General features: G+C 51.9%; 48 protein-coding genes and 1 pseudogene (1 of these 49 only partly in view). 28 read left to right on the top strand and 21 right to left on the bottom strand.

Features of this window, described 5'->3' with window-relative positions; translation table 11 throughout:
* The first annotated feature begins 110 nt into the window (after window positions 1–110).
* From JMI88_RS08760 to JMI88_RS08750, 3 genes are all read left to right on the top strand, one after another.
* Window positions 111–758, top strand: a complete 648-nt coding sequence (locus tag JMI88_RS08760; protein WP_201361430.1) for a TetR/AcrR family transcriptional regulator — start codon at window positions 111–113, stop codon at window positions 756–758.
* Window positions 759–835: 77 nt separating this feature from the next.
* Window positions 836–1,315, top strand: coding sequence for a hypothetical protein (locus JMI88_RS08755; protein ID WP_201361429.1), 480 nt, complete (start codon window positions 836–838; stop codon window positions 1,313–1,315).
* A 60-nt stretch (window positions 1,316–1,375) separates the two neighbouring features.
* Window positions 1,376–1,573, top strand: coding sequence for a hypothetical protein (locus JMI88_RS08750; RefSeq protein WP_201361428.1), 198 nt, complete (start codon window positions 1,376–1,378; stop codon window positions 1,571–1,573).
* A 9-nt stretch (window positions 1,574–1,582) separates the two neighbouring features.
* On the opposite strand, the gene JMI88_RS08745 is transcribed toward JMI88_RS08750, so the two are convergent.
* Complete coding sequence (locus JMI88_RS08745) at window positions 1,583–1,825, bottom strand: LysR family transcriptional regulator (RefSeq protein WP_201361427.1); 243 nt, start codon at window positions 1,823–1,825, stop codon at window positions 1,583–1,585.
* A 91-nt stretch (window positions 1,826–1,916) separates the two neighbouring features.
* Here JMI88_RS08745 and JMI88_RS08740 point away from each other — a divergent pair, with 91 nt between their 5' ends.
* From JMI88_RS08740 to JMI88_RS08730, 3 genes and pseudogenes are all read left to right on the top strand, one after another.
* On the top strand, window positions 1,917–3,497 hold the full coding sequence (locus JMI88_RS08740) for an acyl--CoA ligase family protein (RefSeq protein ID WP_201361426.1): 1,581 nt from the start codon (window positions 1,917–1,919) through the stop codon (window positions 3,495–3,497).
* 45 nt (window positions 3,498–3,542) lie between these two features.
* A pseudogene (locus tag JMI88_RS08735) lies at window positions 3,543–5,119 on the top strand (acyl--CoA ligase family protein).
* A gap of 35 nt (window positions 5,120–5,154) precedes the next feature.
* A complete protein-coding gene (locus tag JMI88_RS08730) occupies window positions 5,155–5,928 on the top strand; it encodes an enoyl-CoA hydratase (RefSeq protein WP_201361425.1) in 774 nt (257 codons plus the stop codon).
* Between the two features lie 178 nt (window positions 5,929–6,106).
* Here JMI88_RS08730 and JMI88_RS08725 read toward each other — a convergent pair whose 3' ends face one another.
* Window positions 6,107–7,027, bottom strand: coding sequence for an NADP-dependent oxidoreductase (locus JMI88_RS08725; protein ID WP_201361424.1), 921 nt, complete (start codon window positions 7,025–7,027; stop codon window positions 6,107–6,109).
* Between the two features lie 128 nt (window positions 7,028–7,155).
* On the opposite strand from JMI88_RS08725, the gene JMI88_RS08720 reads away from it, so the two are divergent.
* A complete protein-coding gene (locus tag JMI88_RS08720; RefSeq protein WP_201361423.1) occupies window positions 7,156–7,575 on the top strand; it encodes a winged helix-turn-helix transcriptional regulator in 420 nt (139 codons plus the stop codon).
* A gap of 250 nt (window positions 7,576–7,825) precedes the next feature.
* On the opposite strand, the gene JMI88_RS08715 is transcribed toward JMI88_RS08720, so the two are convergent.
* Together JMI88_RS08715 and JMI88_RS08710 are read right to left on the bottom strand one after the other, a co-directional pair.
* On the bottom strand, window positions 7,826–9,370 hold the full coding sequence (locus tag JMI88_RS08715; RefSeq protein WP_201361422.1) for a sensor histidine kinase: 1,545 nt from the start codon (window positions 9,368–9,370) through the stop codon (window positions 7,826–7,828).
* Window positions 9,367–10,053 carry a response regulator transcription factor gene (locus JMI88_RS08710; RefSeq protein WP_201361421.1) on the bottom strand — a complete coding sequence of 229 codons (687 nt, stop codon included), beginning with the start codon at window positions 10,051–10,053 and terminating at the stop codon, window positions 9,367–9,369. The genes JMI88_RS08715 and JMI88_RS08710 overlap by 4 nt, the downstream gene beginning before the upstream one ends.
* Before the next feature lie 379 nt (window positions 10,054–10,432).
* Here JMI88_RS08710 and JMI88_RS08705 point away from each other — a divergent pair, with 379 nt between their 5' ends.
* The 5 genes from JMI88_RS08705 (at window position 10,433) to JMI88_RS08685 (ending at window position 13,360) form a co-directional block, all read left to right on the top strand.
* Entirely contained in the window at window positions 10,433–10,831 is a 399-nt protein-coding gene (locus tag JMI88_RS08705) for a hypothetical protein (RefSeq protein WP_201361420.1), read from the top strand.
* Window positions 10,832–10,842: 11 nt separating this feature from the next.
* Window positions 10,843–11,238: a plastocyanin/azurin family copper-binding protein gene (locus tag JMI88_RS08700; RefSeq protein ID WP_236022867.1), complete on the top strand. Its 396-nt coding sequence runs from the start codon at window positions 10,843–10,845 to the stop codon at window positions 11,236–11,238.
* A gap of 209 nt (window positions 11,239–11,447) precedes the next feature.
* Complete coding sequence (locus JMI88_RS08695) at window positions 11,448–11,924, top strand: YybH family protein (RefSeq protein ID WP_201361419.1); 477 nt, start codon at window positions 11,448–11,450, stop codon at window positions 11,922–11,924.
* Between the two features lie 257 nt (window positions 11,925–12,181).
* Window positions 12,182–12,748, top strand: coding sequence for a hypothetical protein (locus JMI88_RS08690; RefSeq protein WP_201361418.1), 567 nt, complete (start codon window positions 12,182–12,184; stop codon window positions 12,746–12,748).
* A 138-nt stretch (window positions 12,749–12,886) separates the two neighbouring features.
* Window positions 12,887–13,360, top strand: a complete 474-nt coding sequence (locus tag JMI88_RS08685; protein WP_201361417.1) for a hypothetical protein — start codon at window positions 12,887–12,889, stop codon at window positions 13,358–13,360.
* Between the two features lie 51 nt (window positions 13,361–13,411).
* On the opposite strand, the gene JMI88_RS08680 is transcribed toward JMI88_RS08685, so the two are convergent.
* The gene (locus tag JMI88_RS08680; protein ID WP_201361416.1) at window positions 13,412–14,056 is read right to left on the bottom strand and encodes a class I SAM-dependent methyltransferase; all 645 of its coding nucleotides are present in this window, start codon (window positions 14,054–14,056) and stop codon (window positions 13,412–13,414) included.
* A 548-nt stretch (window positions 14,057–14,604) separates the two neighbouring features.
* Between JMI88_RS08680 and JMI88_RS08675 the strand changes: the two genes are divergently transcribed.
* Entirely contained in the window at window positions 14,605–15,516 is a 912-nt protein-coding gene (locus JMI88_RS08675) for a LysR family transcriptional regulator (protein WP_201361415.1), read from the top strand.
* 26 nt (window positions 15,517–15,542) lie between these two features.
* Here the strand turns inward: JMI88_RS08675 and JMI88_RS08670 are convergent, their stop codons facing one another.
* On the bottom strand, window positions 15,543–17,561 hold the full coding sequence (locus JMI88_RS08670; protein ID WP_201361414.1) for a hypothetical protein: 2,019 nt from the start codon (window positions 17,559–17,561) through the stop codon (window positions 15,543–15,545).
* A 308-nt stretch (window positions 17,562–17,869) separates the two neighbouring features.
* Here JMI88_RS08670 and JMI88_RS08665 point away from each other — a divergent pair, with 308 nt between their 5' ends.
* A complete protein-coding gene (locus JMI88_RS08665) occupies window positions 17,870–18,673 on the top strand; it encodes an aminoglycoside adenylyltransferase domain-containing protein (protein WP_201361413.1) in 804 nt (267 codons plus the stop codon).
* A 107-nt stretch (window positions 18,674–18,780) separates the two neighbouring features.
* On the opposite strand, the gene JMI88_RS08660 is transcribed toward JMI88_RS08665, so the two are convergent.
* Together JMI88_RS08660 and JMI88_RS08655 are read right to left on the bottom strand one after the other, a co-directional pair.
* Window positions 18,781–21,252: a hypothetical protein gene (locus JMI88_RS08660; RefSeq protein WP_201361412.1), complete on the bottom strand. Its 2,472-nt coding sequence runs from the start codon at window positions 21,250–21,252 to the stop codon at window positions 18,781–18,783.
* Between the two features lie 386 nt (window positions 21,253–21,638).
* Window positions 21,639–22,157 carry a DUF1003 domain-containing protein gene (locus tag JMI88_RS08655; protein ID WP_373323801.1) on the bottom strand — a complete coding sequence of 173 codons (519 nt, stop codon included), beginning with the start codon at window positions 22,155–22,157 and terminating at the stop codon, window positions 21,639–21,641.
* Window positions 22,158–22,531: 374 nt separating this feature from the next.
* Between JMI88_RS08655 and JMI88_RS08650 the strand changes: the two genes are divergently transcribed.
* The 3 genes from JMI88_RS08650 to JMI88_RS08640 all read left to right on the top strand — a co-directional run bounded on the left by JMI88_RS08650 (window position 22,532) and on the right by JMI88_RS08640 (window position 24,823).
* The gene (locus JMI88_RS08650; protein ID WP_201361410.1) at window positions 22,532–23,173 is read left to right on the top strand and encodes a thiamine diphosphokinase; all 642 of its coding nucleotides are present in this window, start codon (window positions 22,532–22,534) and stop codon (window positions 23,171–23,173) included.
* 208 nt (window positions 23,174–23,381) lie between these two features.
* On the top strand, window positions 23,382–24,026 hold the full coding sequence (locus JMI88_RS08645; RefSeq protein ID WP_201361409.1) for a ThuA domain-containing protein: 645 nt from the start codon (window positions 23,382–23,384) through the stop codon (window positions 24,024–24,026).
* 233 nt (window positions 24,027–24,259) lie between these two features.
* On the top strand, window positions 24,260–24,823 hold the full coding sequence (locus tag JMI88_RS08640) for a TetR/AcrR family transcriptional regulator (RefSeq protein WP_201361408.1): 564 nt from the start codon (window positions 24,260–24,262) through the stop codon (window positions 24,821–24,823).
* On the opposite strand, the gene JMI88_RS08635 is transcribed toward JMI88_RS08640, so the two are convergent.
* On the bottom strand, window positions 24,824–25,012 hold the full coding sequence (locus JMI88_RS08635; protein WP_201361407.1) for a type 2 periplasmic-binding domain-containing protein: 189 nt from the start codon (window positions 25,010–25,012) through the stop codon (window positions 24,824–24,826). It lies immediately after the preceding gene.
* Window positions 25,013–25,340: 328 nt separating this feature from the next.
* Here JMI88_RS08635 and JMI88_RS08630 point away from each other — a divergent pair, with 328 nt between their 5' ends.
* Window positions 25,341–25,598: a hypothetical protein gene (locus JMI88_RS08630; RefSeq protein WP_201361406.1), complete on the top strand. Its 258-nt coding sequence runs from the start codon at window positions 25,341–25,343 to the stop codon at window positions 25,596–25,598.
* A gap of 590 nt (window positions 25,599–26,188) precedes the next feature.
* On the opposite strand, the gene JMI88_RS08625 is transcribed toward JMI88_RS08630, so the two are convergent.
* Complete coding sequence (locus tag JMI88_RS08625) at window positions 26,189–26,509, bottom strand: MFS transporter (protein ID WP_201361405.1); 321 nt, start codon at window positions 26,507–26,509, stop codon at window positions 26,189–26,191.
* A 282-nt stretch (window positions 26,510–26,791) separates the two neighbouring features.
* Between JMI88_RS08625 and JMI88_RS08620 the strand changes: the two genes are divergently transcribed.
* The gene (locus JMI88_RS08620; protein WP_201361404.1) at window positions 26,792–28,771 is read left to right on the top strand and encodes a serine/threonine-protein kinase; all 1,980 of its coding nucleotides are present in this window, start codon (window positions 26,792–26,794) and stop codon (window positions 28,769–28,771) included.
* Between the two features lie 270 nt (window positions 28,772–29,041).
* Here JMI88_RS08620 and JMI88_RS08615 read toward each other — a convergent pair whose 3' ends face one another.
* The 6 genes from JMI88_RS08615 to JMI88_RS08590 form a co-directional block, all read right to left on the bottom strand.
* Window positions 29,042–30,634, bottom strand: a complete 1,593-nt coding sequence (locus JMI88_RS08615) for an ABC transporter ATP-binding protein (protein ID WP_201361403.1) — start codon at window positions 30,632–30,634, stop codon at window positions 29,042–29,044.
* Window positions 30,635–30,647: 13 nt separating this feature from the next.
* Window positions 30,648–31,595, bottom strand: a complete 948-nt coding sequence (locus tag JMI88_RS08610) for an ABC transporter permease (protein WP_236022866.1) — start codon at window positions 31,593–31,595, stop codon at window positions 30,648–30,650.
* A 2-nt stretch (window positions 31,596–31,597) separates the two neighbouring features.
* Window positions 31,598–32,941, bottom strand: coding sequence for an ABC transporter permease (locus JMI88_RS08605; protein WP_201361402.1), 1,344 nt, complete (start codon window positions 32,939–32,941; stop codon window positions 31,598–31,600).
* Between the two features lie 308 nt (window positions 32,942–33,249).
* Window positions 33,250–34,317, bottom strand: a complete 1,068-nt coding sequence (locus JMI88_RS08600) for a BMP family lipoprotein (protein ID WP_201361401.1) — start codon at window positions 34,315–34,317, stop codon at window positions 33,250–33,252.
* Window positions 34,318–35,014: 697 nt separating this feature from the next.
* Window positions 35,015–35,884: a phytanoyl-CoA dioxygenase family protein gene (locus tag JMI88_RS08595; RefSeq protein WP_201361400.1), complete on the bottom strand. Its 870-nt coding sequence runs from the start codon at window positions 35,882–35,884 to the stop codon at window positions 35,015–35,017.
* Between the two features lie 288 nt (window positions 35,885–36,172).
* Entirely contained in the window at window positions 36,173–37,039 is an 867-nt protein-coding gene (locus JMI88_RS08590) for an aminoglycoside phosphotransferase family protein (RefSeq protein WP_201361399.1), read from the bottom strand.
* A gap of 334 nt (window positions 37,040–37,373) precedes the next feature.
* Here JMI88_RS08590 and JMI88_RS08585 point away from each other — a divergent pair, with 334 nt between their 5' ends.
* Window positions 37,374–38,528 carry a serine/threonine protein kinase gene (locus tag JMI88_RS08585; protein ID WP_201361398.1) on the top strand — a complete coding sequence of 385 codons (1,155 nt, stop codon included), beginning with the start codon at window positions 37,374–37,376 and terminating at the stop codon, window positions 38,526–38,528.
* A gap of 117 nt (window positions 38,529–38,645) precedes the next feature.
* Here the strand turns inward: JMI88_RS08585 and JMI88_RS08580 are convergent, their stop codons facing one another.
* On the bottom strand, window positions 38,646–40,127 hold the full coding sequence (locus JMI88_RS08580; protein WP_201361397.1) for a carboxylesterase/lipase family protein: 1,482 nt from the start codon (window positions 40,125–40,127) through the stop codon (window positions 38,646–38,648).
* A 293-nt stretch (window positions 40,128–40,420) separates the two neighbouring features.
* Between JMI88_RS08580 and JMI88_RS08575 the strand changes: the two genes are divergently transcribed.
* Entirely contained in the window at window positions 40,421–41,077 is a 657-nt protein-coding gene (locus JMI88_RS08575) for an HAD family hydrolase (protein ID WP_201361396.1), read from the top strand.
* A gap of 613 nt (window positions 41,078–41,690) precedes the next feature.
* Here the strand turns inward: JMI88_RS08575 and JMI88_RS08570 are convergent.
* Complete coding sequence (locus JMI88_RS08570) at window positions 41,691–42,674, bottom strand: Na/Pi cotransporter family protein (protein WP_201361395.1); 984 nt, start codon at window positions 42,672–42,674, stop codon at window positions 41,691–41,693.
* A gap of 362 nt (window positions 42,675–43,036) precedes the next feature.
* Here JMI88_RS08570 and JMI88_RS08565 point away from each other — a divergent pair, with 362 nt between their 5' ends.
* Window positions 43,037–44,335, top strand: a complete 1,299-nt coding sequence (locus JMI88_RS08565) for an NCS2 family permease (RefSeq protein ID WP_201361394.1) — start codon at window positions 43,037–43,039, stop codon at window positions 44,333–44,335.
* 246 nt (window positions 44,336–44,581) lie between these two features.
* Window positions 44,582–45,091 carry a DoxX family protein gene (locus JMI88_RS08560; protein WP_201361393.1) on the top strand — a complete coding sequence of 170 codons (510 nt, stop codon included), beginning with the start codon at window positions 44,582–44,584 and terminating at the stop codon, window positions 45,089–45,091.
* A 186-nt stretch (window positions 45,092–45,277) separates the two neighbouring features.
* Here JMI88_RS08560 and JMI88_RS08555 read toward each other — a convergent pair whose 3' ends face one another.
* Entirely contained in the window at window positions 45,278–46,093 is an 816-nt protein-coding gene (locus JMI88_RS08555) for a class I SAM-dependent methyltransferase (protein ID WP_201361392.1), read from the bottom strand.
* Between the two features lie 432 nt (window positions 46,094–46,525).
* Here JMI88_RS08555 and JMI88_RS08550 point away from each other — a divergent pair, with 432 nt between their 5' ends.
* From JMI88_RS08550 to JMI88_RS08540, 3 genes are all read left to right on the top strand, one after another.
* Window positions 46,526–47,518 carry a universal stress protein gene (locus JMI88_RS08550; protein ID WP_201361391.1) on the top strand — a complete coding sequence of 331 codons (993 nt, stop codon included), beginning with the start codon at window positions 46,526–46,528 and terminating at the stop codon, window positions 47,516–47,518.
* 387 nt (window positions 47,519–47,905) lie between these two features.
* A complete protein-coding gene (locus JMI88_RS08545) occupies window positions 47,906–48,841 on the top strand; it encodes an EamA family transporter (RefSeq protein ID WP_201361390.1) in 936 nt (311 codons plus the stop codon).
* A 130-nt stretch (window positions 48,842–48,971) separates the two neighbouring features.
* Window positions 48,972–49,511, top strand: coding sequence for an NUDIX domain-containing protein (locus JMI88_RS08540; RefSeq protein ID WP_201361389.1), 540 nt, complete (start codon window positions 48,972–48,974; stop codon window positions 49,509–49,511).
* Window positions 49,512–49,636: 125 nt separating this feature from the next.
* Here the strand turns inward: JMI88_RS08540 and JMI88_RS08535 are convergent, their stop codons facing one another.
* Window positions 49,637–51,016 (bottom strand): GH1 family beta-glucosidase, encoded by a 1,380-nt coding sequence (locus JMI88_RS08535; RefSeq protein ID WP_201361388.1) that lies wholly within the window; start codon window positions 51,014–51,016, stop codon window positions 49,637–49,639.
* Between the two features lie 871 nt (window positions 51,017–51,887).
* On the opposite strand from JMI88_RS08535, the gene JMI88_RS08530 reads away from it, so the two are divergent.
* Both JMI88_RS08530 and JMI88_RS08525 read left to right on the top strand, forming a co-directional pair.
* On the top strand, window positions 51,888–53,795 hold the full coding sequence (locus JMI88_RS08530; protein ID WP_201361387.1) for a glycosyltransferase: 1,908 nt from the start codon (window positions 51,888–51,890) through the stop codon (window positions 53,793–53,795).
* 258 nt (window positions 53,796–54,053) lie between these two features.
* Entirely contained in the window at window positions 54,054–55,049 is a 996-nt protein-coding gene (locus tag JMI88_RS08525) for a hypothetical protein (RefSeq protein WP_201361386.1), read from the top strand.
* A gap of 152 nt (window positions 55,050–55,201) precedes the next feature.
* Here the strand turns inward: JMI88_RS08525 and JMI88_RS08520 are convergent, their stop codons facing one another.
* Window positions 55,202–57,671: the 3' portion of a DUF8189 domain-containing protein gene (locus JMI88_RS08520; protein WP_201361385.1), read on the bottom strand. Its footprint extends 137 nt past the window's final position; only the last 2,470 of its 2,607 coding nucleotides appear in the window; the start codon falls outside the window, past its right edge — the gene reads right to left on this strand; its stop codon occupies window positions 55,202–55,204.

The raw sequence follows: 57,671 nt of genomic DNA, 5'->3' as shown, positions 1-57,671 counted from the left end.
GCGCAAAGAGACAGGCTAGCTCATAGCATAACCAGACACTTTCATCTTGACATAGGCATAACTTATGTTATATAATGAACGGCGTTTATTTATTGGAAAGGATAAAGATAGTGGGTAAAGAAATCAAGACGCGCGAAGCACGCATCCGAACAGCCAGCCGTCATCGGCGCGAACAGGAGAAAGAGGAACTGCGCCAGACAATTCTGAAGGTAGCGGCAATCCTGTTTTTAGAACGGGGCTATGATCGCTTCTCGATGCGCCAGCTGGCGGAGGAGATCGGCTATTCAGCCGCTACACTTTACCTGTACTTTCGCGATAAGGATGAGCTTCTGTTCACTGTTGTCGATGAGAGCTTTGCTCGCTTTGAGCAACAGCTGGCACAGGCCGCCACTTTGAGCGCCGATCCCTGGGAACGGCTGGCAGCGCTGGCGCAGGCATATGTCGGCTTTGGTCTGCAGAATCCAGTCCACTACCAGTTGATGTTTATGTGGCGTACAGATTTCCTGACCCAGGTCCGTCCGGGGGAGCAACAGCCACGCCTGAGCGCGTTGCGCGTGCTCCAGGAAACGATCCAGTTCGCCATGGATGAAGGGGTGATGGAGGCGGGCAACGCGCAGAGCTATAGCGATGTGCTCTGGGCTACGATGCATGGCATCGTCTCACTGACGATCAGTATGCCTGGATTCGATAACGAACGTATCCAGCAAGCAACAGCCCTGGCCCGTGAGATGGTGTTTAAAGCTTTTAGGAAAGGCTAGATCTCTTTTTTTGCACTTAAGTAAACAACGTTTAGTTAAATTTATCCGTTCAGAGAACTAAAGTAAAGGAGAGAACAATGCTTAATGCTCATCTACTGATGATCATCTTCCATGCAACCAGCGCAACAGCCGCCTTTATAGTTGGACTCGCATTGCTGTTTCAAAGAGATCTGCTCCGACAGCGACAACTAGCAATGGCGCTTGTGGTACTCCTGATTCTGCTTGAGATTTTTCTCATCCTCGCCATCCTCTCCCATCTGACCAGCCTGGCGATGGTACAGCAGATCGTCTTTGGGGGGCTGGGCTTACTGGGATTGTATATGATATGGCGCGCGCTTCAGGCGTTAGTGCTCTTGCGCCAGGCGCCGGATAATCAAGGCGCGGTCATGGATCATGTTGGCTTTAATCTGATCTCGCTCTTTGATGGCTTTGCCATTGTGAGCGCCATCGATTTACAGGCACCCGGCTGGCTGGTCGCCATCATCGCCATCGGAGCCGTCGCGCTCGGCATCTACGCCATCAATTCCAGAAAAAAGGCGCTGAATACCATATCATAAACAATGTTCGGGTATCTCTGTGAAATTCCCCGCATCGGCTAACCCCACGGAGCTCTAAAGTTGCGAGAAGTTCAGGAGAAGAGAAAGGTACTTCCGCCTGGAGATTACCTGTCGTATGCTCTTATCGGTAACTCCGAGACGATCCGCCGGCGTCTAACCGCCTACGAGGCGGCTGGCTTGCAGGAACTGATGCTCATCTTCCCTGATGCGACTCACCTGGATACGATTCGCCGCTTCGCCAGAGAGTTCATCGCATAAAAGTAAGGTTCACTTATCCATGACCAGCGTGTCTACATCAGCAAGTACACGCTCCGCATGGACGAGCAACCCTTGCCCCGCCGATGTTAAACGGATACTCCGGCTCGACCGCTCAAACAGACGTACACCGATTTCGCGCTCTAACGCTTGAATTTGCTGTGAGAGGGCGGGTTGTGCAATCGCCAATTCCTCCGCGGCCTGCGTAAAGTGAAGGCGATGCGCAAGGACGACATATGAGAGAAGCTTCATCATCGATTGCTGATCAAAAAAGGTAATGGCGTATATCGTATAATATTGACACAGCGCTGATTGATTTAGGCCTTCCCAGAGAAAGGTAAAAGAGATGGAGCAAAGAGTCTATCGTACCGAACTTACCCCACTGAGTTTTCTGGAGCGGAGTGCCCTGATTTTTCCGGAGAAGACGGCAATCATCCATGAGGGGCGAACGTATACATACCGCGAGTTCGCTGAGCGCGTCAACCGGCTGGCCTCGCGCCTGCGGGCGCTGGGACTGCAGAAGCACGAGCGCGTCGCATTTCTTTGTCCCAATACCCCTGCCCTGCTCGAAGCGCACTACGCGGTCCCGGCGGCTGGTGGCATCCTGGTCGCCATCAACAATCGGTTGAGCAGTTCCGAGATTGGCTTCATTTTACAGCACTCGGGCAGCCACTACCTGTTCGTCGATGAAGAGTTTTTTCCTCTGGTCTCATCTTTACAGTTGGAACAGCCAATACAGATCATCCGCATTGCTGACAGCGGATCTCCCGAAGATCCCTATGAGCGGTTCCTGGTTGCAGGTTCGCCCGAGCCGGTCAAGAGCTGGCTGCAAGATGAAGAAGAAACGATTTCCATCAACTATACCTCGGGCACGACTGGCAATCCCAAGGGCGTGATGTATACCTATCGTGGCGCTTACCTCAATGCCCTCGCTGAAGTGATCGAAAGCGGCCTGGGCAGCCAGAGCACCTATCTGTGGACCCTGCCGATGTTTCACTGTAACGGCTGGTGCTTTACCTGGGCCGTCACTGCCGTTGGCGCCACCCATGTCTGTCTGCGCAAGGTCGATCCATCTCGCATCTGGGACCTGTTTGAGAGCGAGAAGATTACCCATTACAATGGAGCACCCACCGTCCATATTTTCCTGGCCCATCACCCCAAGGCCCATCGCCTCGATCGGCAGATCACCGTAACCATCGCTGGTGCGCCACCATCACCAACCTTGCTGGCGCAGCTAAAACAACTCAATATGCGTCCCATCCATGTCTATGGCCTGACCGAGACGTATGGTCCTTACACGGTTTGTGAGTGGCATGAAGAATGGGGCACCCTGCCAGAGGAGGAACAGGCTCGCTTGCTGGCACGACAGGGACAAGGCTATGTGACCGCTGAGTGGGCTCGCGTAGTGAATGCGAATATGGAAGATGTGCCGTGGGATGGCCAGACGATGGGCGAAGTACTCATGCGTGGCAATAATGTGGCTAAAGGTTACTTTGACAATCCAGCGGCGACCAGCCGGTCCTTTGAAGGCGGCTGGTTTCATTCCGGCGACATCGGCGTCTGGCATCCAGACAGCTATATTGAGCTGCGCGATCGCGCCAAAGACGTCATTATTTCCGGTGGCGAGAATATTTCGACGATCGAAGTTGAACAAACCATCGTGAAGCAACCGGCAGTGCTGGAGTGTGCGGTAGTGGCCATACCTGATGAGACCTGGGGTGAGCAGCCCAAAGCTTTTGTGACTTTGAAACCTGAGCACACGGCAACGGAGCAGGAGATCATCGCCTTTTGCAGGGAGAGGCTGGCTCACTTCAAGTGCCCGGTCGCCGTCGAATTTGGCCCGCTGCCCAAAACATCGACTGGCAAAATCCAGAAGTATATCCTGCGCGACAAGGCCTGGGCCGGACACGAGAAACGGATTCATTAACTTCAAAGATGCGGATAGCCAATATAACGGTGAAAGGCAAGTGCAATGAAGCAAAGAGTCTATCGTACCGAGTTGACACCCGTAAGTTTTCTGCAACGCAGTGCCCTGATTTTTCCAGAGAAAACGGCGATTATCCATGAGGGGCGAACGTACACGTATCGCGAGTTCGCTGAGCGTGTCAATCGGCTGGCCTCACGCCTGCGGGCGCTGGGACTGCGGAAGCATGAGCGCGTCGCATTTCTCTGCCCCAATACCCCTGCCCTGCTCGAAGCGCACTACGCGGTCCCGGCGGCTGGCGGCATCCTGGTCGCCATCAACAATCGGCTGAGCAGTTCCGAGGTTGATTTTATCCTGCATCACGCTGGCTGCTCGTTTCTGTTTGTGGATCATGAACTGGCTCACCTGGTCGCAACGGTTGATCTAACGGGCATCCAGACCATCCATATTCAGGATACGGGTTTAGCCGATGATCCCTATGAGCAGTTTCTGGCCGCTGGTTCGCCTGAGCCGGTTGAGAGCTGGCTGGCAGACGAAGAAGAGACAATCTCCATTAACTATACCTCGGGCACGACCGGCAATCCCAAGGGGGTCATGTATACCTATCGCGGCGCTTATCTCAATGCGCTGGGGATCGTCATTGAGACGCAACTGAACAGTAATAGCGTCTATCTGTGGACCCTACCGATGTTCCACTGCAACGGCTGGTGCTTTACCTGGGCCGTCACCGCCGTTGGCGCCACCCATATCTGTCTGCGCCAGCTCAATCCGGCGCAGGTCTGGGATATTCTGGATCGCGAGGGCGTGACCCATTATAATGGGGCACCCACCGTCCATATCTTCCTGGTCAATCATGCCAAAGCGCATAGATTGGCCCGGCCAGCTACCGTCGCCATTGGCGGTGCCCCACCGTCGCCCACATTGCTGGCGCAGATGAAGCAGTTCAACATCCATCCTTTACATCTCTACGGCCTGACCGAAACCTATGGTCCCAATACCGTCTGCGCGTGGCAGCCTGAGTGGGACACGCTTTCTGAGGATGAACAGGCACGGCTACGAGCGCGCCAGGGACAGGTGCATACAACAGCAGGCCAGACGCAGGTCTTTGGTCCGACGCTAGAAGAGGTACCACGCGACGGCCAGACTATGGGCGAGGTCATGATGCGCGGAAATACCATCGCAAAGGGCTATTATGAAAATGAGGCCGCCACCAGCCAGGCCTTTGAGGGCGGCTGGTTCCATTCAGGGGATATCGGTGTCTGGTATAGTGATAGTTATATAGAACTGCGCGACCGTGCCAAAGACATTATTATTTCAGGCGGCGAAAATATTTCGACTATCGAGGTTGAACAGACCATCGTGCAACATCCAGCGATACTGGAATGCGCGGTCATCGCCATCCCAGATGGAATGTGGGGGAGCGCCCCAAAGCTTTTGTGACGCTGAAGCCGGAACAACGGCTGACCGAAACTGAATTGATCAGCTTCTGTCGGGACAGGCTAGCCCACTTCAAGTGTCCGGTCGCCGTCGAGTTTGGCCCGCTGCCTAAAACATCGACCGGCAAGATCCAGAAATATGTCTTGCGCGATAAAGCCTGGGCTGGCCTGCACAAACGCATTAACTAGGTAGGGCAGTGCCCATATACATAAAGGAGGTTCCCATGTCGTACCAATTGATCGAACTGAGCTATGACCAGGATATAGCCACCATCACGATGAATAACGTCAAGCGCCGCAATGCCCTTTCGCTGGCACATATGCAGGAGTTAATCAGCGCCTTTCGCGAGGTTGGTGCGAGTCAGGCCAAGGGAGTCTTGTTGGCGGCTAACGGAGCGGTCTTCTGCTCCGGCCACGATCTGTCGGAAATGGTAGATCAAGATCTGCCATTCATGAGTCAGCTGCTAGAAACCTGTACGACACTCATGAACACAATTCAGGATATTCCGCAGCCGGTGCTGGCATGTGTGCAGGGAGTGGCCACGGCCGCTGGCTGTCAGCTCGTAGCCACCTGTGACCTGGCGGTGGCGGCGGACCATGCCAGCTTTGCGACGCCGGGCGTCAAAATCGGCTGGTTCTGCACCACGCCGATGATCGCTTTGAGTCGCAATATTGGACGCAAGCGCGCCATGGAGATGTTGCTCACCGGCGATCCGATCGATGCGCAGACAGCGGCAGATTGGGGCCTCGTAAACCGCGTGGTGCCGGCCGAACAACTGCATGAGGAAGCGCTGCGCCTGCTCAGGGCCGCCAGTTGCAATAGCTTCAACGCCCGCAGCATCGGGAAACACGCCTTCTATACCCAGATTGACCTGCCCCAATCCCAGGCCTACGAGTATGCGCAGGGCGTGATGGCTTCAGCCTCACAGATACCAGATGCCAGCGAAGGCATGCACGCCTTCCTCGAAAAGCGTCAGCCCGCATTTGAGCACAAATAACGTGAAACAACGATATGTGTCCACTCTTGACCAGCGCGTTGGCATGACGCAGATTGGCAGCGAAGATACTGTGAGATATGAGGTGAAATCTGACATCTGCAAGTGTTTACTTTCTCGGTCAGAAGCTCAGAGCTTCTGACCGAATGTGCCGCCCTACAACAACAAAACAAGTGAGAACTCAGGGCACGAGCACAATCTTGCCATGGGTATGACGCTGCTCCAACTCACGATACGCATCACGAACATCAGCGAGGGAATAGACGCGGGCAATCGGGATTTCCAGTTCTCCCTGGTCGATAAGCCGGGCAAGATGAGCCAGTACTGCGGCGTTCGCCGCCTCGGCGTTTCCCTCGGCCTTGACGCCATACTTTGCCACAGCCTCAAAGTTGATAATCGTATCGATACGTTCCGGGCGGACACCAAGTTTGAGTGCAAGTTCGACGTAATCGGCACCGAATGTATCGATAAATGCGTCAAGGTGATCGTCAGCGGCCGCACGAATACGCTCCTCGACGCCCTCACCGTAGGCGACCGGGATAACTCCGTGGTCGCTCAGCCACTGATGATGATCCGAACTGGTCAGGCCGATCACCTTTGCACCTTCTCTTACTGCCAGTTGAGCCACGATTGAGCCGACTCCGCCCGCGGCACCTGAGACAGCGACGGTGTCTCCCCACTTCAGCGAGACAGCGCGAATTGCCGCGTAGGCTGTCGTCCCGGCGACAAACAACGAGCCAGCAGCCTCCCAGGAGACGTTGCGCGGACGATGGGTAAGGTCGCTGGCCTCTACAACGACAAACTCTGCCTGACTGGCCCTTTTGTTCGTGAAACCGATCACCTCATCGCCCACGGCAAAACCTTGCACTCCCTCGCCGACAGCGGTAACGACACCTGCCAGGTCACTGCCCTGCCCAGAGGGAAATGTGGCAGGCCACCGATCGGCAAACAAGCCCTTACGGATGGATGCCTCACCTGGATTAATACCGGCTGCCTTAACATTAACAAGTACTTGCCCCGGACCCGGCTCAGGTCGCTCGACATCTACGACCTGCAACATGTCGATTCCGCCATACTGATCAAACCTGACTGCTTTGGGCATGCTCCCACTCCTTCTTCTCATCATTTGGATTTTCGTCTTCGATGAGTGGATAAAATATCACTCGCAGCTACTATATCCGAAGAACATATATCTTGTAAGAAGGAACCAAAAAGTGATAGAGTTACCTTATGGAAACCAAGCAGCAAACACACCCTGATATTTTTCAGGCGAACTGCCTGTCGCGGCAGGTGCTACAATTGATCGCTGACCAGTGGACACCTCTGGTCATCTATGCCCTGGAAGGGGGCACGATGCGTTTTGGCCAATTGCTCAAACGGATCGATGGCATCTCGAAAAAAATGCTGACGCAGACCCTGCGGGCGCTGGAACGCAATGGCCTGGTGCAGCGCGTCGTTTATCCTGTCGTGCCTCCAGTCGTAGAGTATTCTCTTACGCCATTGGGACAGACGTTGATAGAACCAGTAAAAACGCTAGAGGTCTGGGCATACGGGCACCTGCAGGAAGTCGCGTACGCCCAAACAACGTATGATCAGCGCGATCAAAAGTCGCTCCAGGAAGAAATTGCTTCCCTTGTTCAACAGCGATAGCTACGGCAAGGCCCAACACACAGCTTACATACACACAACACTTGATTTTTTCATCAGAATGTAGGTATTGCGTTCTATGAGGAGAAAGGTACTCGAAGGAGCGCCCTTCGAGTGGGAAGTTGTGCCTATCTTGAAGCTCTTCATCCACCCGGAAAGGATGAAAAAAACTCTATCATCTGCGTCTGAGCATCGCGACAACCCTATCGCCGTCGAGCCAGCGGGCCTAAATAAAGGGCCATATCTATCCGTGTTAATTGTGTGCTGAGGTAGCGAGTACCTCCTCGCTAGCTCTGGTATGCGATAGCGGTAAACGTACCTCGAAGAGAGAGCCCATCCCCATTTGACTTTCGACACGGATCTCGCCACCATGGGCCTGCACGATCCATTGGACAATAGAAAGTCCCAGGCCCGTGCCTCCCACTTCCTCCTGCTGACACCATGTGGCCGAAGGATTATGCGAACGGGCCTTATCAACCCGGTAAAACCGGTTGAAGAGGTAGGGCAGGTGCTCATCGGAGATGCCCGGCCCATCGTCCTGTACGCGTAGTATGCCCCATTTACCGGACTTAGCGGTCAGTTCCACGTGAACGCGCTGGCCACTGCCACGGGTATATTTAATGGCATTCTCGATCAGGTTCAACATCATCCTGCTCAGATACTGCGGATCGCCATTCACGAGCAGCTCCGGCAAATCACCGGTGGCTAACGTGATGTCGTTTTGCCTGGCAAGCGGGAGGAGGCGCTCGACGCTCCCGAGGGCGATATCGCTCAGATCAACGTCCTGGCGCTGCAGGGTAAGTTGCCCGGTATCTGCTCGTGCCAGCAGCAGCAGGCTATTGACGATAGCCGTCATTTGCACATTCTCAGACTGCACCAGTTCTAAGATCTGCTTATATTCTTCGCAGGTATGCGATTGCGTAAGGGCGCGATTGATCTCCAGATCGATGATGGTCAGCGGTGTGCGCAGTTCATGGCTGGCATCGGCAGTAAACTGCGTCTGCCGCTTAAAGGCCGCATCCAGGCGGCCAAGCATCTGATCAAAGGTCGCCGCCAGCTCGCCAAACTCGTCTCTACGCTTCAAATTCAGGCGGCGCCGCAGATCGGTCGCATTGATCTCGTTCGCCGTACGTGTAATCATTTTAACGGGACGTAGTGCCTTCCCGGCCAGCCAATAGCCACCAATGGCGGCCGCCAGCAAGCCCAGGGTGCCATGGAACAGCCAGATAAACAGGATCGGCATCACCGTCCTCATGGGCAAACCAACCACCAGCGTCGCAATACGCTTATTCTGATCCAGCACAGGGGTAATCAGGACGCGGTAGCTATTATTCGTATTATGCCACCAATTATGCCACCAACCAGTGTGCTGATCCTGAGCCTGAGCCTGTGGGACGGTCAAATCGCTGACCGATTGACCGTGCTGTGCCCGATCCTGCAATTGCTGAATACTGGTGGCTGGCAACGTTCCGCGTTGGTCTAGAATAACGTTCTTCGAGTTCAGCAGCAGCACAATTTCACCGGGCGCCAGCTTTTCAGAGAGTGTGTCAGGCGCCTGGTGCCGCGACAGAGCCTGTCGGTAGCTCGTACTTAGCTGTTGCGCCTCCTGATAGATCTGCATTTCCAGGCTGCTTTCAGCCGTCGCGGGATTGAACACAATCTGGGTAGCATAGAGACTACCACCAAATAACACCATGATCACGGCCATCACCGCCAGGTAGCTCAACGTCAGACGCACCCGTACGCTAGACCAGAAGGCCAGCAGCGAGTACCACAAACCTCGTCGCCTCATACTCATACACGCTCCTGCTGTGGCTGGGCCAATCGATACCCAATCCCGCGAATGGTCGTCAGCAATTTGACCTTAAACGGATCATCGATCTTACGGCGCAAACGGCGTACATAGACATCAATCACATTGGAGCTGCATTCAAAATCATAGTTCCAGATATGCTGCTCAATCATTTCACGCGTCACTACCTGATCAGGATGATACATAAAATACTCCAGCAACGCGAACTCTTTTGGTGTCAGATCGATTGGCCGCCGGTCGCGCTCCACTATATGAGTAACCGGATCGACAATCAAATCACCGAATTCCAGGCGCCCGCCGGTATAGGGATGGTTACGACGGAGCAGGGCGCGCAAACGGGCCAGCAGTTCACGCATCGCAAATGGCTTGACCAGGTAATCGTCCGCGCCATAATCCAGACCCTGTACGCGATCGTTGACGCTATCGCGGGCGGTCAACAACAAGATCGGGGTATGAATACGCCTCCGGCGCAGCTCGCGACATACTTCCAGACCATTTTTCTCAGGCAACAGAATATCCAGAATAATCAGATCATACGGTGTTAATTCCGCCAGATCCTGTCCTTCTTGTCCATCATAAGCTGTATCGACACTATATCCTTCATGGGTAAGATTCATTTGCAAAGAGCTATTCAAACGATGATTATCTTCAACAACCAGGATACGCATAGAGCCACCCCTACTCATAGTAAGTACTTATGCAACACTATTCAGCATTCTCAACCAACTTTATATTCGAGGCTATCACATTACAACAATTATCACAACGATTATCGCATAACAAGATGACAAATCGATGACAAAAAAGAGCAGACTTTTTCATGCTTTCGTCATTTGAAATCCCTACACTGAGGGTACAGGTTCGAAAGCACCAGCTTCCCCCATGTATTGGGAAGTTGAGCGCCCCCACACGGGCGGGGGCATCCGCACCCGTCTTTTGAGCGCCGCAGGCGCGTACTGTCAGGGGCCGAAGGCACGAAGAGCAGGTTTTCAAATGCTCTCACAGTCTCTAAAGACATTTATTCAGAAACAAAAAGAGGAAGAAAAAATGGCAACACGCATTTTACAGATTATTCTAGGCATCGTTGGTTTAGGAGCGCTCGCGCTGGGGCTATTGATATGGACCATGGGCCTTAACCTATATGCTATTCATATGTTATTCGGACTGCTTGTAACGTTGACGCTACTTGTGAGCGGCATCCTGGCCGTCACCACCAGGGAACTTAGAATCTGGGGGATTGTCGGCATAGTGTATGCCCCTATTGTACCAATCTTTGGCTTGACGCAGTTTAACATCCTCCCGGGAAATCTCCACTGGCTGATTCAAACGGCACACATGCTGGTTGGCCTGGGTGCCATAGCTCTGGCTGGCAACCTCGGCACGCGCGCGCTGGCACGCAAACGGGCCGCCTCCGGCACTGCGGTCGAGTCTCAGATAGCGCGCTAAGGAGTGGATAGATGATGATCAGGCTAAAAAGAGTAGGTATCACAACGGTTTGTGCAGCGCTACTGACACTATTGCTGGCCGCCTGTAGCTTGACTGGATCCGCCAGCAGCACAGGTCCCAACCAGGTACATATGGACAACACCAGCTTTGTACAATCTTCAATCACCATAAAAAAAGGCGAGAGCATCACGCTGGTATCAGATACCCTGGTCGGCCATACCATCGCCAACGGCGCCTGGCAAAATGGAGCCGGTCAACCAGCCCAGGAAGCCGGAGCGCCCAAAGTGGATAACGTAATCATCGGAGGCAATAGCTCCGGCACAATAGGTCCCTTTAACAGCGCGGGCTCATTCAAGCTCTATTGCACCGTCCATAGCGGCATGAACCTCACCGTCATCGTACATTGATCACCGATCATCCGCGATGCGGCCATCGATGATGAGTCGCATCGCGGGCAATACGTTTGGCTGTTTCCGTAGGGCAGACCCATTTAATTCTGTGATTTAGAGTGTAGGACTTCTTGTCCTTCAAGACGCGATAGAGAATGACCAGGATTTTGTGCGCGTGACACCGAGGTGTCATGGCACTTGAAACACACAGACGAGGGAGAAAACCGATGAGCGACTTTCAGGCCATTGCTGATCGCTTCGAGATCGAGGCGCTGCGCGGCGAGTTCACCGACGCAGGGATGATGCGCAACTACGACCGCCTCGCGGCGCTGTTCACAGAGGACGGAGTGGTGCGAATACCCCACATCAACGCCGAGGCCGTCAGCCGGGAGGAGATCCGCGCTAGAGTCGAGCGGCTACAGGGTCTCTGGGACTACTTCGTGCAAACCACGCACCCCGGCACGATCCAGCTGGAGGGCGACACCGCGGTCGGCCGTGCATATATCTCAGAGCTCGGGCGCCTGCGCGACGGCCGCTCGCAGCTGAACTACTCCGTGTACCACGACCGCTACCGGCGCACCCCGGACGGCTGGAAGTTCGCAGAGCGCGTCTACGAGGTCAGATACCTCGACACCACTCCGCTGGCGGGCTCGGCGCCCCACGCAGCGGGGGCGCCTGCGAAGGAGCCAACCGAGAAGAGGTAGCTCGTGCCGTCAAAGTGGGACTAGCACAGGTTCGGCATCTCTCGCTCCATGCTGCACCGCTGGCGCCAGGAATTCCAGCAGACAGCCGTGTTGGCAGAGAATTTCTTGAGGCGATGAAGCTGATATCTTTTTCTTCCATATAAAAGCGCCTTTCTCTATCTAGAAGAGCGATTATAACTTCTATAGAACTAGCAAGCAAGAGCTCTCCCGGCATGTGGTACAATCATCATAATTAATATGAGGAGGGAAGCGCTAAAATGCCAGAGGTCAGGCTGCAACGTGACGAGGTCATGGCTTTGTTGGAAGAGTTAGGAACTGAACTGGCGGCCCGTGGCATTGATTCACCGATCCAGATTATTGTGTTTGGTGGCGTCTATATGCTGATGCAGATCGGCAATCGCCTCTCGACCCATGATGTGGATATCGTTCCGCTGGCCAGTAGTACTAATCCTCAGCAAGAGAGCAAACGGCGAAAGATTTTTAAGCAGGCCAGCAATGCTGTGGCGTCCCGCCATGGTCTGCCGCGCAACTGGATCAATGATGATGGCGCGCTCTTTGTAGAAGAGATCATTCAAAAAGGTGAACTGGTCCGCTGGAAGACCTTCCAGATGCTTGAGATCTTGCTCCCCGAGCTCGCCTGTATGCTGGCCCTCAAACTGACTGCCTTCCGACCCCTCCAGGATCTGGATGATACGCTCCACTTATGCCAGGCCCTCAACGTTACTACAGCTGAAGAAGCACAGGCCATCCTTGACCGCTATGTGCCCACCTCCTGGCAAGAAGAGAACCTGGTCGACGAGACCCTTATGGATCTGTTTGGATGATATGTCCTTGCCTTTCAATCACGGCGGACTCCGCTCACACGATTGAAAGATATGTTTTCTGATGTATCTATCGTGCTCAGCAAGGTAGTAATGGTATACTACAAAGGAAAGCATCTTAAGCACAGGTAATATGCCGGGATGAATATGGTACTCACTTTTACCGATGAACTGCATACGATTAAAAACATCTATCAGGGGATCACTCAAGGAGATGATCCTCGCTATGCTGTGGGTACTTTTCTCAATGACTTCTTTGACTATCATGCGGAAGCACGTCAGGCCCTGATTGCTGATCCCATTGTTGTCGAGGAACATCCACAGCCAGAGCACTGGCGATGGGCCCTCTTCTGTGTTGCCTCGATAGAATATCTTTGCCAGCAATATGTACTGGATTGTCCCACATGGGTGCATGCTCCTATGTACGCAACCCTACTGAGTGATCCCTGGTTTTTTGTGCCGACCGCCCTGCATAATCCAGCTGTCCGTGAGCGTTATGAACGCGAGACCCCGGCCCCCTTCACGCGCCGCAACATCTTTTGCGGATCTCGCATTCTCATGCACAAAAAAGCTACCCACAGGGCTACCGCCCACCACATCATGCAACCGGCCTGATTATTTACGAACAAAGGATTTCACTATCTTATCGCAAACGCTCCCATTTATCTACCGGGTGGCGACGATGGCGATCTCGCGGAAGTTCTTGTCAAGGGGACCACTCTCGATCGAAGTGTGTTGAAAGCCCGCCGTGAGCAATGAGGCAGCTAGCTGCTCGCCGGTATAGATGCGGCAGGCGGGGCTATCAATGGCGTCGCCAGGCCACTTCTCTTGCGGCAAGAAGGTCAGGTAGAGGCGGCCGCCGGGCTTGAGCACGCGATAGAGCTCTTTCAGGATGGGCTGGGGATCGGGCCAGAAGTAGAGAACATGGATGCTGTACACCTTATCAAAGCTCTCTGACGCGCAGGGGAGCTGCGAGACGTCCGCGCAGATAAGGTCGAGCAGACCGGCGTTGATCGCCCGTAGATTGCGCCTGCGAGCGCTTTGCACCATGGTCGGCGACACATCGATTCCGGTGACATGCGCGGCCTTCCTTTGAGCCAGCAGCCGCTGCAGCGCCACGCCCGGCCCAAACCCAACCTCCAGAATCCGCTCACCGGGCTGAACATCGAGCAATGAAATGGTCCATACATTTTCTGGCCGGTGCTGCTCGGCCATCAAGTCGCCGGCAATCCATCCCCGCACCCCCTGCGGACGGCGATACTGCTGACTCACTCCCGGTACGCGCTCCAACAAAGAATGTAGCATGCCCATAAATCATAAATCCTTTTCTTTCTTTATATTTAAGCCTAGAAAGTGCCTGAAAGCCATATGGTTCACGCCTTCAAGCTGAGGCAAGGAGGAGGAGGAGATCATGCCCCTGGCATGCTCGTCATGTCCCCGACATCCTCGTCAGCACCTATGACACTACGCGCCTACGGCGCTCAACAGGTTATGATTGGGTGGTGCCACACCGTCGCAGGGCGACGGTGTGGCACCACCCAATCATAAAAAGGGGCGGCCACGTATGTGGACGCCCGTGTGGGGGCGCTCAACTCTTACAGGTATAGGTTTTTTGGATTCGCGCCAGGCAAGCGGGGATGCAAGGGGCGGTCAGCCCCTTGACTGGGGGGTTGGGGGCTGTGCCCCCAACTCCTCCTCTCCTCGTGCCGCCCGCAGGGCGGCATCAAGGGGCCTCAGGGGCGTAGCCCCTGAAAAACCTATACCTGTAAGGGCGCTCAACTTCCTCATGAATATGAGAGTACCTGAACGGGAAGGCAGGCACAAGATACTATCAACTATAATGATTATGAGAATTTTTTATGGAACAAGAGGCCAGACCATTGGATCTTAATCAACTGCAGGCTTTCGATCAAATTATGCTACAGGGTAGCTTTAGCAAAGCGGCGCGCCGATTAAACATTTCACAACCATCGATCAGCCTGCGCATCCAGGCGCTGGAGCAAGAGGTTGGTGGCGCGCTATTTATTCGTGGGGGCCAGCGCTTACAATTGACCGAGCTAGGAAAGAATTTCGCGCCCCACGCTCGCCAGGCATTGCAGGCGATGGCTGCCGGTCTGGAGAGCGCCCAGCATACGCTACAGGGTAGAAAAGGACAACTGATGCTGGGCACGTCGCCCACACAGACCACCGGCTTTTTCGCTACCGCCCTCGCACGCCTCTACAGAGAGCAACCCGAACTGGACATCGCCGTGCATACCGGCCACAATCAGCAAATCGTAGAAATGCTTCACGAGGGCTTTATCCAGTTCGGGCTCGTCACCGGACCCTTTTTCTTGCCTGAAATGCAGACCATTTTACAGGTGCGCGAGCCGCTGATCGCTATGGCCCACGCTAACCATCCACTGGCCCGCCAGCAGCAGGTTAGCATAGCGGAACTGGCAGCCAGGAGTGATCCATTCTTCGCCATCGATTGGAGCCTGGAAGCTCGCTACTGGCAGGCACATCATCTGGCGACACAACAAGCGATCGTCGAAGTTCCACCGCAGACAGCCTATGACCTGTTGATCAACGGTATCGGAACGGCATTCCTGACACGCTCGTTTGCGCGCCACGGACTCCAAACAGGAACGCTGGTCGAACTTGGGCTTCATCCCAATCCAAATCTGCATAGAGAAAGCGTCGTCATACAGCATCAGCGAACAGGGACCCTCTCCACTGCCGCCAATGAATTTCTGCGCATCCTGCGCGAAGAAACACGCAGCCTCCCTTGAAGATCAGGGGATCTTTTTTTGATAGGCTATGTTTTATCGTCAACTTCGGTTTGAGCATCGTTCTCTGGAGGAGGTGTGCTAGTCACAGCCGCACGCAAGTCACGTGTGACAAATTGCACATGCAGATATTCTACACGCTGCTTAAGCTGTTCCAGAGGATGCTTCAGGTGCTCGAATGTACCTTTTAAGCGGCCAAAGGTCAGGCGGTCAGTGGGGGAGGAAAATGAATACTCATCCAGCGCCACAATGCCATCAGATAGGTACTGAAGTTGCGTTTTAATCATTTCCATGGTCTGCATCTGAGCATACCACTGTTGTTGCTGCTGGCGTTGAAAGTAGATGAGGGTAAGAAAAATCGGCCTTAATTCTGACGATTTCTGGCAGATCTCTTGCACGGACGCGAGCGTTCCACCCATTGAGAGATGCTCAACCACGCTACGCAATACCTGGCATTCATTGCGCAGGTGCTCGTAAGCTTCCGTTTGCTGCTTCAATGTGCTCAGGCGTTCGACCATCAGATTAAAACTCATAGCAATGGGCAACAGGGGACCAGCAGGCACAATAGCACGGGCAGAGAAATCGCCACGGGCCAGCATAGCATGGGCATTACGTAAGGTTCCGATCGCATCTTCGACGGCTCGTTTCTCCTGGGCTTCACGAGCGATCTGATCTATTACGTGTCGTGCCTCGCTGAGCTCTTGTTGTGTCAGCAGTAACGCGTGCTGCAGTTGCCGTAGCAGCCTGGTATTTTCTATCAAGCTCAAAGTCTGGCGAGCCACCAGAGCTACCATCAAGACAAACGAACTGCCAATCGCCAGCCATAAGGTTTGACCGCCTTGCGCAGCAATCACGGTACTTAAAATGGCGCAAACCACCAGGACCAGCAGAGAAGAAGAGGTAGAGCGCATTGAGAAAGTAAACTGCCGCCCATAGCTACGCAGACGTTGCTGCAAGCGCTGGCGCTCCTCCAGTATCATTTGTGGATGCTTGATAGCTGCCAGCGCAATCAAGAGGAGGCCCAGTGGATTGGTGATGGCGCGAATCACTTCTAGATGTGTATCATGGTGCAGGGCTTCATATGACCAGAGGCTATCACTGAATGCCAGCAGACAAATGCCCCAGAAGAGTCGCAAAAAAACCTTTTCCTGCTGCTCAGAAACAGCGATGCCGCAGAGACAAACAGATCCCAGAACCACCAGCACAATATCATTGATTGGCAACCAGGCAGACAACACGCGCGCAAAAATAGCGCCATGCATGGACACAAACAGTTGATTCAGGATAAAAAACCAGGAGAGAATCAGTAGCGCACTGCTAATAAGCAGAAAGTCCAGCAGTAGCCGTAAGCGTCCCTGCAACGCTCCGTGCTTACGGGCCAGCAGCACGATACCAGCATATAAAAAGCAGTACATCAGGATCAGCGGCCAGCGATAGCTGTCTTGAAAAGAAATCAGACCTTGTACAGTACCTATCCAGAGCAGTTGTCCACTCAGAGACAACAATATGCCAAGCGTAAACAGGCCCCACATAATGTTCGCTGCCTGCAGAGACTGCGCCTCAACGTGCAGCATAAGCGCAGTCTCTTCGGATAGCAATGTCTCCGCCAGCACATGCCGCAATTTACGCCTGAGTCTATGCTTCAGACCCAACATGCGCAACAGGAAAAGCAGCGCCAGACAGCCACCGATGCCCTGTGACGCATACTCCACATAAACGCTAACCGAACTTTTAGCTGACAGTGGAAGCGACACAAAGAGCAGCAGCCAGGCAGCAAAAAAGAGCAACACCAGACCTGCCACTATTTTTCCACAGTATTGTTCTAGCCAGAGGCTGCGCATAACACCTGGATCATATAATTGAACCTCGTGATTGGCCGCTGACGAAAACGCCGCATGAAGATGGCCTGCAGCCGCACGAATATCAGCCTGGGAAAGATTGGGCAACGTTTTTGATATCGCAACGTGAGGATTATTGTGTGTTGATTGAACGGGATTACCATCATTTTGTTCGGATATTGAAAAATCATCTGAACTTCTACTCGCCATTTCGCCCCCCTCACTATATCACTTTCAATATGTACAAAAATCATAGTAAGTTAAAATTTTTTGATATAAAAAACTACTATCTTTGTATACCTTATGGCCTATTATAACACACCTGGAGCCTAAAGTACTTCTTTAATTTTTTCGTTTATTCTTATGAGAATTATACATTTTTCATAAATGTTAATCATATTAATCACAATTTGCTCTTTGTGTCATAAATGATTTGCAGAATACTGATAGATAGCTTATATTATACATATACATATCAGTGATCCTTAAAACGCAAATGAAAGGATTATAGTACCGCTTTGGCTCAATATAGCTGGGCAACCTGCCCTACTGCCACCCGTGTGCAGATAAATACGTTCTGTGAAAATTTGCGCACCATATTAGACACCCAGCTGATTGGTATCTATCTCCATGGCTCGCTGGCAATGGGATGCTTTAATCCTACCCGCAGCGACATTGATATGCTGGTAGTGACCCAACAGGCATTGAGTGTCTTTGTGAAACGCCAGCTCGTGCTACAACTTTTGCAAGCCTCCAATCAGCCCCATCCAATTGAAATCAGCTTCCTGGTCGCCGAGCAAATCAATCCTTACCAACATCCGCTGCCTTTTGATCTACACTACAGCGAGACATGGCGCGAGCAAAATCAGGCCGAGCTGGTCAATGGTGCCTGGCAGCACTGGAATGAACGCCGGGGGACCGATATCGATCTAGACGCTCACATCACCATCTTACAGCAGCGCGGCATTACCCTCTATGGACAGGAGCATCAGCAGATCTTTCCGGAAATACCAATTAAGCATTATATAGCTGCCATTATTGATGACTACTATGGGGCGCGCGAAACGAAAAGTAGCAATAGCGTCTATTTTCTGCTCAACACATGCCGTATCCATGCCTACCTTCAATCCTGCCATATTTACTCAAAAGATGAAGGTGGCGTCTATGGCCTGACCACTCTCCCCGTAGAGTTTATCGGCCTGATTACGCTGGCGCTGGACATTTATCGCGGCCGTTCCGCCGAGCGTAAATTCGAGCCAGAGCTACTGGACAGATTTACTACTTATATGGATAATTATATTCATGAGTGGCAACAAGCATAAAACAAGCAGAAGGAAGATGCCAGGCGCGTTTAAATGCTTAAACGCGCCTGGCATCTTCCTTCTGCTTTTGCAACTACTATAAATTCACTTGAAACTGGCTGGACCGATCAGCGAGCCTGCTGCAATGAGTTCCGTACTAACAGTGTATCCGAAGCAGTGATATTGTCGCTATCACTGACATCAGGAACGCTCGCCGCCGCGGTCGAGGTTAAGATGGGCACGGCTTCCTCGTTGAGCTCACCGGTAATAGAGATAGGTGGCAAAGCTATATCTGGTGCAAGCGCAGGATTACCTATGTACTGCGCGTGGATGATCGCAGGACTGATAGTATTACTCAGTGAGATACGCCAGCCTTTGCCCTGCGCCTGGATATGGCTTAATCCCAACGGGATAACTTCATCTACAACAATAGCACTGGGATGTACAGCAGCTCTAGCATCCCCCGTATTCCCCACCACCAGGGCCAGCTTCACCGGACCATGTACCAGGGCATAATTCCCATACAGGTTAGAGTTTACGATAGCTAGAGTGATGCCCGACTTCCGCTTTGAGATGCTCCTGGCAGCTCTACTCTGATTTAGTCTGGTAGTGACCATAGTCGCACTCGTCGAAGCTGATGGAAGTGTCGCAACCGGCATCTCTGTTGAGGTCGCTGTTGTAACCGCTGTGGCAGTTGAGGTAACCTCAGCAACAATCGTCGGAGTTGCAACGTCCACGGCCGTCGCCGTTGTTGCTCCCGCAGCCGTCGGCGTTGCTACGCCTACAGCAGTCGGGGTCATAGTGGCCGTCGCCGTCGCCGAGCCAGCAGATTGTACCACGATAGAATCTACGCTGATATTGGACGATGAATTCGGGTCATCATTAGATGTTACCGCCGCTGCATTAGAGAACAGTGGTCCAGAGGCGCTGGTAAGGATGCCGCTCACGGTAATCGGCGGCAGGCTCGCGCCGGCAGCAATAGGATAAGGGCCATCGAAGGTTCCCGACAACGCGACAGGTCCAACTGTGTTCGAGGCACCAATCGTCCATCCTGGTGCATTAAAGGTGACATTACTGATACCAACTGCAGCAATATCAAACACCGACACAATTTGATTCTCTGGTCCCTGAGTATTGTTGACCTGTAATACATAGCTCACCTGCTGACCAACGGCATATGTATCACCAGCCGGTGCTTCTGGTCTGCTGATCGAGATAGTCAAATCAGGTCCCTTAAACGAAGTAGCGCCAGCGGTGGCAGTAGCGGTCCCCTCAGTTAATGGAGCAGAGGGTGGCAGCACTATCACACGAGACGTGGGACTCGCCATCGGCGTTGACATCACAGACGGCGTGGGACTCGGCGTCGCCGTCGCTGTCATTGCAGGCGTTGGCGTTACGAGCGGTGTGGGACTCGGCGTCGCCGTCGCTGTCATTGCAGGCGTGGCCGCTACTGTCGCTGAAGGCTCTGCCGTTGCCGTCATTGCAGGTGTAACCGCTACTGTCGCTGAAGGCTCTGCCGTCGCCGTCATTGCAGGCGTGGCCGCTACTGTCGCTGAAGGCTCTGCCGTCGCCGTCATTGCAGGTGTTGCCGTAGCAGTCATTGAAGAGGAGGGCGTGGCAGCCAGGTCGACGGTTGCGACCGCTGTCAGCGATGGCGTCGCGCTTGCAGTAGACGAAACGGGGGTACCTGTCGATGAATCGTCAACCGCCACAAAGGTCGAAGGCAGATTTGCGCCAACAAAAACAGTATCCGTGACGATACTATCAAGCGCGTTTGTATCGTTTGGCGCATCAATCGTGGCAGTATTGGTAATAGAGGGCCCAGCATCAGCGGTCAACGTTCCGGCAAAGAAAATTGGCGGCAACACTGTATCGTCCTTGACCGGATAGGAGCCGTCATAAGTGGCCGTCATAACAGCCGGGCTAACCGTGTCGCTAAGACTAATTTTCCAATGCGTGCCCTGCACACTTAAATTTGTCAGACCCAACGGCACAACATCCATAATTACAATAGAACCTTGCTTGCTTACGCTGGCCGCGCCGGCAGTGTTGCCAGAAAATAGGACATAGGTCAGTTTCTTACCGACATCTAAATGGGATTCGCCCATACGTAACTGGCGAATGTAAAGATCAGGCGCGGGAACCGACGGTGTCGCGCTGGCGGTAGGGGTCTCCGTTGGCACGCCCGCCTTCACCTGTTTCTTGTGCGCTTTCGTATGCTGGTGTTGTTGTTTTCCATGTTTAGCCGCATGCCTGACATGTTGCTGTTTTCCATGTTTAGCCGCATGCCTGACATGTTGCTGTTTTCCATGTTTAGCCGCATGCCTGACATGTTGCTGTTTTCCATGTTTAGCCGCATGCCTGGCATGTTGCTGCATTTTACCAGCGAGGTGATTGGCATGACCAGGAATCTTGATCACTTTGGAGGAATGAGCCTGCTTGGTCACGCCGCGAGCAATTGCCGCATGAGGCATCAGGGTACTTCCTGCCAGCAACTGGCTTCCTAACAATAAGAGACATAGCACACAAATAGGCAGGAGTATAAGTGGCCGGGAACGCCTACCATGAGATTTAACTTCTATATGCTCTGGTTGCTTCATTACACTACTCTTTCTTTCTACCTTCAATTCCACCCGGGAAACAGCCCAAAGAGCAATCAGGGTAATCCACATCCAGTATAAAGAGCTCGAAAAAATAAGAAGCAACAATAGCAGAGCTATTAAGTAATATAGCAGCCTGAGGCAGCGTTTGCTTCTCATAATTATGGGAAGCAGAGCGCCCCTGGGCCTGGGGAACGCAGGCGTCCCCACTCTCTTTTTATATGTTAGTGCAAAACAGGCGCGGATGCGCCTGTTTTGCACTAACATATAAACCTCTTTTGAGCTCCGCAGGAGCGAAGCGTGAGGCGAGGAGAAAGTGGAGAACAACACAAGGACCGCGAGAACGGGCTCGCGGTCCTTGTGCTCTTTTATGTAGTCAGAGAAAATTATTGCTGTTGATCTGGCGTGTCCTGAGAAGGTGGTTCGTTCGCCAGCATGGCGGCTTTGACAACTTCGGGAGGCGCCAACTCCAGGCGCTGCAGAATAATTTGATGCAAAGCTTCAATACGCTCATGCTGAGCTTCAATGTGCTCTAATAGCTGGATAATCATATGATCTTGATGATCCAGATGCTCCATCACATTGCGCAACTCTTCTTCGCCTTTACAATCGGTCAGATAATCATTTTCCGCTGTCAAGCGATCTTTTTCCGCCTGCCGATTCTGGCTCATCATCACAAACGGGGCCGCGTAAGCCGCCTGAAAGGACAATGCCAGGTTCAACAAAATAAAAGGATAGGGGTCCCAGGCTTTGATCCAACCGACAACATTCAAGACAATCCAGCAGAACAAAATGATTGATTGCATAATAATAAAGGGCCAGCTTCCCACGGTCGAAGCCACCGCATCGGCAATTTTGGCACCCGCAGTCAATTTTTCTTCATGGGCCTCATTGACATTAATGATCGGGGGGTGCTTATGCGCAAATTTCGGAAAGCGCCATTGCGTAACATCTAGATGAGAAAAAGGAGAGTTAACAGGTTGTTCCCGTTTCCCGGCTGAAGATCCAGTGTCAGTTTTAGAAATCATATCCATGATTGAATCCTTCCTTAAAAAATTGCCGCCATGCTGTGTAGCATATATCCAGCTACACACTCATATCGATATGGCATCTTTCATATGGCATATGGTACATAAACTGCCAGGTTTGCAGCACGAGTCTAATCGTTAAAATAAACGCCGCACTCAACCCTTTATACCATACCAATAAATGCTAGACAGAGCAATAATACTGTGCTACATTCTTGAGAAGAAAACCAGACTCAACATGGGGAAAAGGAATGCACATTGTAATCTTTGCTGGCGGTACATTGCGTTCGAGCCGGGCAGTGCGCCAGGCCATCCAGACCGCCAACCTGATTTTAGCTGCCGATAGCGGAGCGGCCACAGCTTTAGAGTACGGCTGCATTCCTGCCATGATTTTAGGGGATTTTGACTCTCTAACCAGCGAACAACTGGCACGGCTACAACAGTTGGGAAGCAAGATTGTACGTGTTCCTAGCCAGAAAGATGAAACGGATACAGAACTGGCGCTACTAGAGGCAAAAAAGCGCGGGGCCAGTTCCATTACACTACTGGGCGCGCTGGGTGGACCACGCTTTGAGCATACGCTAGCCAATACCTTCCTGCTCAGTGGCTTTCCAGAGCTCTCCATTCGCATCATCGACGGACCCACAACCTGCTGGCTACTACAGGGTCCCGGCCAGAGCGAAATCGTGGGCGAGCCAGGCGACTTCCTCTCCCTCTTCCCCATCACACCCGAAGTAACAGCCATCACCACCACGAATCTGGCTTATCCACTGCATGGAGAAAGCCTGCGGCTCGGCACCCCGCGCGGCATCAGCAACGAACTCCTTCAGGAGCGCGCCAGCGTCACCATCGAACAGGGAATGCTCATCCTGATCCATACCAGCAGGCACTGATGGTTGCCTGCACCATCCTGACAGCACTCGCGTTACGTTGACAAACGCGCAGGTGAACCCTATACTTTTTAAAAGACCACATCAAGTACTTCGTTCGAAGTACAGCAATGATAATGACGATAGTGGAACAAATCAACTTCCTCTATTTTTTTATGAGCAGAGGCTATATTTCAAGTTCAACGAAAAACTTGATAGAATGGAATGCAGAATGAAATCAGCACTGATTGTCTGGGGAGGATGGGAAGGACACGAGCCAGAGAAAGGAGCTGCTCTCTTTGCTCCTTTTCTGCGCGAACAGGGCTACGAGGTAGAAGTAGCCACCAACCTGGATGTCTATTGTGACGAAGCAAAGATGCAGGCCTTAGATTTAATTGTGCCGATCTGGACCATGGGAACCATTACCCGTGAACAAGAGCAAGGGTTGCTTTCAGCAGTCAAAAGCGGTGTTGGTATTGCTGGCTGGCATGGCTGCATGGCAGATTCTTTCCGCAACAACACAGAGTATCAATTTATGGTTGGTGGACAATGGGTAGCCCACCCGGGCAATATCATCGATTATACGGTCAACATCGTAAACCATGATGACCCGATTACCGCTGGCCTATCCGACTTCAAGATGCATTCCGAACAGTATTATATGCATATCGATCCCAAAATCGAGGTACTGGCCACCACCACCTTCAACGGCCAATACGCCGAGTGGATCGACGGCAGCGTCGTACCAGTCGTCTGGAAGAAACAATGGGGCAAAGGCCGCGTCTTCTACTCATCCTTAGGTCATGTACGTACCGATTTTGACGTTCCCGAAGCATTAACCATCATGCAGCGCGGCATGCTCTGGGCCAGTCGCTAATCAAAAAACAGCAAAAACATATAGATGATTACGCACCAGAGATGCTCAAAAACAACATGGGTTACAGGAAATGGGCAGGAGTCCATTTCCTGTAACCCATAAAAAAGGGCTCGGGCGCGGACGCACCCGTCCGCAAAGCGAAACAACACAACAGCACTAATGTGCCTATTCCTCTCTATGCATGGATGTGGTATGCTAAATGCGCACAATCATACAGCTAGACGGGAAACAACATGGGGATTCAGGATCGCAGAATTAGACGAACGCAACATCGTCTGGCCACAGCATTAATCGATCTAACACTGGAGAAAGGTTTTGATGCTGTGACGATCCGAGATATCACCGAACGCGCAGATGTTGGCTATGCGACCTTCTTCCGGCACTACAAAGATAAATATGAACTGCTAAAAGATGTGCTGGATGTGGTCTTGATCGAACTGGTTAGCTTACTACGCACAGCTCAACCCACCAATGGTCCAGGCAGCACAGGAGCACTGATATTCCGCTATGTGCAAGAGCATAATGAAGTCGTTCGCGCGCTCTTAGGTACCCAGAACCTGCGCCAGCAGCTCCTCAAGGCAGCCACAGAAACCACCATTAGCGAGAGCGGTCCACGGCCCGGCAGTATCATTCCGCTTGAAATTGCCTCCTATCATATTGTGGCTTCTTCCATCGCCCTTATTGAGTGGTGGCTGGACCATGACATGCCTTATCCCATTGAGTTAATGGGCAATATCTATGAAGAGCTCATCGCACGTCCGACCAACGAGGCTGCTCTTTTACCAAGGGAACAATAATTAAAGTAGCTGCAGAAAGGCTTCGGCCACTTTAGAAAAGCGTTGGCGGCGCAAGAAAATCAGGTAGAGCGGTCGCTGCAACTCAAAGCCGGACAGCGGGATATGTTTTAAGCATTGGGTGGCCACTTCGAGCTCAATCGTCAACTGCGAGATAAAGGCATAGCCCAGGATGGCGCGTCCTGGGCACATCGCTGCTCACCCTGGCCATTTTCATCACCGTCAGCACCCTGCTCACATTCCCGCTCGACCTGGCGCGATAATCGAGGGCAAGCCTCGAACCTATGGGCGGCAACTAAAAAGGGACGAGATGGCATGGGATGGGGTAATTTATTGAAAAAACTGGTATAATATAAAAGAAGGGAAATCTGTACAGCTAAAAGTTGCGCTGGGGCTTTTCAGGAGATCTGGTAAGGGTAGATGGCAGATGTTTCCTGGCACTATCCATCAACAGTCTTTAGGAACCGGGCATGCTAACAAGATAATTACAGCATGCATTCCTGTCAGAAAGCAGAGATGAATGGTCGAGAAGAGAATATCACGACAGCGTCAGGAGCAGCAGCAACTCCTGTTTGCGCGCCAGCAGACAACCTACGCCTGGAGAAATGTACGGACAGTTGTACGCGACAATGTCATTATTGTCATGCAGCAAGAGGTACGCGTACTGGGGGTGCGCCGCGATAGCGATTTCGTGTTCCTGAGCTATACTGATCCCACCAGCGGTACCAAAACCGAGCAACTTTTCAACCTCGCCGATTATGTCTATTTAAAGCTGTAGTGCAGATATATGCTCTGAAATTGACCATCAGCCATCCCGGACATCTTCTCTCCCCGGCTCCTCCATTAGAGGAGCTGCATTATGCTGCCAGCACAGCCGCAATCAATACAACCGCCCAGGGTGGAATTTTCCAAATGAGCAATTCCACAAACGCGGCAGCTACATGTACGTATACGTATACGTACACGTAGCTGCTGTATAGCTTGTAAGGCTGCCTCATAGAAATCAAGGTTCTCCTGCACCCAGGACAGTTGACGGGCTTCAGCAGGCGCAAAAAGTCCACGCCAAAGACTTTTTGAGCGCTGTAAGCGCGTAGCATCGGGAGCCGAAGGCGCGAAACGTCCGGCTTTCAGACACACACTTAGATAGGACTGCTCTGGCCTTTTAGACATCAAAAAAATTGCTCAATATGCATTTTAATCTTTACTATATATAGTATCATTCAAATTACGGCCATTTCTTTCGGCTATCCCGATGAAAAAGCACGCCAGGGCCGCCCGCTCAGAAAAGATGCTCGCAAACCTCTGACAGAGATCCTGCACCAGGAACGCTACAACACCTGACGCATCGATGTGGGTAACAGCTCTGATTTAATCGACGGCGCGAACAGTTGGGTGCAGCAGCCCCAGGGTGATGATGGTGGCGGCGATGGCTCCGCCCAGCATAAAGACTGGCGCGGCGCCAAGCCGATCGGCGGCAATGCCAGCAAGACCATAGCCGATGGGCAGCAAGCCCGAAGAGACCAGGACATCAATGCTGGAGACGCGGCCCAGCAAGTTAGAGGGCACAAACTCCTGCAACGAGTTGGTCCAGGCCAGCCCCAGGACAGTAAAAGCCATGCCCTGGATAAAGAAGGCCAGGCTCATGTTGCTTTCTTTCTCGTTGTCTTTCATGTAAAAAGGATTGGTCATTGAAGGCTGCGCTACCTCTACGATGAGGAGGCGGAAGCGCTGAGCAGGCGAGAGACAACCGCTAAATACAGGCCTTCGGGAAGGGCGTCGATTCAAGATCGGCTTGAAGCATCAAATCACTCTCATCGCCATTATAATACATAAAAATTCGCATTCCATTTTTTATATAAAATTATCTAGATTCTGAATGTTATAATGCTTGAATGGGAAAAGTTTTCTCTCATAAGCTCGCATAAGAAGGAACAGGACTCATATTTTTTCTCAAGGAGGAGCATATAAGGAATGGCCGCACAACAGAATCGAGAAGGGCAACAGTTTGGCAATTACCAGTTGGATCGTTTGCTAGGAAGAGGCGGTTTTGCCGAAGTATATCTGGGACACCATCTACGCCTACAAAGGCAGGCGGCAATCAAAATCTTGCACACGAATCTTTCCGAACAAGAAATCGCCAATTTCCAGCGAGAAGCACAAATTATCGCCGCCCTTAATCATCCCAACATTGTGCGTGTCCTCGACTTCGACGTTCAGCATGGTATCCCTTTTCTGGTCATGGACTATCTTCCACAGGGAACATTACGCCAGTGGTACCCCAAAGGGACCCGTGTTCCTCTGTCTGAAGTGGTCACCATTGTCAAGCCGATTGCCGATGCTTTGCAATATGCCCACAATCAACGACTCATTCATCGTGATGTCAAACCGGGAAATATGCTCATTGGATCACGTAATGAAGTGGTTCTCAGCGACTTCGGAGTTGCTACAATTGCCCATAGTACCTCATCAATGACGACACCACAGTCATCAGTAGGAACAATTCCTTATATAGCACCGGAACAGATTCAGGCTCATGCATGCGCCGCGAGCGATCAGTACGCACTGGGTGCCGTGGTTTATGAATGGCTCTGTGGAGAACCTCCCTTCGATGGCTCATATACTGAAATTTTCGCCAAACATATGATGACGCCACCGCCACCGTTACGTCAGAAGGTGCCAACTTTACCCGTCGAGGTTGAACAGGTCATCTTGAGGGCACTGGCCAAAGATCCCAATGATCGCTTCGGTAGCATACAATTGTTTGCAACGGCTCTACAAGAAGCGAGCGCTTCAACCTGGCAACCTTCTCAACAGACCGTTGAACAGACAAGATATGCCCCACCAGTTGCTATGCATCAAGATCCAACAGAGGTTGCCAATAGCAATCCACCTGTTCCAATGAATCCCAACGTAGCAGCCAATCGATTGATGCCACCGTCTGCGACAATCCCCCCATCACCAGCCAAACCGACACCGGGGCAGAAATTCTCGCGACGGACAATCGTAATCGGTCTGGCCTCCGTAGGGGTATTGGCGGCTGCTGGCGGTGGTGGAGCGTTGCTTTTAGACTCATATCTCTCACATCTTCCTTATGTGTATCATGGACATACTGATACTGTACGCGCTGTGGCATGGTCTCCTGATGGCACACGCATCGTTTCATCCGATGACAGCTCTACCGCACGGGTATGGGATGCTGCCAATGGAGAAGACGTATATACAAACAAGCATAATCCTGGTCTGGTTGCCGCCGTAGCATGGTCCCCCGATGGCAAATATATCGCTTCGGCGGGTTTTAAAGTGAAGATATGGAACGCTGTCAGTCAAGCTTCGGTATATACCTATAGCAAAAATACTGATACTGGTTTCGACGCACTCGCCTGGTTGCCCGATAGCCAGCGCATCGCTTCGGCCAGCGACCAGAGCGTACAGGTATGGGACGCGACAAGTGGTGGAGAGGTCTATACCTACTCTGGTCATAGCGATAATGTGTACGCCGTAGCCAGCTCGCCTGATGGCACACGCATCGCCTCATCCGGTAGTGACAAAACTGTGCAGGTATGGAACGCAGTTGATGGAGGGGATGTGTATACCTATCATGGGCATTCCAATGCAGTATTCACCGTGGCATGGTCCCCTGACGGCAAATATATCGCTTCGGGCAGTGGTGACTCAACCGTGCAGGTGTGGGATGCGACAAGTGGGGAAAGTGTGTATACCTATCGTGGACATACAAAAGGAGTGGATTCTATAGCCTGGTCACCCGATAGTGAACGTATCGCTTCGGGCAGCGATGACAAAACTGTGCAGGTGTGGGATGCGCTAAGTGGAGGGAATGTGTATACCTATCATGGACATACCGATTCAGTGTTCACTGTGGCATGGTCTCCCGACGGCAAACGCATCGCCTCTGGCAGCCCTGACAAAACTGTGCAGGTGTGGGCTGTCTAGTGATTAGCCCCACCGTATTCCCCTCCAATATCACACGCCAGAGCCAGGAGGAAAATAGAAATTTACACGCGCAACAAGATATTAAAAGCAACAAGAAAAACGACTCGTAGGTGCGCCCCTTGCAGGCGCTTCCTCAATTCTCACTCGAAAACGTACCAAAAGAGGTGATAGGGAGCGATTTCTCCAATGCATACCATCATTCTTATGTATTTTTCGAGCAGGCAAGGTAAAAGCGCCCGCAAGAGGCGCACCTACGTTTATTCGATTATTTTATGAGGCGGCTTCGTGATGGCCGCCAGTCATCAGGATGCCGAGCTCCTCTTCGGTGGCGTCGGACGAGACGATATCGACGATCTGCCCTTCGTACATGACGGCGATGCGGTCCGACAGGGAGCGGATCTCGTCCAGTTCGGCCGAGACGAGCAGGACAGCTTTGCCGGCGTCGCGCTGTTCGATCAATTGGCGGTGAATAAATTCGATGGCGCCAATATCCACGCCGCGTGTGGGCTGCGAGGCGACCAGCACAATCGGATCGGTGCTCAGCTCGCGGGCAATGATCAATTTCTGCTGGTTACCACCGGAGAGCGTACGCATAGCGGCCGTAGCCGAAGGGGTCCGTACATCAAACTCTTTGATGAGCTTTTCGGCCCAGCTGGCAATATTCTTGAGATGCAAAACTATGCCACGCCAGGCAAACTGCTTCCAGCGATGACGCCCCAGGATAGAGTTATCCTCAATGGATTCGGTGATCACCAGGCCACTCTCACGCCGATCCTCTGGAATGTGACACATACCAGCAATACGTACACCGCGCGCACCCATCTCTGTAATATTCCTCGCCCGACCGGCCTTCCCGTCCACCACCGAAGCCATGGTAATCTGGCCGCCCGCCGGCTTGCGCATACCTGTCAGCACCTCTACCAGCTCGGTCTGACCGTTGCCTTCCACACCAGCAATGCCGAGGATCTCACCAGCATGAACATCAAAACTCACTTTGCGCAGAATCGCTAACTCACGGTCCGATTTGGCCTCCAGATCTTGCACATGCAAAATCACGGGTCCTGGATGGGCGGGCGATTTCTCGACGCGCAATAACACATCGCGTCCCACCATAGCCCGGGCGATCTCGCGCTGATTAGTCTCTTTAGTGATCAGTTCTCCCACATTCTGTCCACGGCGCAGGACAGTAATTGAATCCGTCACGTCCAGCACTTCGCGCAGCTTATGGGTAATAAAGATAATGGTCTTTCCCTGCTTGACCAGGTCGCGCAGCACCGCAAACAGCTCATCGGTCTCCTGCGGCGTCAACACTCCCGTTGGCTCATCCATCACCAGAATGTCCGCGCCACGATAGAGCATCTTGAGGATCTCGACGCGTTGCTGCTGGCCAACGGAGAGCTGTCCGACCTGCATATCAGGATCGATTGGCAGACCATAGCGTGCACTCAAGTTCTGAATTTCTTTACGGGCACGCTGGCGATCGTAAGTCCCACGTAGACCACCGGGCTCACTACCCAGCACAATGTTTTCGGCCACAGTCAATGGAGGGATCAACATAAAATGCTGGTGTACCATGCCAATTCCCAGGCGGATCGCATCGCGTGGACCCGCGATCTGTACAGTCTTGCCATTGATGCGCACCTCTCCACTATCTGGCTTGACAATGCCATAGAGGATATTCATCAATGTCGACTTGCCAGCGCCATTCTCGCCCACCAGGGCATGAATCTCGCCCTTCTTCACCAATAGATTGACATGGTTACTCGCCACTACCCCCGGCCAGGCTTTGTAGATATCGCGCATCTCGACCGCATAGGGTGCCGAACCTTCCTCAGGTCGGGTGATTACAGTACTCTCTTGCATGAATCCATTCCTCCTACTCTGATGCTGGCTCGTAAGGTATACCATCGGCAGCAGGCGCTGTCGTACGGCCAACCAGGCCCACCAGGGCGATCAGGGTCAACAGATAAGGCAGGGTGCTCAGCAGATTTGCCGAGATGCCGGTATCCTGGAGGCGCGGACTCAAAGCTTCACCCAGACCAAAGATCAGGCAGGCACCAGCTGCACCAACGGGGGAATATTTGCCAAAAACAACAGCAGCCAGAGCAATATAGCCCGCACCGGCAGTCATATTCTGGTTGAAAATCCCGGCAATACCTAAGGACAAAAAAGCACCAGCCAGGCCAGAGAGCAAACCACTACTAATCACACACAGGTAACGTATCAGACGTACATTCACGCCAGCGGTATCAGCCGCATGGGGATGCTCACCAACAGCACGAATACGCAAACCAATATTGGTGCGGAAAAGCAAGAAGTGGATGGCAAACAGAATTACCAACGCGATATAGAAGATGATATTTTGCTGGAAAAGCACCGGACCAACAAAAGGGATATTAGCCAGGGGGCCCCAGTGCAATTGGGGCAAGCGCAGCGCATCATCCAGCGCTTTAATACCTTGCCCTTGAGTCTGAATAGGCAATAGAAAATTGGTTAAACCCAGGGCTGCCAGGTTAATAGCGATACCACTGATAATCTGATTGGCCATAAAGTGAATCGAGACAATAGCATGCACCAGGGCAAACAGGCCACCCGCAATCATGGCACCTACCACACCCAGCCAGACATTGTTAGTGGCAATCGCCATCATAACGCCCACATAGGCACCAATCAACATCATGCCTTCCATCGCAATGTTGACTACGCCACTACGCTCTGAAATCAAACCGCCCAGAGCTGGCAACAGTAGCAGGGCCGCAAATTGCAAGGACGCCTGCCAGAAATTGGACGAGATTAAAACCTTCGCAAGTATCTGGAAAAACACGATTATTCCTCCTGACCCAGTGGTGCATGGGCTGAACCAGCCGTTTCAGCACCCTTGCCCGTTGATTCATTGCCATTTGCGTCCACTGGCTCAGACTCAGCCGTTACGCCAGCAGTAGCTTTAGAGGTTTCAGCATCGGTCAAACCTGGAACCAGAGCAGGCTTTGAGCTTCTGGACAGAAAGTTTGGAATGAAACGCTGGAATGAAGGCAAGTACTCGACTGCAATGCTAAACAGTACCAGCGACTGCATAATAGTAATGATGTCGCCCGGCACATTCACATATCCCTGTAAATAAGGTCCCGCCTCCTGTAAACCACCAAAGAGCAGCGAGGCCAACAATACACCCACAGAGGCTGTGCGCCCCAGCAATGCAACGCCAATCGCATCAAAGCCGGTAGAGTCGGTGGCAAAAGCAGAACTGATCAACTGGTAAGGAGCCTGGCCCATCAAGCGCACAGAACCAGCCAGACCGGCGAAGGCGCCAGCCAGAACCATGGCCAGCACAATATTTTTTCTTACTGAAATACCAGCGTACCTGGCGGCCTTAGGATTGCGTCCAATCACCCGCAACTCATAGCCAAAAGTGGTGCGTGCGGTGATAAACCAGTAGAAGACCAGGGCAATAAAGGCAAAGAGCAGGCCAACGTCAACAGTATATTGGGCAGGCTCAGGAATCTGCGGTAGAAAGGTCCCCAACGTTTCGTTATAGAACACGGCCAATGATGGGATAATTGCCTGACTGGGCAGAGGCAGGGTCTGCTGCGATAACTTAGGAGCCTGGAAAGGTCCCTCGACCAGGTAGGCGCAGACATAGAACGCAACCCAGTTCAACATAATCGAGGTAACCACTTCGTGGGCGCCACGCCAGGCCTTCAACACACCAACGATGCCGCCCCAGAAGCCGCCTGCCACGATACTGCCCAGCAACATCAAAGGCACCAGCACCCAACCGGGCAACATTGATAACTTGAAAGCAATGATACCAGCAGTCATCGCGCCAACAGTTAATTGACCAGCGGCACCGATATTAAAGAGCCCGGCCCGGAAGGCAATGGCCACCGCCAGGCCAGCGAAAATGAGCGGAGTCGCTTTCGCCAGGGTAAAAGAAATACTTTGAATACTTCCAAAAGACCCCAGTAGAAGATAATAATAACTTGAAACAGCAGTAATAAAACGGTTATCCAGTGGTCCTGGCGTAGTAATCATTACAATGATCCCACCCAGAACAAAAGCTACCAGGGTTGCAATCAGCGGCCGCCCCAGCGCGGCTCTAAACTGTTGCATCCACCTGGCTAACCGTGACGCAGGAGCCGAAGTCCTGCGCTGCACTTTTGGCATTGCCATATGGCTCCTCCTGCGCGCAATACAGAGAAAAAAACATGGTATTGACGAAATTATACCGCATTATACCCGAACCTACGCGTACATTTTCGTGCGTCGAGGTAAAAATCGGGCGCAAGGCTCGAACCTACGCGTACATTTTCGTGCGTCGAGGTGAAATCGGGCGCAAGGCCCGAACGTGCGTCGAGGTGAAATCGGGCGCAAGGCCTGAACCTACGGTAAAAGGACAAGGGCGCTGACATTTCATCCAAAGATAGAGTGAAAGCCAGCGCCACTCATGTCACCTTTACAGTAATTTCAGATGCCTACACTTACTTCTGGACGGTATCTGGTACCTGCAAGGCCCCTGATTTGATGTCCTGGATATACTTGTCAACCGTCGTTTTGATTTCGGCGGGTACCTGGCTGCTCAAAGGAGCATAGCCAACGCCGTCATTGGTGAGGTCGAAAGCTGGAGGATTGCTGCTGAATTTACCAGCCTCAAAATTTTTGATGGTGACATACACAGCCTGATCGACGCGCTTGACAGCACTGGTGATCACGCTATCATTCACATGGGACTGGTCGCTATCCACACCGATGCTATAGACGCCTTTAGCTTTGGCAGCCTGCAAGGCGCCAACGCCACAACCACCGGCCACCTGGAAGATGATGTCGGCTTTGTAGGTGCCGATCTGGTTGTTGGCAATATCCTGACATGCGGCGGTATTATCGAAGGAATTTGAATAGCTCACCTTGACGGTGACGTTCGGATCAACCTTCCTGGCACAGAACTGGTAACCAGCAATATAGTGATCAACAGGAGGAATTGGCTGACCGCCAACCGCACCAATAGTGTTGTTACCCAACAGTTTGCTCACCTTGCTCTTGCCCAGGGCTTCCATCTGGCCAGCAACAACACCGGCCAGGCAGCCAGCCTGCTGCTCTTTAAAAAACAGGGGAGCAACGTTCTTTAAAGGATCACAGTTGCCCTTGGCATCCGAAGGACAGGCATCGATCAAAGCAAAAGATTTGGTTGGATTGGCTTTTGCTACCTGATCCATGGCAGTTGCCATCAAGAAACCAACACCGATCACCAGGTCAGAGGTCTGAGCGGCACGGGTCAGGTTACCAACATAGTCGTTCTGAGACTTTGATTCAATAACCTGGCGACGGAATTTAAGCTCATCCAACGCTTTGGAGTAACCGATATAGGCTGAGTGGTTAAAGCTCTGATCGTTCAAGCCACCAATGTCAGTAACCAGGGTCACGGATTTCGGGGCGGATGAGGAAGAGTTGCCACCTGAAGTAGAGGGAGCGCTGCCGCCACAGGCAGATAGCAGAATACCACATAAAACTAATAGCGAGACAAACAGGCTAGGAATGCCAGACCTTCTCATAGAGGTAGGATCCTTTCTTTGTTTTCCAAAGAGATTGCGAAAAAATAATGTCATTTATACGTACAATGCGCAAAACAGCACTCGTACGTCGTCTCTATAAAGTAATGAAAACCGATACCCCCCTTTAAAACTATGCCTAAAACGCTAGCGTGCAAAAGAGGTGTTCCTTTACCTTTATAAATCCAAGCAGACCACAACGTATATAGGCATATGACCACACGGTATATGTCTGAAATATATGTGAGTCAGGACTACCCGGCAATGCTCATATTCTAACACCAGCAGCAATGCACGATGCCAGACGCATGTATAGAGCGCGGACCGCCACTGTATTGAGCATCAAAACCAGGTAAACCGCCATTTCCATTAGATATATACGTACAGATGTGTATATTTCTCACAATTTACTATAGCAAATTGTGGATGAAAAAAGATATCTCTATACCGAATTTACTACTGCTTGTTTGCTTGGAATGCGTTTCGTTCCCATCGCTATGGTGATAAGGCGCTTCCTTGCAGACGTCCACATACGCGGCCGAGCTTATATTAATAGGGGGTGTAGAAAATGCGCTTTGCGCATTTTCTACACCCCCTATTAATAATAGAGTCTCTGATTCCCGTAGCATCCGCATGCACTAAGCATGGATTTGCGCGCCTGCTGCACCAGCCATGAAAAAGAGATTGGGGAACGCAGGCGCTAATCTTTGCGTGGCCAGAGTTGGGGACAGATGGCGGGGTCTGTGTAGTCGGGGTATGTTTGTCCATCCCGTTCGATGCGGCGACAAAGCAGGTCATTGGGATGGCGGGCCAGGGTGCCATCAGCAAAATGATAGGCCTGGAAGCGATTGCTTTCATCCTGCAAATGAACGGCGATAGAGCGGCGAGGATTGGGCGTGAGATTGGGTCCACTACCATGAATGGTCAGGCAGGAATGGAAGCTGACCTCGCCTTTAGCCAGTTCAATCGGAACTTTCACCACGGGACGGCCGCCCGTATTAAATTTCTTTTCCAGTCCCTGCAGATCATTGCTGAAGAAATCCAGCCCCTCCGTATTGTCAGGCCACTCATGGCTCTGGTCAATCATGGTGATGGTGCCCATGCGCTCATCGCAATCATGGAATGGAATCCAGGCGGTCAACATCTTTTCTGAAGAGCAGGTCTTCCAGTAACCACGATCGGTATGCCAGCCTACATTGACTGCTTTGTCAGGATTGCTGGTGGGTTTATAGAGCAATTGATCGTGCCAGAGACGAATGGGGGCGCCACATAAACGGGCCGCGACCGCGCCCAGCAATGGCTTGCGCACCAGGGCTGCCAGTTCTCGATTTTGCAGCGAGGCATAGTCGTTTTTGCGCAAGACATTCCCATGCTCCTGCCGCCAGCCTCGCACATCCGCTGGCAGAGAAAAGTCGCGCTCGCCTGCGTAGTAGCGCTCACTCCCTGCGATCGCCGCGTCGATCTCGGCGGCCGTAAAGAGCGGTCTGGATTTATAATAGCCATGAACACGATAAAATTCGACCTCTTCGTCCGTCGGCAATAAAAGCAGTTCTTCCTCGGTAAGTTGCATATACTACCTCCTTGTTGCAACAAGCATGTAAGAAAGTGTCTGATTCGGGAATCAGAGCGCTCCTGGACCTGGGGAACGCAGGCGTCCCCAATCTCTTTTTCATAGCTAGTGCAGCAGGCGCGCAAATGCGCGCCTGCTGCACTAGCTATGAAAGGACATCCTGAGCACGGGAGGCGCACAAACCCATGCACAGTGAATGCGGATACTACGGGAATCAAACACTCTCAAAAGATGATTCCGATAGGAACAAGTATACCCAGACCTGTTCCTGAACGCCAATAGTGTGCTTTATGATAAAGCGGGCTTGAGATAATGGAGAATAGCTTCCGCTCTGTCTATATATAACTGGCTGGTCGCTGTATCATGGAACCGCAAAGACCAATCGACCTGCCTCAAAATCAGGTGGGCCAGATAGATACTTACGACCTGGATAGTACTACGCACGGATAGGTAGTCCCAGAGGGATGCGCGGATAGATGTATCATCATAATTGTAAAATAGCAACGTGACCAGATCGAAGGTGCAATCACCGGCACATACACCTTCCCAATCAATAATACCGCTAATCTCTTGCTGCTCACCGAGGATGTTATATGGCTGAAAATCGTAATGCACAATATCAGTGGTAGGAATAATACATTCGCGCTGCCGCACCACAAGATCTTGTAATGTACGCAACATGGCGGCGGTGGCAGACGTATGGGTACGCAAAGAATCATGCAGACAATAGCCAGATCCACCGACCAGGACCGTCCGCACAATTTCATCGGGCCAGGTACTGGCAGTATCGGGCAGTTGGTTCCGCTGCATTTCGTTGAGCTCAATTAAACGAGGCAACTGCTCAGGAGTAGCATGAATAATAGGAGCGCCGGGCAAAGCGGTCTGGATCGAAAAGCTCCCTCCACTATACTCGCCCCATAGTACATATTGTGGCACTGGATAACCAAGAAGGCGCAATTGATCGGTACAGGTACGGATCCAGGAGGTCCGCTGACTAGCAACGGCAGGGGCAAAACATTTCAATACATAGCATGCGCCCGAGGAGGCATCGCAGAGCTCAAAAGCACCCTGTTCTCCGTTTGCATAGCGTTTCCGCAGCACAAATTCCGTTTGATGACAATCATTTATCTCCTGGACAAGCTTCTGAATTTCCATGTATCGCACTCTTTCTCAATATTCACCCATATACGTTAAAAATATGAATAGACCAGTCACATACGCTTGCAGAACCCGGGCGCCGGGGGATATGATAAGGATACATTAATCAACCAGATACCATAGGGGATACAATGTCCTCTTTTTCTCTAATCACTATTATTCAAACGTATCTGGCTCAAAACAATAGCTAACGATATTCATTCGCGGCTACTATATTCTCATATACTGCTAATTCTAAAATTACTAAGGCGACACAAAAACCACGATATATTCGTATACCTTCTATATTCATCTCTTTATTATGCTGGGATGCGAGGAGTTTATAATGCTCATGCAAGAGCTCATACATAAAACGATAAGCTATTATTACGTAGAACGCGGTCTCGCCAAAGGGGGTATGTCAGAGGTTTACCTGGCGCGAGATCAACGCAACCAACAGATAGTGGCCATGAAAATGGTCAGGCGCAGCGCCGGTGAATATTATGAACGCTTCCGGCGCGAGGCGCGTGCGATGGTACAACTGCACCATCCACACATTCTGCCAGCCCTCGATTACGGAGAATATGAGCACTGGGCCTACATGGTCACTCCCTATATCGAGTATGGGACACTCAGCCGCCGGGTGGCCGAAGGTCCGCTGCCGCTTGAAGAGGCGGGCGATATCCTGTCCCAGGTGGCCAGTGCTCTGCAATTCGCCCACGAGCACGGCATGCTACACCGCGATATCAAAGCCTCAAATGTCCTTTTGCGCGATGGGCATTATGCTTACCTGACAGATTTTGGCCTGGTGAAAAGCATTGAAGACAACTATAGTCTGACCCGCTCTGGCTTCTTGATCGGAACACCGGAGTATATGGCGCCAGAACTGATCGAAGAGGCGGCCACGCCTGCCAGCGATATCTATGCTCTGGGAGTATTACTCTATCAGATGGTAACGGGAAGCGTTCCCTTCAAGGGAGCTAATCCGGTTAATATTGTGATGAAACATCTCCGTGAGCAGCCTCCCCCTCCATCACAGATGAATCCAGCCATTACACCCGATGTTGAACGCGTCATCTTACAGACGATAGCAAAAGATCCCATGCGTCGCTTTCGCACGCCCAAGGCGCTGGCGAATGCCTTTCGTCAAGCCTATCGTGTGGATGCCACACCAGAACCAGTGGCAAACGTTCAGCACAGCGCACTTCACCAGGCACCTACGGTGCAGGTAATGCCGGCAGCAGCGCCACAAAAATTCAGTGCGCAGAGAATGCCGCGCATAGTCTGGATTGCTGGAGCGGCGTTAATCGCCATTCTGCTCCTCATTTTGCTGCTGGCAAATGCGTCTTTCCATAACGCCGATCATATGCAACCGGGTCAACAAACTCAACCCACTGTTACTGCCAGTTCAACAACGACGGCAACAGAAGTACCGCAACCAACGCCCACTTCTCAGACGCCTGGTCAGCAAAAGGGCCCCAAGCCTCCACATGGGCACAAAAAATAAGGCACAAAAAACGCCATGGAAGGTCGATTGATGACAACTGCCAGCCAGTTATGCATCAAATCTACTTCCAGGCGCAAACCCTATTCCGATTATCCACACACAATTTACGAAGCTTGCTTACAAGACATTTTCCCAATGCTGGCGCTCAATGCCCTGCGGATCTGGCGCTAATTGATTCTGTTCATGGAAAAGCATGGTGGGGCGCTCGGACAGTTGATAACAGGGCCAGGCAGGCAACTGGGGAGTTTGAGGATTGCCGCTGCGTATAAAGGCAATCCAGGCGGCATGCATCGTCTCGGCGATCGGCGGGGCAGCCGGAGATTCTTCGATGAAGAGTTGCGCTACCTCGGCATCCAGGCTATTCCAGACAAAAGGAATCTCCAACGCATGGCAGGCTCCCAGGCGGCCACCAAAGGCGGGCGAGGGCCAATCGAAACGGTACACCCAGATAGCGGGTGCGTGCGGCAACTGCTTTTCGGCCAGGCGCAGGGCAGGAATACGGAAGGTACGATCAGTCACAATATCCATCCAGGCATTTATCTCAGACTGATCATGTCTGGCCTGCAAATAGGACGCAAAGACTTCCCGGCCACGAGTCCCAAAGAGGCGCTCTAATTCTGTATGATTTACCTTCGGCTGTCGGCCGCTAAATAAAGAAAAGAGCCGGGCCTCATCGCGATTAGTACCAATCAGCAATGGGACCTGCGAGGCTGAGCCGGACGCAATCATTTCAAGTGGCTTGCCAGGTAGCAACTGGCCATCAATAACAGGGCCGCCCAGCATGTTACGCACACTGAGTTGCTGGGCCTCCAAAATCCTGGCCACGGAAACGGTCTCCAGATCCGCGAGCTGGTTTTCCGCCAGGCCAAGATGCGCAATAAAGGAGCGGGCCACATCGGTAGCGGCGTGGCGGGACATCACATTGTGCGCAGCACCGCTCTCCAGTATGGCACGCTGAAATAGTCCCCGCGCACGCGGTGTGGCCAGCAGGGCACCAATGCTCATCGCGCCCGCCGACTCACCGGCCAGCGTTATATTTTCAGGATCGCCACCAAAATTTTCAATGTTATCGCGCACCCACTCCAGCGCCGCAATTTGATCCAGCAAGCCACAATTGGCAACATACTCGTGCTCTTTGCCACCCAGTTCATCCAGATAAAGAAATCCCAACATGCCCAGGCGATAATTGATCGTTACCACGACAACATCCCCATTACGCGCAAAAGAAGAGCCATCATACCAGGGGTCCGCGCCAGAGCCAGCCACAAACGCACCGCCATGAATCCAGACCAGCACGGGGCGCTTCTGCTGATCAGCCCCAGGCGACCAGATATTCACATAGAGGCAATCTTCACCCGAAGGCGGAGGTGTAGACGTGCCACCGAGAAAACCACTCATGGCATTATCCATCTGGGCCGAGTTTGGTCCAAATCTTTTGGTCGCGCGCACACCAGACCAGGCCTGTGGCGATTGAGGAGCCCGCAAGCGCAGCGGCCCCAGCGGCGGCCGCGCATAGGGAATTCCCCTCCATATCTGGATACCCTTCTGTATCACACCCTCAACTTTTCCATAGCGCGTCTCAACGATTCCAGCAGGCATGCCCCGTATCTCCTTGATTGATTGATAATTATCTACAACCCACAGCCAAAGGACTCGTTTAACCTTATCACAATTTTTCCAGGAAACCGAGTGTCTGCATGCAGTGATGCTCATAGAATATATCCAGTATCCCCTTTTACTACAGACAACCAGGGCAGAAAGCTTATGGCAGATTGCATTTTTAGCCCGATTACACGTCTTTATGTACACAGATACTTAAATACATAGATCAACAACTAATGACCGACCCCCAAACATACTAAACACTTATAGAGAGCAAGGAAGTGATCGCAATGAGTACCTATAAATGCGTTTTTCTGGACTGGGCGTTTACATTATCCAATTCGTTGTTCTGGGAGCACTTAAATAATCCTGAGCACGAATATTTTCAGGCCTTTCAGACAATCCAGCATACGCTGTTCACAGGAAAAAATATATCGCAACTGATCCCTGATTGGATGCGAGGCAAGCTCACCAGCGAGGATATAGTGGCTGCGCTCTGCCAGCAAAATACGGCTCTAGATCCGCAGATGTTGCTAGCCGAGCTAGAGCTGAGTTGCCGCCAGATGCAATTTGTGTCGCCGCAGGTCCCGACCTATGTGGCAAGATTGCAAGCCAGAGGCATCAAAGTTGTTATAGCCACCGACAACATGGACACCTTTACGCGCTGGACCGTGCCCGCGCTACAGCTACGCTCCCTCTTTGATGATGTCCTCAATTCTTATGATCTTCAAGGACTCAAAGCTGATATCGATAGCACTGGCCGCAGCGTGTTCTTTGACGCCTATCTACAAGATCAGCAGTTAAGATACGGCGAGAGCGTACTTATCGACGATGGTGACGAAGAATTTGGCCAGGTTATTCGCTCCTTTGGCATCGACTATCGTCATATTCAACCCCGCGTCGGGCTGGTGTCAGAGCTCCAAAAACTCCTGGCGGCCCTCGGTTGACGATTTTGCTTTTTCAGAGAGGGAAGCTGTGCCAAGCTACCTCTATTATATCTTTACCTTCCTGCATCTCATTCTCATCATTAGTTATCGGCAATTATGGCAGCCAGAGCGTGCAGACTGGGATCTACAACCCCTAGGGCTACGTCAGCGGTTACTATGACAGCACCACCGGCCTGATCACATTCGGCATTCGCTCCTACGACGTGCATGTGGGCCGATGGAGCCAGCGCACCTTACAGGTGTAGATTTTTATTGTTCTGTTGGTTGATGCATGGAAACATGATATCGTTTCTTGAATATATTCATGCGTGGAACGAGAAATCGGGCGCAATGCCCGAACCTATGGATATCATTATCATTTATTCGTTTCGATAGCCCATGCGATGAAACCTTCAACAAACATGATTCCCATAGGTTCGGAGCTTGCCTCCGATTTTCCCCTCAACGGACGATACCCTTCCCATCGATTCGGGCCTTGCGCCCGATTTGTGTCCTTGACAAGCGATCCCGTCCCCTCGCAGAAAGGATGTTCAAGTCCAGGAGCCATGCAATAGCTACAATGCTGATAACTAGATGACCTCGGTCACCAACGGTGATTCGGGGGCTGGAGCACTTAGGATGGGCCGATGAGATGTCCTTTGGCTGCGAGTGGTTCAGGAATCCAGCGTTGCATCAGGCGTTCTAAAGAGCAGACCAGGGGAAGGAAGAAGAGCGCAATCAGGATATTGAGACCCAGATGGGCCATGGCTACCCGGGTGCCTGCGTTGGTCCAGAGGTGCGAAAGCACACTGGTCAGAGGGACAAGCCAGATCAAGGCTATGCCAGCACCAATAAACTTGGTGCCGAGATGGACTACAGCCAATCGACGTCCCGTCACGGTTCCCTCATGCATCGACAGGAGCAAGGCCGTCACGGTGGTTCCTACATTCGCCCCAAGCATTAAGGCCAGTGCCGCAGAGGTGGGAAGTGCCCCGGTCGTAGCAAGCATTATCACCAGACCAATGAACGCCGTGCTGGAGTTCAGGAGTATGGTGAGAACAGCGCCGCAGAAAAAGAGCACGATCGGCACGCCCGCCAGTGCCTGCAACATTATGACGGTTGCCGGATAGGTGACCAATGGAGCGCTTCCTGTTATAAGCTCCGATAAACCGAGCATGATCAGCCCAAAGGCAAAACAGAGACGCCCCAGAGAACGATACGGAGTGCGATGGGTACAAAGTGCAATGGTGGTGGCGATGCCGATGATTATAAATATATGGTCGAAGAGATGCAGAGCGATACATTGAACGGCCAACGTGGAACCGATATTCGATCCAAGCAACACTGCAATGGCCTCCGAGAGCGAAAGGAAATCCGTACTCACAAATCCCACCAACAAGGAAGACATGGCATTGGAACTCTGCATCAACACAGTCGCCATCATTCCCATCATCATGGCGATGATGGGATGGTGCACCAGGGAGGCCAGCTTTCCTTGCATGCGTGTATCTGCTGCATGCCGTACTGCCTCGGTGATCAGCCGTACTCCATAGAGCACGAGCACCACTCCTGTCCAAAGTTGTCCCAGGGTCATGGTGACGTGCATGATCAGGACCATCTTCCCCTCCCTGCATTCTTGCAGAAGAACAGGGCCCTATACAACGACGTTGTGCTGCACTCTTCAGTGCGTAACCAGACATGGATCGGCTGATTATTGCCTTAAACTTATTATAATACTCATCAAAAATATAATTTTTATCTTTATCTATTATTAACTCTATACACAAATTCCATCTATGATGCATGTATCTATGAAACCACACGCTCATCGATTGATGATGCCTCCAAGGGAGGATGAAAAGCTAATGCATGGCCTTGCCCTCTAGTTTTGACATGGCATACAATCAAGCTGCGATGTTTCTTCATACATGTGTCATCTGGCTATCTGCCAGATGCTTGTGCTTATTAGAGGATTATTGCATGTTCCATGTAAAAATCACCAGGGCTTTTCTGCAACGGGAGATTCTGGCTGGTCTAACGACGTTCGTCACCATGGCGTATATCTCTGTCGTCAATCCAATCGTGCTGGGGGCGGCGGGGGTACCGTTTCAGCAGGCTTTTACCGCGACGATTATCGCGACGGTGGTGGGAACGCTGTTGATGGCGCTCTATGCCAACTATCCTATCGCGATTGCGCCCGGCATGGGACTCAATGCCTATTTCGCGTATTCGGTAACACGAGGACACCAGGGGATCGATTATCATGTGGCCTTCTCGGCCGTCTTTCTGGCCGCCATTATCTTTGTGCTGCTCTCGTTAACTCCTCTGCGCTCGCGCCTGATCGAGGCGATTCCTGAAAATCTCAAGCATGCAATTACGGCGGGCATCGGCCTCTTCATCGCTTTTATTGGCTTGCGATTAACTGGCATCGTACAGGCTGATCCGACCAACCTGGTTGCCCTGGGTGATCTCCACTCCGCTAAAGTGCTGCTGGCATTGCTTGGCCTAGTATTTACCGTTATTCTGATGTTTCTTAATGTGCCGGGGGCTATTTTTATCGGCATCGTCTTCACAACTATCGTCTCTCTAATCACCGGCCAGCTAACCTTCCATGGAGTGGTCGCGCTACCAACGCTGCCCGAAGGGCTGCTGGCTTATAATCCCGTGACCGCCGTCGCCGATACCATCCACTATGGACTCTACGGCGCTATCTTTTCGTTTGTGCTAGTAACCATCTTTGACACTACCGGCACCGTACTTGGAGTGAGCCGGCAGGCAGGGCTGATGGAAGGAAATACCCTGCCCCGTGCCGGTCGGGCCTTTGTCTCTGACTCAATTGCCACCCTGGTAGGCTCTATCTTTGGCACCAGTCCAACCTCCGCTTATATCGAATCCGCCGCCGGCGTCGCCGTAGGTGGCCGCACCGGTATGACCACCTTAACGGTAGCCATCCTGTTCATACTCACAGCGTTCTTTAGTCCGCTGGTCGGCGTCGTCTCTGGCGTCGCAGCCATTACGGGACCAGCTTTGATCATCGTCGGTTCATTGATGATGGGGCAGGTGCAACACATCCAGTGGAATAAATTTGAAGAGGCCTTCCCGGCATTTATCACCATTCTGATCATGCCCTTGACCTCCAGTATCGCGGACGGCATCGCGCTAGGCTTCATTTTCTATCCGCTCGCCAGGCTGGTCAGCGGCCGCTGGCGCGAAGTCCATCCACTGGTCTATATCTTCGCCGTCCTCTTCTTAATCCAATTCTTATTAACGTCACGCTGATATCTGTGCAGTAGAACTGCAAGCATAGAAATTCATAAATATCAACATATAAACCAAAAGATAAAAGTCCTGCTGCTATAACAGTGATAAGATGCATTACGTCATAAAGGCATACAGGAATTATGAACAGGTAAATCTTCTCTGCCTGGTCGGCCGAGAGCTTTACCTGTTCTGTTCACTTCTAGCCTTGAGGAAGTGGCAATGACAGGTAAACGCATACATTTTCTCATCAGGAAAGGAGACGGGATGAAACTTTTTAGTCCTCCTACAAGTTCGATGGTTGCTGCCAGCCTGCTAGTGGTACGCCTGGCATTATTCACGGTCTTCATTGTACATGGGTCGCAAAAAGTGTTGGGGTGGTTCGGTGGTTATGGCTTCTCATACACGCTCAACGGGTTTACGCATATGATGCATATCCCCATTTTCCTTGCGTTGCTGGCCATTTTTACCGAGTTCTTAGCGCCACTGGCATTGCTTTTTGGGCTGCTCACGCGCCTGGCAGCCCTGGGGCTGACCTGCATTCTGGTCGTGGCGGTCGCTATGGTTCACCTGCATAATGGATTTTTCATGAACTGGGGCGGCCATCAGCCAGGTGAGGGGATCGAGTTCTTTATTCTCGCGAGCGGCCTGACCCTGGCTCTGATTATCTCAGGCGCCGGTAGCTGGTCGCTTGACGCCCTGATCCATCAGCGCCTAAAGGCGACAAAAAGGACGCCTGTCCCTAGCGAAGTGCACCCGGCCACCCAAAGCCGTTGATTGGGGCAGCCTCTATACACATCCTCGCGCCATTATCAACGTTGATAAAATGACGCGAGGGTACACACACAATAGCGAGAACCTCTCTTCAACATGCAGCGTCCCCGCGCCATAATATATCCTTCCCTAAACCCAACGCGGTTCCCATAGGAACGTTTTTTGACTTATGTTAAGCGGTTAAGGAGGTCAGGCTCGGGTGCCGGTAATAAGGGCGGCAGGCAGGTCGAAGGTGTAGATGCCGTCGTTGGCTTGTTCGATGTTGAGATGGGCGCGGGCCTCGGCGGTTGCTGTAGAAAAGAGTTGGAGGATGCGCTCAACGTTCTGGGCTGGTGTGCGCTGGCGCTGCGTCCAGGTTGGAACGTCCATGTGGATGCCCCAGGTGCGCTCATGGCGGGCCGCAATACCAGCTGCTTTGAGCAGTTCAAGCCACTCGGAAATACTGTGGTTGCGCACGTGCGACGGGTCACGCAGCACTTCAATCTGATTGACGAACTTTTCCAGCGCAGGATCTTCGGCACCAATGGAATCGATCAAGAGTAATTTACCGCCTGGTTTGAGGACGCGGGCCCATTCACGTACGGCCTGAGCAATATCGGTGAAGTGGTGAGCTGCCAGGCGGCAAGCCAGCACGTCCACACTTTGATCCGCCAGAGGCAGAGAGTGAGCGTCGCCCTCCACAAAACGGATATTAGTGATGTGCAACTCTTGCGCCCGTTTGGCGGACGCCTCTAACATGGGTACAGTAAAATCGATCGCAATTACCTCGCGGGCAAACGGAGCCAGGGCGTAAGCCGCATGACCGGCTCCCGTCGCCAGGTCTACCACGACCTCGGTGCCGGTTAAAGCCGCCGCCTCCACCAGCCACGGCAGGTCCGGTCCTTGCGCATGGACGGCGCTACTGACATAATCTTTGGCCACCACCCCAAAGCGCTGCTGGATCAGTTGATTCTTCTCATGCTCTTCTGGCTGCAGTACATCTCCGTGGGTCGAATGCTGCGTCATATATGCCTCTTCCTAATGCTATACATAGAAACCCAGCCAGTAAATTCTCGCTGGTTTTAAGTTTTACCCCTACAAAAAGTATATGGCCCCAAAGGTGATATGTCTAATACCAATTTTTTAGAAAAGTGATAGCCAAAAAGCATCAAAAAAATATGACGCGCGTACCATTAAATTGGTTCTTTTGCGAATCTGCTTGTCACACGCTTTTTATTTGTTGGTGCAACACGGTCACACAACGACCGTGTTGCACCAACAAATAAAAACATGTTGAGCACCGAAGGTGCGTAGCGTCAGGGGCCGAAGGCGCGAAATGTATGAAGCGCTGTGATGCAAATGTGATCTATGTTTAATCACTGGTGATTTCCCTGTGATGCAACGCCTTTATGCTAAAAACACAGACAGGTTCCGTCACGAGACAAAAAGGAAACGGCTATGTTGCAGCATATACTTGTCCCATTGGATGGATCAGCTTGCGCAGAACAAGCGCTTCCGGTAGCCGCCAGGATCGCTCGTGCCAATGGAGCAACAATCACGATGACGCGTATCCTTACCCGTACGCAGGAGTATCCATACACACTGGTGGGCGGTAGCGGTATTAGCATGGAAAGATGCTACGATGAGGAGGCTCACGAGGCTGAAGACTACCTGGAAAAAATGGTTTATTCAGAGACGCTGAGAGATATTGCGCTCCAGACCGAGTTGTTCGTCGGCCTTCCACATCAGATATTGCCCGCGCTGGCGCGTATGAAGCATATTGATCTGATTGTGATGTGCAGCCGGGCCACGACGGGATTCAAACGCCTGGTGCTGGGCAGCCTCGCGCAGAACTTGATTCGCCATAGCGCAGTTCCTGCTTTTATCCTCCGGCAGGGTTGCACTGATATAGCTGCTTTTAACACGACTGAAACGCAACAGTTTAGCATCCTTGTAGCCCTGGATGGCTCAGATCAGACTGAAAATGTGCTGCTACCAGCCGCTCAGCTCAGCGCCGCTCTTTCAACACCCAATGCGGGCAAACTGCACCTGCTCCATATTGTTAAGCCGCGCCATGCGGGCAACAGACAACCACCGCTACTCACAAACAGGATCAATCAACACAGGATTGAAGAGGCCAAATTGTATCTCAACAAGCTCAAGACCAACCTCCAGCAGCAATTAAGCGGAAAGATAGCGGTGGAGATAACATCCTCTGTGGTGGTGGATATTAACGTTCCCGAGACGATCATCCAGACCGCGGAACAGGGGCTGGCGACGCCGGGTAGTTCCAATGCAGGTTGTAACGCCATTGCCGTCGTGACGCATGGCAATCATGGCTTAAGCTATTGGTTCGGCGATCATGTTACCGAGCACATGCTGGGTAAGACACGTTTGCCGATTCTGGTTATACGCTTGCAAGAGCAGCCGGCAACCACAAAATCGCGCTAACAAATAGGTTCGAGGCTTGCCCTCGATTTGCCTCATCGTTTGTGGAGCAAATCGAGGGCAAGCCTCGAACCTATATAATCACCGTTATTGTCGCTTTTGCAGGATGGGACGGTGGCGTTGACAGCGGCTTTATGGTGGTGGTATAATCGGGCCGCTTAAAGTTGCGGAATGAGTAGAGAAGCATAGGCATACACAAATTCAATACATGCCCTATCGCTTTATATAACAAATACGGGTTTCCTAACCGGCAGTATCGGCTCACTCTAGCTAGATCTTATCTATGTTATGAGCGTAGAGCTGCTTTTTTATGCCTGCAGAAGCACGAGGCGCTGATCAAATAGTCGGCTCTACCTGTTTCAAGGGTATATAGACAGGAGGAAATCCGTTTTGAAAAGATTGACCGCCAGCATGCTGGTTCTGGCAGGCGCTGCTTCCTTCGGCATTTTATCGACGATTGTTAAGATAAGCTATAGTCAAGGCTTTTCGACGGCCGAAATTACGGATAGCCCGATATTGTTTGGCTGCCTCTGTCTCTGGCTCTGCAGTATTCCTTCTTTTAAATATTTACGCATCCTTTCGCTCGCCAGCATCGGCAAATTGATAATTAGCGGCATCTTCGGAGGACTGGTCGGGGTTTTCTATTATCTGGCCCTGCAGTCGCTGTCGGCTTCTTTTGGTGTGATCCTGCTCTTTCAGTTTGTCTGGATGGGGTTTGTGCTGGACTGGCTACTCGATAAACGGCGACCGACGGCCAGCCAATGGATAGCTATCGTGGTTGTTTTAAGTGGTACTGTGCTGGCGGCGGGCTATGAGGCGTTGCACTTCGAACATGTCAATCTGCCAGGCATCATCTTTGGTTTGCTTGCGGCAGCCAGCTATACCCTCAACCTCGCCGTCAATGCCCGGGTTGAGCTGCAGGTACCCTCTATTCTGCGCAGCACATTGATGGTTACCGGCTCGGTACTGATCACCTTTATTACTCTACCGCCGTTTTTTCTCGCCAGGGGTCTTCCAGGAGCGAACTTATGGATCTTTGCCATATCGCTGGGCCTCTTTGGCGTGATTATTCCACTCTACCTGTATGCGCGCGGCATTCCTGTCGTCGGTTCCGCCATGGCCTCAATCCTTGGCTCGATTGAACTTCCTGTGGTCATTACCAGCTCAACGCTGGTGCTGCATGAGCAGGTCAACCTGACACAATGGCTGGGTGTAGTGCTGATCCTGCTCGGCATCTTTATCGCGCAGCAACGCCTCATCACAACCAAGACTTTCAAACGCTCCCTACCACAAACCAGCAAACAGGAAAACGCTTCATTGCATTAAGTATGCTGACCCGGCCGGGGCAGCGCATTCACAGATTATCTCTAGCGCTTCCGGCGGCGGTATGGTACAACTAGCAGGGGCATGCCAATTTATCCGCCGTCTTTGAGTTTGGCTAGAGAAAGGAGTGCAAATGAGCCAGAATATTTATGACAATATTCGCACGCGCGTGATTGTCTTGCGGGAGGACCAGCTATTATTGTTAAACGATGAGGGCACATGGAGGCTGCCGGGAGGGGGCCTGGAGCCATACGAGAGCTTATTAGAATGCGCCGCGCGCGAGGTCTATGAGGAAGCCGGTATTGAAGTAGAGGCAACCAGCATTGCCTTCCTGGGAGAATGGGTCTATCCTACTCATGCCCCCTGCCCACGTAAACGAATGCAGTATGGCTATACATTGGAGGTGCATGTATATGCCCATCCAGTCAACGCCGATCAACCATTGCAGCAAGAAGGTCCAGATTTTCCGCAACCGGCCTGGATTCCTCTATCCAGCGTCACCCAGCTTCCCCTCTGGCCCAAAGAATTAAAGACGCTAGCCACCACACTCCTCTCGGGTAAGGCTGTGCCAGGTGTACCCAGCATCATCAAACAGCTCGAAGGTCCGCAGGCCAGGCCACCAGTCGAGCTCGCCTATACACAAATCACGCTCGCCACGCAATCTGAAGTCTGAATGAGGCAGCACTCCCAATAGCGAGCAGGGCGGGGACAACTTTGAGGCTATACAACGCACAAAAAAATCCCTCAGCCGGCTCCTGGCAGTGCTCAGTTGAGGGATATTGTTGATGACAAAGACTTCTAGCGGCCAGCGTGATGATCCTTGATCAACGATGAATACCAGAGCACGCTTTCCTTCGGGATGCGCTGCTGGGTATCATAGTCCACATAAACGACCCCAAAGCGCTTACGATAGCCTTCGGCCCATTCGTAGTTATCCATCAAGGACCAGACGAAGTAGCCCTTCAGAGGCACCCCGGCCTGCACAGCCTCGGCAGCCGCAGTAATATATTCCTGTAGGAAAGCCACACGGCGCGGATCGCTGACCACAGCGCTCTTGCCATCCCAACTATCACTGAAGGCGGCCCCGTTCTCGGTGACATAGAGGGCCTTGACAGCGTAATCGTTATGCAGGCGCACCAGCATATCTTTCAAGGCTGCGGGATAGATTTCCCAGGCCATATCAGTATAGCAGGCCTCGGGGACAGGAGCGACCGTAGCGACCGCATCGGCCAGAGGTACCTGATTAGAGCCGCGTACCAGGTGACGAGAATAAAGATTGATGCCCAGGAAGTCCACCGGTACGCTGATAGTCGTCAGATCATCTGCCTGGATGGGTGGAGGGTTCAGCCCCATATCAGCAAAAAAGGTCTCTGGATAGCTTCCACGGAAGAGAGGGTCTAGAAACCACCGATTAGAAAAGGCATCCGCCAGGGCGACGTCGCGCGCAGTTTCGGGGCGCTCATCCTCGGCATACACGGGATACACATTGAGGGTAATGCCCACCTGCTTTTCAGGAGCGATGGTGGCGCGAATACGCGGCACAGCCAGGCCATGGGCCAGCAAGAGATGATGGGCGGCATCGAGCGCGGCCTGGCGATTCTGTATGCCCGGCGCATGCAAGCCATTGCCATAGCCCAGGTAAGCTGAACACCAGGGCTCGTTGAGAGTAATCCAGCCAGCCACACGATCGCCCAGGCGCCGCGCGACAATTTCAGCATAATCGGCAAAGGCATAGGCGGTCTCACGATTGGTCCAGCCACCGGCATCTTCCAAATGTTGGGGCAGATCCCAGTGATACAGGGTAGCAAAAGGAGTAATGCCCCTGGCCAGCAAAGCATCAACCAGGCGGTCATAAAAATCCAGCCCCGGCTGATTGACATTCCCTCGACCCTGGGGCAAAATACGCGGCCAGGCAATCGAAAAGCGATACGCATCCAGGCCCAGTTGAGACATCAACTCGACATCCTGAGGCATACGGTGATAATGGTCATCAGCCACATCCCCATTGTGCCCGCGATACACTTTGCCAGGGGTAGCCGCGAATGTATCCCAGATCGAGGTACCACGCCTGTCCTCATGCGTCGCTCCCTCAATCTGATAGGAGGCGGTAGCCGCCCCAAACACAAAATCCCTCGGCAGTAAAGAGGCTACTTGTTGATTGTCCACAAACTTCTTCATCTCAAATCCCTTCGATGTAATACCTGGCATTTATTAGCAGCAGCTATGTGAAATAGTTGAAATAAAGTGCTTCCCCGGTGCCAGGCAAGAGCAACTTTCCTGTACTTTACCACATTTTATAGTTAAATCTTCTCATCTGCACTGTGCCATTCAGCAAGCAAAAATAAAGATAAGCGTAGAGCAAACAAATAAATCAAGACAAGAAATAGTATAGCTATAATATATATCGATGTCATATCGCTTTTGCAGCACAATTAGTAGGTATAATCTCAAGCATATCGAGTGCTATTGATTGAATAGATAGCTTCGATAAATAGCACAAAAATACTATTTTCAGCTCGCATTACATCAAGGTTGAGTTAGTAACAAAGTTCGATAAAGGTACAAAATAAATGTATGTTAATTGTCGCTACCCGCTATAAAAATTATATGGTAATTTTGTACTACCCAGCGATGGGTAAAAATGCTTCATAATATAAAGAAAAGAACGCGGGACAATGGATGTGAACCAGCCTGAATTGCGATCTAAGTCACAATTTTAAAAGCGCTAATAATGTGAGATCAAGCACAGAAAATCTGCCTCTATGGATGTATAATACGAGTGGTGGCAAGCATACGTAAACCTTGTAACCTGCCCATACGACAAATGTAGAGTGTTCCCGAGTAAAATAGAGATTACAAATCTCGTCAAAAATATGAGATCTTTTCCAAAATTTAATTGCAATTTAATTGTAAATGTATAAAATACAGACGCCCGAATAGAATGTGGTCGAGTATTGTTATCATAAGTGTGGATCTCATATTTGACAGGTAGACTATTTCATACGCCTGTAAATGTCAGTACTAATCATCAGTCATAGAGGTAAAAACATTGTCTTATTCATCTTATGGCAAACCAACCAGAATACTCGACATGTCTGCCACAGCCTCTGAAAATAAAAGTAATGTATCAGAGGAACAACTGTCGCGAGCCATGCAAATTGAACAGCTTGCAATTCCCGCTGCAACCTATGCCGGTCTACAATTACAGGATGGCAATCTACAAATAGCCGAGTCAGACACTAATCATAAAATTATGTCATATGAAAAAGCTATAACTGAGGCGGATGATAGCGAGGATGCTTTAACCTGGCTCAAGCAGGCAGCACAAGAACACAATCAGCAATTCATTGCCGCTGCCATACGCGAGGGAGATTTTGCTCCTGATCTGGCAGCCAGATTGTGGATACAAGAAGATATTGTGCCACTGCGCGCCGAGCGTCGAGCAGATCAACCTACGACAGTAGAAGATCTGGTACGCCAGGCACGTCTCCAGTTCGATCAAAATGATCTGGCACTGGTACCATTAACAGCCGATCGTGAGGTAGCTGTCAGTGAACTGGTAACCCTCGAAGATTATCGCTCAACGGTAACAGCCGAAGACTTTGAAATGGTCCAACAGCTGGCACAGAAATTTGAAGGCAAGCGCCTGGTCTTTATTAATGCCACCCCACAAGGCGGCGGCGTCGCATTGATGCGTCACGCCCTGATTCGCCTGCTCAAGCTGATGGGAGTGGATGCACACTGGCATACTCTGCTACCGAAAAAAGAAGTCTTTGATATTACTAAAACTAAAATTCATAATGTATTGCAAAATGTGGCCAGCCCATCGACCGAGCTAACGGAAGAGGATAAAAAAGTATTCCTGGACTGGAGCCAGGAAAACGCCATGCTCCTGAACCATGTGTTTAAGCAGGCTAACGTCATCATCATCGATGATCCACAACCAGTTGGCTTGATCCCTTATATCAAAGAAGCGAATCCAGATTGTAAGATACTCTATCGCTCTCACATTCAAATCGTGGCTGATTTGGCTACACAGGAAGGCACGCCACAGCATACTACCTGGAGCTTCCTCTGGAAGTTCATTAGCCAGGCGGACCATTTTATCAGCCATCCAATGAAAATGTTTGTGCCAGATAATGTACCTGCTGAAAAAGTGCTCTATATGCCCGCCACTACTGATCCGGTCGATGGACTGAACAAGCCATTGAGCGAGCAGCAGATGGAAACATACCTGAAACTATTCAACAAGATCCTGATTCAAGAGGGCCAGACGCCACTGGATAGCCAGCGTCCATATATTGTCCAGATTGCTCGCTTCGATCCATCTAAAGGTATTCCTGATGTGCTGGACGCCTACAGGCAGCTACGCCATATGCTGGCCGAGCAACAGCGTCCCATCCCACAGCTCGTTATCGCTGGTAATGGTTCAATCGATGATCCTGACGGCGTTCCGGTCTATAGCCTGATCAAACGTATCCTACAGACCGAGCCATACATCAATTTTGCCCATGATGTCAAGATAGCGCGCCTGCCGCATCGCGACCAGATGCTGAATACCCTGTTGCGCAAGAGCGCGATTGTACTGCAGCTCTCAATCAAAGAAGGCTTTGAGGTTAAAGTAACCGAGGCTCTGCTCAAAGGCAAGCCAGTCGTGGCTTACCGGGTCGGTGGCATTCCACTGCAGATCCATGATAACGTTACAGGCTACCTGGTAGAGACCGGCAATACAAGCCTGGTTGCTCAACATCTCTTTGATCTGCTTACAGACGATATGCTCTATAGCAGCATGAGCTCAGCCGCGGCAGCCCTGGCCAACCGTGACTACCTGACCATTCCGAACGCCCTCTGCTGGCTCTACCTGGCAACAACTCTGTTAGAGGGAGAAATCCTGCCGGGTAACTATCAATGGGTTAAAGCCCTGGCCATGCTCAGCTCTGAAGAAATCGCCGCATAACAATATATCCTTGAAGAAGACAAAGAGCCGCTTCCCTGCTGTTATGGGAAGGCGGCTCTTTGTCTTCTTCAGCGTCCATGATGCCAGCTACTACAGGCAATATTCCGCTAATAAACAGGACAATGAAGCTAAAAAGTGTGGAAATGATGAGGAAATGATGTGTGGATGAGGTGGGATTGGAAGCATAAACAGCTCATACTAGAGACACAATAATGCTTTTCTATGATAGTCCACTATGATTAGAAGGAATGATGGCATATGCGAAAAAGTATGAATATCTGTCTCGGCTGCTGCTTAGCGCTGCTGGTTCTGCTGCTGAGTGCCTGCAGCAACATATCATCGACCGTCACCACTAATGCCAATATACAAACCCAAACCCAGGCGCAAAGTCCGGCGACGAAGATTGTAGTGTCCACACCTACGCCCACCCCAAAACAACTCTTAGACAAAAGCAACAACACCATGAATAATCTGACGGCGGTCCATTTTACGCTGGACGCAAAACGTCAGAATATTGCGCCAACCACATCTACGACACCAGCCGGAAGCATCCTGCAAACCCTGCTGCCACTGCCTGGAGGTGCTGCCTATAACAGCTGGAAACAGGGCGAGGGAGATGAAGCGGGAGCCAATATCTCACAGATAAACCTGAAGGCGAAATGGGCTCTCCCTCAATTCCAGCCCGGTTCAGGCTATTCATTCACGATGGACCAACATATCCAGGGCGATAATGTTTATCTGCTCGGGGAACCAATCGCTAATCAAAAATGGTATGTTATCAGCAAAAAGACACTCGCTGAACAACCCGATACACAGGTTTATGCGCTGTCTGGCATGTCTCAGATTCGAGCGCTCATCGAGCTAGCATTACACAAAGGCATCCTCAGCGATAAAGGTCAGGAGAATATCGGCGGCACTACCCTGCACCATATCCAGGCCACCTTCAATGAGGAGGATCGCACAGCGCTACGCGCCATCGATGTGGAAAACTATAGCACCTTCTTTGCCTCCATGCAGACCGAAAATACCAGCGGCAGCAGCGACTTCTGGATCGATACCGCTACTGGCTATGTCCATCGTGTTAGCAGCACCATTGTCTATAAGACAACGGCCAGCGATGCGGTCAGAGCAATGACCATGCAACAGACCCTGACCTTCAACTGCAGCCGCTTTAATCAGCCCATTACCATCCCGATCCCGCAACAACCAATTTCAACCAATAGCATCGACCAGATTTACCATTATCAACCCTAAAACGGTTGACCCCCATAAACGGCTCCGTTCCCTCACGTCGCTTGCCTCCGATTATAAAACAATCGGAGGCAAGCGACGTCTTTGTTGATAAATATGCCAAAGCTCAAAAGCTTAAATCGTCACGGACATTATGAGAAATCGACAAGGCATTCTTAGCTCAATAATAGCCAGGGTTGCCAGATGCCACCTTCATACCAGGTTTGCTGCAGGACGTTGTTGGCGGTGCGGGCAAAAACATCGATGCGCCCATTGCCCCAGGTCGTGGTAGAGGGACTGGTGGTCAGCACGCCGGTCAGGGTCTGCCAATCGTGCCACGTGCCATCAAAGCTGCGCTGCTGCAAGACGTTGCCAGCCCCGCGCACAAAGACATCCAGGTGATTGGGGCCAATCGAAACGGCAGCCGGATCGGACTCAAAAGAGCCGCCCAGGGGTTCCCAATCGTGCCATATGCCATCAAAGCCGCGATGCCAGAGAGCGCTATCAGCTCCCCGTACAAAGACATCCAGCCGGTTAGGTCCCCAGGTAGTGGCTGAAGGGCTTGAGAGTAAGACACCGTCGAGGCGCTCCCAGTCATGCCAGGTTCCATCGTAGCCCTTATGCCAGAGGGCGTTATCGACGCTGCGCGCAAAGACATCCAGTCGATTGGGGCCCCAGGACACTGCAGACGGATCAGAGGTGAGCGAGCCGCCCAACGACTCCCAGGGATGCCAGCTGCCATCATACCATGCATGCTGAAGCGTGCCGTCGGCGCCACGGGCAAAGACATCGAAGCGGCCAGGACTCCATGCGGTCACTGCGGGATCAAAGGTTATGCCGTCGAGTACACGCATCCAATCATGCCAGCTCCCATCGTAGTGACGCTGCCACAGGCCGCCGTCGGTCCCGCGTACAAAAAGATCCAGCTGATCAGGCCCCCAGGAAACAACGGTCGGGCGCGTTGAGCCCAGCACAACGGCATTCTGGGGCATCGCGGTAGGCGAAGGTGCCTGCGTAGACATAGGCGCAGGCGGTGTAGTTGGGGTTGGATGGTGAGTAGGTACTGGTGCCGACGGAGCATTTTTGGCCTGGAATGCCTGCTGCCAACCGATCATCGCCACGCCACCCACTACACTAGCAACGGCTACCCCTGCCAGGCTACCAATCACCACGCGACGCGAGACCCCCTGGGGAGGCCGCTGCAGAGAGGGGGGCACCGCTGGTACCGACTGAGTAGTCGGGCGCAGTGGCAAACGCTGACTATTTACGCGCGCATGAGGCGGCAAAGGCTCTGGCTGCGGATCAGGGGACACCAGAGGAATAGAGAGCAATTTTTTGGCCGCTGGCGCTGCTTTAGTCGACCAGAAAGAGCGGGCCGCTGGTACTGTCTGATCCACCCACAGGTGCTTGATCGCAGGAGCAGCCTGGTCCGCCCAGCGTTGCTTCAGGGCGGCAAGTACAGGTTGATCTTGTTCGGAGGAGGGTATCTGCGCATCGACGACCGTGACACCGGCAGATGGCACTTCATTAGCAGACATAGACATAAAAGAGGAGAGGCGCAAAGGTTGCCCTTCGTGCGTACTACCACCTGCAGGCTCCTGCAGATCGGAGGTGTAATCGGTGAGTCGCCTGGACACCCCTGCTGTATGCGAGGGCAGCTTTAACGAGACCGGCGATATATTTGCAGGGGTCTGACTGGCATCCTTTGCAGGCAGTTGCAGCGCCTTTGATTTGGCGGAATACGGCAAACCTGGTGATGGTCGCACAATACCAATCTTGTTAGCAGGACTGGAAGACGCAGAAAGCGGTAACCCTGCTGGCGCTTCAGGTAGGGGGCTCACACTCTCGGACATCACCTCTACCGGGGGAGTCAATGGCGGTGGAGCAGGCGCTGCCTGGTCAACAACAGATGGCAATAAGGCCGAGGAAATAACGTCGGAAGCCGCGCGAGGAGCCGCAGCGGCGCAGGCCTGTTCAAAGGCAGCAGCAAAATCCAGCATCGAAAGATAACGATTTTCTGGCTGTTTGGCGATGGCTTTCATCACTACCTGCTCAACCTCGGCCGTTATCTCAGCCTTATCGATCAGCGCGGGAGGAACAATATGGACATGCTGCAGGGCAATCTCCATATCCGTTCCACTAAAAGGTGGCGCGCCACACAACCATTCGTAGATCACCACACCCAATGAATACTGATCACTGGCGAACACAGCCTCAGAAGTAAATAGCTCAGGCGCCATATAGGTCGTCGTGCCAATGGCCTGCCCCTGGCCCGCCCTGGGCAACATTGGATTACTGGGCATGCTCTGAGTGGTTACGGCAATACCAAAATCGCTCAACATCAGTTGCTGCTGCTCACCCAACAACATATTTTCCGGCTTCACGTCGCGGTGAATAACCTTGCGCTCATGCGCATACTGCAAAGCCTCGGCCATCTGCCTTACGTACAGGGCAACCGTCGGCAGTGGCACAATACTATTAAGGGGATGCAGGCGACGCAGAGAGCCATATGGAGCATATCCCATAACCAGGAAAGGCACATCATTTTCAATGCCAAAATCATGCACCGGCACAATATGTGGATGGCCCAGGCGAGCAATAGTACGTGCTTCAGCCAGAAATAAGGCCAGCGCATCCTGGCCCAAA

Source organism: Dictyobacter formicarum (assembly GCF_016587435.1).
This window is presented reverse-complemented; position numbering and strand designations above follow the sequence as displayed.

Excerpts from the sequence above, each read along its gene's own strand:
- JMI88_RS08755 (WP_201361429.1), top strand. The coding sequence starts at position 836 with ATGCTTAATGCTCATCTACTGATGATCATCTTCCATGCAACCAGCGCA.
- JMI88_RS08745 (WP_201361427.1), bottom strand. The coding sequence starts at position 1,825 with ATGATGAAGCTTCTCTCATATGTCGTCCTTGCGCATCGCCTTCACTTT.
- JMI88_RS08740 (WP_201361426.1), top strand. The coding sequence starts at position 1,917 with ATGGAGCAAAGAGTCTATCGTACCGAACTTACCCCACTGAGTTTTCTG.
- JMI88_RS08730 (WP_201361425.1), top strand. The coding sequence starts at position 5,155 with ATGTCGTACCAATTGATCGAACTGAGCTATGACCAGGATATAGCCACC.
- JMI88_RS08725 (WP_201361424.1), bottom strand. The coding sequence starts at position 7,027 with ATGCCCAAAGCAGTCAGGTTTGATCAGTATGGCGGAATCGACATGTTG.
- JMI88_RS08720 (WP_201361423.1), top strand. The coding sequence starts at position 7,156 with ATGGAAACCAAGCAGCAAACACACCCTGATATTTTTCAGGCGAACTGC.
- JMI88_RS08715 (WP_201361422.1), bottom strand. The coding sequence starts at position 9,370 with ATGAGTATGAGGCGACGAGGTTTGTGGTACTCGCTGCTGGCCTTCTGG.
- JMI88_RS08710 (WP_201361421.1), bottom strand. The coding sequence starts at position 10,053 with ATGCGTATCCTGGTTGTTGAAGATAATCATCGTTTGAATAGCTCTTTG.
- JMI88_RS08705 (WP_201361420.1), top strand. The coding sequence starts at position 10,433 with ATGGCAACACGCATTTTACAGATTATTCTAGGCATCGTTGGTTTAGGA.
- JMI88_RS08700 (WP_236022867.1), top strand. The coding sequence starts at position 10,843 with ATGATGATCAGGCTAAAAAGAGTAGGTATCACAACGGTTTGTGCAGCG.
- JMI88_RS08695 (WP_201361419.1), top strand. The coding sequence starts at position 11,448 with ATGAGCGACTTTCAGGCCATTGCTGATCGCTTCGAGATCGAGGCGCTG.
- JMI88_RS08690 (WP_201361418.1), top strand. The coding sequence starts at position 12,182 with ATGCCAGAGGTCAGGCTGCAACGTGACGAGGTCATGGCTTTGTTGGAA.
- JMI88_RS08685 (WP_201361417.1), top strand. The coding sequence starts at position 12,887 with ATGAATATGGTACTCACTTTTACCGATGAACTGCATACGATTAAAAAC.
- JMI88_RS08680 (WP_201361416.1), bottom strand. The coding sequence starts at position 14,056 with ATGGGCATGCTACATTCTTTGTTGGAGCGCGTACCGGGAGTGAGTCAG.
- JMI88_RS08675 (WP_201361415.1), top strand. The coding sequence starts at position 14,605 with ATGGAACAAGAGGCCAGACCATTGGATCTTAATCAACTGCAGGCTTTC.
- JMI88_RS08670 (WP_201361414.1), bottom strand. The coding sequence starts at position 17,561 with ATGGCGAGTAGAAGTTCAGATGATTTTTCAATATCCGAACAAAATGAT.
- JMI88_RS08660 (WP_201361412.1), bottom strand. The coding sequence starts at position 21,252 with ATGAAGCAACCAGAGCATATAGAAGTTAAATCTCATGGTAGGCGTTCC.
- JMI88_RS08650 (WP_201361410.1), top strand. The coding sequence starts at position 22,532 with ATGCACATTGTAATCTTTGCTGGCGGTACATTGCGTTCGAGCCGGGCA.
- JMI88_RS08645 (WP_201361409.1), top strand. The coding sequence starts at position 23,382 with ATGAAATCAGCACTGATTGTCTGGGGAGGATGGGAAGGACACGAGCCA.
- JMI88_RS08640 (WP_201361408.1), top strand. The coding sequence starts at position 24,260 with ATGGGGATTCAGGATCGCAGAATTAGACGAACGCAACATCGTCTGGCC.
- JMI88_RS08635 (WP_201361407.1), bottom strand. The coding sequence starts at position 25,012 with ATGTGCCCAGGACGCGCCATCCTGGGCTATGCCTTTATCTCGCAGTTG.
- JMI88_RS08630 (WP_201361406.1), top strand. The coding sequence starts at position 25,341 with ATGGTCGAGAAGAGAATATCACGACAGCGTCAGGAGCAGCAGCAACTC.
- JMI88_RS08625 (WP_201361405.1), bottom strand. The coding sequence starts at position 26,509 with ATGACCAATCCTTTTTACATGAAAGACAACGAGAAAGAAAGCAACATG.
- JMI88_RS08620 (WP_201361404.1), top strand. The coding sequence starts at position 26,792 with ATGGCCGCACAACAGAATCGAGAAGGGCAACAGTTTGGCAATTACCAG.
- JMI88_RS08615 (WP_201361403.1), bottom strand. The coding sequence starts at position 30,634 with ATGCAAGAGAGTACTGTAATCACCCGACCTGAGGAAGGTTCGGCACCC.
- JMI88_RS08605 (WP_201361402.1), bottom strand. The coding sequence starts at position 32,941 with ATGGCAATGCCAAAAGTGCAGCGCAGGACTTCGGCTCCTGCGTCACGG.
- JMI88_RS08600 (WP_201361401.1), bottom strand. The coding sequence starts at position 34,317 with ATGAGAAGGTCTGGCATTCCTAGCCTGTTTGTCTCGCTATTAGTTTTA.
- JMI88_RS08595 (WP_201361400.1), bottom strand. The coding sequence starts at position 35,884 with ATGCAACTTACCGAGGAAGAACTGCTTTTATTGCCGACGGACGAAGAG.
- JMI88_RS08590 (WP_201361399.1), bottom strand. The coding sequence starts at position 37,039 with ATGGAAATTCAGAAGCTTGTCCAGGAGATAAATGATTGTCATCAAACG.
- JMI88_RS08585 (WP_201361398.1), top strand. The coding sequence starts at position 37,374 with ATGCAAGAGCTCATACATAAAACGATAAGCTATTATTACGTAGAACGC.
- JMI88_RS08580 (WP_201361397.1), bottom strand. The coding sequence starts at position 40,127 with ATGCCTGCTGGAATCGTTGAGACGCGCTATGGAAAAGTTGAGGGTGTG.
- JMI88_RS08575 (WP_201361396.1), top strand. The coding sequence starts at position 40,421 with ATGAGTACCTATAAATGCGTTTTTCTGGACTGGGCGTTTACATTATCC.
- JMI88_RS08570 (WP_201361395.1), bottom strand. The coding sequence starts at position 42,674 with ATGGTCCTGATCATGCACGTCACCATGACCCTGGGACAACTTTGGACA.
- JMI88_RS08565 (WP_201361394.1), top strand. The coding sequence starts at position 43,037 with ATGTTCCATGTAAAAATCACCAGGGCTTTTCTGCAACGGGAGATTCTG.
- JMI88_RS08560 (WP_201361393.1), top strand. The coding sequence starts at position 44,582 with ATGAAACTTTTTAGTCCTCCTACAAGTTCGATGGTTGCTGCCAGCCTG.
- JMI88_RS08555 (WP_201361392.1), bottom strand. The coding sequence starts at position 46,093 with ATGACGCAGCATTCGACCCACGGAGATGTACTGCAGCCAGAAGAGCAT.
- JMI88_RS08550 (WP_201361391.1), top strand. The coding sequence starts at position 46,526 with ATGTTGCAGCATATACTTGTCCCATTGGATGGATCAGCTTGCGCAGAA.
- JMI88_RS08540 (WP_201361389.1), top strand. The coding sequence starts at position 48,972 with ATGAGCCAGAATATTTATGACAATATTCGCACGCGCGTGATTGTCTTG.
- JMI88_RS08535 (WP_201361388.1), bottom strand. The coding sequence starts at position 51,016 with ATGAAGAAGTTTGTGGACAATCAACAAGTAGCCTCTTTACTGCCGAGG.
- JMI88_RS08525 (WP_201361386.1), top strand. The coding sequence starts at position 54,054 with ATGCGAAAAAGTATGAATATCTGTCTCGGCTGCTGCTTAGCGCTGCTG.